Genomic DNA, 57,671 nt, shown 5'->3' with positions numbered 1-57,671 from the left:
CCAGCGCCGTTTCGCCCAGCCGGGCAAAAGCCATGGCCGTCCAGATGGCGGCATGGGTATACTGGCCGCCATTTTCACGCACGCCCGGCACATAGCCGCGGATATAGCCGGGATTGGGACCGGCCTTGTCGAATGGCGGCTGCAGCAGCTGGATGATGCCATCTTCGCGCCGCACCAGCCGCTGGTTCACCTGCGTCATGGCGGTGCGCACCCGCGCGCCATCGGCCGCACCGGACAGCACGCCCCAGCTCTGCGAAATCGAATCGATCTGGCATTCCTCGTTGAGGTGAGAGCCCAGCGGCGTGCCATCGTCGAAATAGGCGCGCCGGTACCACTCGCCATCCCAGCCATGCTGCTCGACGGCGGCAGCCAGCGCACGCGCATGGGTGCGGCACTCGGCGGCAAAGATGGCATCCTGCCGCTGCTCGGCCACTTCGGCAAAACGCTGCAGCACTTCGCACTGGAAGAAGGCCAGCCAGATACTCTCGCCGCGGCCCTGCTCGCCCACCTTGTCCATGCCGTCGTTCCAGTCGCAGGAGCCGATCAGGGGCAGGTCGTGCGCGCCCAGCCGCCAGCCATTGCGGATGGCGCGCTGACAGTGCTCGTACAGCGTGCCCTGCTGCGCCGAGCGCAGTGGCAAATCGTAATAGGAGTCTTCTTCCGGCTTGACAGCGCGCCCTTCCAGATAGGGCTGCAGCTCATCCAGCACGGCCAGATCACCCGTGGCCTGCACATAGCGCGCTGCCGCCAGCGGTAGCCACAGGTAGTCGTCCGAACAGTGGGTGCGCACACCGCGGTCGGACGGCGGATGCCACCAGTGCTGCACATCGCCTTCGAGGAACTGGTGGGCAGCGCACAGCAGCAGCTGTTCGCGCAGCAGTGCAGGACGGGTGTGGATGGTGGCCATGGCATCCTGCAGCTGGTCGCGGAAGCCGAAGGCACCACCGGACTGGTAATAGCCGCTGCGCGCCCACATGCGGCAGGCGATGGTCTGGTACATCAGCCAGCCATTGACCAGCACATCGAGCTCCGGCTCCGGCGTGCGGATATGCACGGCGCCCAGCGTGGCCTGCCAGTAGGCCTGTACGGCGGCCAGCGCTTCGTATGCCGCTTCGGCACTGCGGTGCTTCTGCACCAGCGTGCTGGCATCGGCATTGCGCCGCCCCGCCACGCCGAGCACGAACACCACTTCGCGCTCCTGCCCCGGCAGCAGTTCGATCGGCACCATCAGGGCAGCGCAGGCATCGAGACCGGCGCCCGTCCGGCCGGACAGGCGCAAGCGGCGCAGCGCGGCCGGTGCCGCCAGCGTGCCGTTGCGGCCTATGAATTCGCTACGGTCGGCCGTGTGGCTGCGCAGCGCCGCATCGCAGTTGAAGAAGGCTACCCGCCCCGTGAACTCGGTGTTGTAGGGATTGCGCGCGAACAGCGCGCCACTGGGGCCATCCACTTCCGTCAGCAGATGCATGCCGGACTTGGCACGCATATCGCCGAGCACCCATTCCACATAGGCGGCCAGCGACAGCCGGCGGCTGCCGGCCGAGAGGTTTTTCACTTTCAGCAGCGTGTAGCGGATAGGCGCATCGATGGCCACGAAAGTGGTCAGCGTGCTGGCGATACCGGCCGTGCTGTGTTCAAAGCTGCTGTAGCCGAAGCCGTGGCGCGTCACGTAGCGCCCTGCTGCCGGTGCCGGCAGCGGCGTGGGCGACCAGAACTGGCCGGTCTGCTCGTCGCGGATGTAGAAGGCTTCGCCGCTACTGTCGCTGACAGGATCGTTATGCCACGGCGTGAGGCGGAACTCGTGGGCATTTTCGTGCCAGCTATAGGCCTGCCCGCTTTCCGAGATCACGCTGCCGAACTGCGGATTGGCCAGCACATTCGACCATGGCGCCGGGGTGCGCTCGCCAGCGCCGGAAACGATCACGTATTCGCGGCCGTCGGCGCTGAAGCCGCCCATGCCGTTGGCCAGCAGCAGGCCTTGCGGCAGCGCGGTTTCTTCAGAGGCCGGCAGCGCCTCGGCATAGGCCGTACTGCCTTCCGGCTGCAGCAGCGGCATGCGCAGCGGTGCTGGCATGGAGCGTTTGATCTGCTCGGCCAGCGTGCCGCGCTGATCGCTCAGGATGGCGCGCGCCACCGACTGCAGCAGGATGCGGTCTTCGTTGGCGATCTGGTCCACCAGCCGCACGAAGATGCCGCCGGGCCGGTCTATGGCCTGCGCATCGATGCCGGAAGCGATCAGGCCCATGATCTGGTCGTGCAGCAGCTGACGGTAGCCGCTCTGGTCCTCGTACCAGATCACCAGATCCACCACCAGCCCTTTCAGACGCCAGTATGCATGCGCCTGCACCATCTGGCGCGCCAGTTCGATATTTGCCGGGTCGCGGATCTGCAGCAGCACGATGGGCAGATCGCCCGAAATCGCATATGCCCACAGGCCGGACTGGCCGCGCTGGTTGCGCATCAGGATGGCCGCATCGGCGCGCAGCGAAGCATGGGGATAGATCACGGCATTGGCCAGCCGCGCATACAGCTGCGCATCGGCTTCGCTGGCATTGAGCTGGCGCAGCACCACCTGGCTATGGGTCCACGCCAGTTCGAACACGCGGTCGGCCAGATGGCGGTCCTGATACTTGTCGATCAGGTGCAGCGCCGCTTCGCGCTGTTCGCACATGCCGGTGACGATATCGACGATCACGGTCTGGTCGGGCTGCAGGGTAATGGTCTGGCGTATCGCCACCACGGGATCGAGCACCGAGCCTTCGGCGCCGCCCAGCGTACTGCCTTCCGCCATGGCGGCCGGATCGAGCGCGCTGCGGCCACGGCCGAGGAAGCGCGAACGGTCCGTCTCGAAGGAGACGGCGCTGACCACGCCATCATGCACCATCATGGCGTGCAGCAGCCACGGTGTCGCATCGTGCGGGCCGCGCGGGCGGCGCGTGCACAGGATGGCATTCTCGCCATGCAGGATTTCGCTCTGCACGAACAGCTTGCTGAAAGCCGGATGGGCAGCATCGGCGGCGGCCGGTGCCAGCGCCACTTCCGCATAGCTGGTGATTTCCAGCGTGCGCACCTGCTCCGACTGGTTGGTGATACGGCTGCGGCGCAGTTCGATATCGTCTTCCGGTGACACCACGATTTCCGTGTACAGATCGATACCGCGGTCGCTGCGGCGGAACTCGGCCCGCCCTTCCGAGAAGATCACTTCGTAGCGACGCGGTTCTACCAGCGTGGGCTGATAGGTGGTGGACCAGTAGCGCCCATCATCGAGGTCGCGCACATAGCAGAAATTGCCCCAGTGGTCGCGCGTGCTGTCTTCGCGCCAGCGCGTCACCGCCATATCCTTCCAGCGGCTATAGCTGCCGCCTGCATTGGTCACCATCACGTGATAGCGCCCGTTCGACAGCAGCTGGGTTTCCGGCACGGCCGTACTGGGCTGGCCCAGTATGCGCATCGGCATACTCTGCTCGACGACATTGCTGCGTAGCGCTGCCTGCTCGGTGGTGTTGGAATAGAACGCGCCCAGCTGCGGGCTGCGTTCCTGCAGTACCAGCAGGGTCGATTGCAGCAGCGGGTCGGATTCGAAACGGCGCTGCATGGGGCGCTGGTGCAGCAGGTAGGCCAGCGCAAGCAGGCCCATGCCCTGATGGTGCACCATGAAGGAACGGATCACGGCCGCCGTCTGCCCGCGCGGCAGGCGCGCTGCCGTGAAATCCACCGCTTCGTAGAAACCGTAGCGGCCCAGATAACCCAGCGCAGCCATTTTCTGCAGATTGCTGCACGCTGCCTCCGGCTGCACCATCAGCCCCAGCATGCTGGCATACGGCGCCACCACCAGATCATCGCCCAGCCCCCGCTTGAGGCCCAGCCCCGGCACGCCGAAGGCGCGGTACTGGTAATTCAGGCTGGCATCAACCATGTTGTAGCCCGATTCCGAAATCCCCCACGGGACGTTGCGGCGCCGGCCATACTCGATCTGGGCGGCGATCACGGCGCGGTAAGTCTGGTCCAGCAGCGTATCGGGATAGCTGGGCATGACCAGCAGCGGCATCAGGTATTCGAACATCGAGCCGCTCCACGACAGCAGCACGGGCTGGCCGGCCACGATGCATAGCTGGCGGCCCAGTGCAAACCAGTGCTCCTGCGGCAGCTGGCCCTGGGCAATGGCGACGAAGCTGGCCAGCCGCACTTCCGAAGCCAGCAGGTCGTAATAGCTGCTATCGAGCCGGCGTTCGCTGACGTTGTAGCCTATCGCCAGCAGATGGGTGGTGCTGTTGTACAGGAAGCCGTATTCCATCCGCGCGAAAGCGGCGCAGCGCTGCGACAGCCCTTCCAGCGCATGGATGCGCTGCTGCGCGGCCTGCGCGGCTTCTGCGCATAGCAGCGCCAGTTGCAGCTGGCGTTCGCGTTCGGCCGGGGCCAGCGCGCTTTGCTGCACACCGTTCACGCTGTCGTGCAGCGCGGCCAGTTCGCGCAAGCTGGGGATGCGCAGCAGCGCGCTATCGGGCAGAGCTTCGGGCGGCAGCACCAGCCACGGCATCAGCAGCGCCAGTTCCGCCAGCGCCGCGCGGCATTGCTGCAGCAGGGCCGTATGCCACAGCAGGGTTTCGCCATGCAGCGCCGCCTGCGGGTCCAGCCCGCCCAGCAACTGCTGCAGGCGTAATAGCCAGTGGCGCAGCTGCGCGCCATCCGTGCCGTCAGGTGCTTCCTGCAGCACGATACCCAGTTCGCCCGCCATAGACCCGTACTGCTCGCGCCATGCCTGCTGCAGCAGCGTAGCCGTGGTCACCAGCCCTTCCACCTGCCGCGCGCCCAGCACGGGCTGTGCCGCCAGTCCGCTAAGCCCCGCCTGCAGCGTCAGCAGATGGCCGGCCAGATTGCCGCTATCCACGGTCGACACATACATGGGCAGCAGCGGCTGCAGGCTGCGGGTGTCGTACCAGTTGTAGAAATGGCCCTGATAGCGCTCCATGCGCTCCAGCGTGTTGAGCGTGTTGGCGGTACGTTCGATCAGCTGCCCCACGGTCAGATAGCCGAAATCGCTGGCACTGAGGTTGGCCAGCAGGGCCATGCCGATATTGGTGGGCGAAGTGCGATGGGCCACCACCTGCACGGGATGCTCCTGCATATTATCGGGCGGCAGCCAGTTATCTTCCGGCCCCACGAAGCGCTCGAAATAGGCCCAGGTGCGGCGCGCCAGTGTGCCCAGGAATAGCAGCTGCTCGGCCGACAGCGTGACGCTCTTGCGGGCGATGGGCTGGCTGATGCGGTTGGCCAGCGCCGGTGCCAGCAGCCAGAGCGGCACGAACAGCAAGGCCGGCCACAGGCTGGCCGGCTGCCACAGCAGGATAGCCAGCAGCGCCAGTCCGCCCAGTGCGGACGCGGGCCACATGCTGCGCCAGCTATTGCCGCTGGCCTGCGCCGCCAGCGTGGAAGCACGCCATTCAAGCAGGCGCTGATGCGAAACCAGCAGGCGCCAGTAGCTGCGCGCGATCGCGTCCAGACTGAACCACGCTTCATAGGGCAGGAACACCAGCATCAGCAAGGCATGGGCAAACTGCAGGCTGCTGCGCCGCAGGCTGGCCCGCACATGCTGGCGCCACAGCGTATCGCGCGGGCGCCGTGCCAGATCGTACAGGCCACCGAGCAGGGGCGTCACAAACAGCACGGCCAGCACGGCCGCAGTCCACAGCCACGGCCGTGGCAGCACCAGCCATGCCAGCAGCAATAGGCCCAGCAGGGCCGGCGCCGTCACGCTGCGGCGCAGATTGTCGAACAGCTTCCAGCGCGATAGCAGCGACAGGGGATTACGCTCGCGCTGGCGTTCCGGCAGCGGCACGCGGTGGCCCAGCCATGCGGCGATCTGCCAGTCGCCCCGTATCCAGCGCTGGCGCCGCTGCACATCGTCGCTATAGCGGGAAGGATAGGCTTCGTACAGCTGCACATCGCTGAGCAGGCCGGCGCGCAGATAGCAGCCTTCCAGCAGGTCGTGACTGAGGATGCGGTTTTCCGGCAGGCGGCCGTCCAGCACCTGACGGAATACGCCCACATCGTAGATGCCTTTGCCGATGAACGAGCCTTCGTAGAACACATCCTGATACACGTCCGACACGGTGCGCGTGTAGGGGTCGATACCGGGCTCGCCGCCGCACAGCTTTTCGTACAGCGAGGCCTGCTCGCCCGGCACGCTGACGGCGATGCGCGGCTGCAGGATGCCGTAGCCTTCCACCACGCGCTGCAGGCGCTGATCCACCCGTGGCTGATTCAGCGGGTGCAGCATGGTGGCGATCATCTGCTGCGCTGCTTCGCGCGGCAAGCGGGTATCGCTATCGAGCGTGATCACATAACGCACTTCGGCCAGCCGGCTGATATCGCCCTCCACCACGCTGAATGCCGCCGCGCCAGCCCCGCACAGCAGGCGGTTCAGGTCCTGCAGCTTGCCGCGCTTGCGCTCATAGCCCATCCAGACGCCTTCCTGCGCATTCCACAGGCGCGGCCGGTGCAGCAGCAGGAACGGTAGCGGCAGCTCGTCTTCCATGCGCGCCCCGTATTGCCGGTTGAGCAGGGCGATGCTGTGCTGCGCCTGTTCGATCAGGGCGGCATCGGCAGACAGGATGGCGCTGTCGGCATCCGTCAGATCCGTCAGCAGACAGAATTGCAGATGACGGTCGCGGTTGGCGAGGAAGTGCACTTCCAGCTGCTCGCACAGCTGCGCCACATTCTCGCTGCTGTACAGCAGCGCCGGCACCACCACCAGCGTGCGCGCATCGGCCGGCACGCCCTGCGGCAGTGCCATGCGCGGCAAGGGGTGGGGCTGGGTCAGTAGCGTGGCCAGCCAGTTGACCAGCGCCAGCGCCAGCTGGCCGCTGGCCAGCAGGGCCAGCACGGCGGTCAGCAGCAGCCACGGTAGTAACACGCCATGCGAGGCCGCCTGCCGCACCAGCCATGCCGTGGCCACCAGCGCCAGCGCGGCGATGGCGCCCAGATAGGTGGTCAGCGGTGCGCTGCGCGCCGTCTGCTGCAGTACTTCCAGCCACGGACGGCGCATGCGGCACTGGCGTTCCAGCTGGGCCACGCCCGCGCCTATCAGGTAGTAGCCGACATGGCCATAGCGCTCTTCACTGCCACGGGCTTGCGCCAGCTGCAGCGCGTGCTGCGCCACTTCGCCTTCCGTGTAGGCGCTGCGGCGGGCGATCTTTTCGATCGCATGGCGGTACAGGTCGCGCGTGGCGAAGGCCATCTGCGCATACACGCCGGCCGGGTCCTGACGCAGGGTCTGCTCCACCACGCTCATGGTTTCGACAAACTCCTGCCAGTCCATGGTGCCGAGGAAGCGCAGGCTGCCGATACTGTTGGCGATCGATACCTGTTCCGCTGCCTGCTGCTGGATTTCCGCCTGAATCTGCTGCTCTATGGTCTGCCCGGCTTCGGCCAGCCGGTGGGTAATCCACGACAGCGCCAGCGTCAGGGCCGGACTCTGGCCCTGCAGGCGGCGCGCCAGTTCGGCCACGAAGGCGCTGGTAATGGGCGGATTGGAACGGGCCATGTCGGCCACCAGCAATATCAGGCTGCTGGGATTGCTCTCGGCCACCTGTGTCATCTGGTCGGCCCAGTGGTTGGCCAGATCGCGCTGGCGCCGGTTATCGGCCACCCGCACGGCCACGCGGCGCAGGTTTTCGATCAGTGCCAGCCGCAGCATGATGGGGATGGCCCACAGCTCGCCCAGCTGCAGGCTGGCCACTTCCTGATACGCCGCCACGAAGCGGCACAGCGATTCGGGATCAACCCGGCCATCGCCATGGGCGATGATTTCCAGCGCGATGCGGTAGACGCGCGGGCAGGCCGGCAGGGCATCGCCGTCGAGGCGGGGCAGCTGGCGGCTGTAGTTGCGCGGCAGGTGGCGGCGGGCGATACGGATCTGCTCTTCGATCAGGTAGAAATTATCGAGCAGCCATTCGGAAGCGGGCGTGATCTGGCGCCCCTGCTTGACGGCGGCCGTCAGTTCGCCGCAGGTGGCATCGATCACGCTGGCGTTCTGCGCCAGCCGCACCAGCAAACGGTCGGCGCCGCCCTGCGTGCTGAGGCGATGGTGGCTGGCCAGCGTCTTGCCATGCACAGCCATCTGCACGGCGCTGAACAATTCTGCGCGCAAGGGAAGATCGGCAGTCTCGTCTTCGCGGGACACCGTGCGGGCAGCAATCAGTGGCAAAAACAGAGGGACAAACATAGGCACTCCCGCCTTCGCAAGGCTTTTGCAGAAAAATATGCATAGGCAGCTTACTCGGCGGGCGCGGGCACGACCGTGCGCAAGCGTACATATACGCTGGCATGGGAGCAAAAAAAAGGGCCGCTTGCGCGGCCCTCAAACGAAGAGAAAACTGTAATCCTGCAAGCTTCAGGCTGCTTGTGCCAGCGCCGCCAGTGCCAGCCCGCCCGTCAGGCTGTAGCTGTGCTGGTGGCCCAGACGGCGCATACACTGGGCAGCTTTCAGGCTGCGATTGCCGCTGCGGCAGATGAATATCAGCGTGCTATCGGCCGCTGCCAGCCAGTCGGCCGCATGTTCCGTCAGGCGGCTCAAAGGAACGCTCTGTACCTTGCCTGCCACCGCCAGCACGGTGGCGCTGGCCGCGTATTCGTAATCTTCGCGCACGTCGATCAGCAAGGCATCGGGATGGGCGCCCAGCAGCTGGTTCAGGCCCGCATGGTCAAGCTGCAGGCTGTCGCAGCAGACGGCAGCAGCGGCGGTAGCCCCTGCGCAGAACTGGTTCTGTTCATCGCGGCTAGGACATAGCAGCGTGGCCGCTCCCGTCAGCCCTTGCAGCGCCGGTACGCATGGCGTGCGGCTGAACGCAAAGCGCACGGCCGCTGCGGCCAGCTGGCCTTGCACCGTCTGTCCCAGCAGATAGTGGCGCTGCGCGCCCTCCACCACGCAGGCCAGCGTGCGCTCACCCAGCTTCAAGGCCGGAACGGACTGGCCGCCAGCCAGCGTCACGCTATCCGGCAAGGCCGGCCAGCCATAGGCATCGGCCGGCACGCGGCTCACCGCATGGCGGCCCAGTGCTTCGATCAGGGCACCGTTCTCCTGCCCTGCTGCCGTGTTCAGTATCGCCTGCACGCGGTAGTTCTGGCAGCGTACAAAAGCTTCGATGCGGGCCGTATGTTCGGGCAGCGGGTCGATCAGCACGCAGCTGCGGCTGGCGGCATCGAGCACCAGCCAGCTGCAGGCACCTTCTACGCCCATCTGCAGCAGGCCGTCATGGGCCGTGCCGTGGCGCTCGGACGGAATCAAACAGCCGGCCCGCAGTGCCGCGCCACAGCGGGCAATGCGGCGGCAGGCGTCGTCTATCATGGCAGCATCCGTCAGCGGGCCGAACGACATGCGGATGGCACCGGCGCTGCGCCACAGCGGCAGCTGCATGGCATCCAGCACATAGCTCGGTGCCGCCTTGGCCGCGGAGCAGGCACTGCCCGAGCTGACGCGCACTTGGGCTGCGTCGAACACGTCCATCAGTTCGCGGCTGGCCAGCCCCGGCACGGAGAAGTTCAGCGTGGTGGGCAGCGAGTTTTCAAACGGGTTGTTGAAGACGATGCCGGGCAAGGCCTCGCGCAACGCATCGGCCAGACGGGCGCGGTAGCCTTCCAGTTCGGCATGGGTGCGGAAGGTGTCGCCCCGTTCCAGCGCGGCCAGCACGGTACCCAGCGCGGCGATACCGGCCATGTTCTCCGTACCGGAGCGCTGCGCGCTTTCCTGCCCGCCGCCCACGATCAGCGGCGTGAATGGTGCACCGGCGCGCACGTACAACATGCCTATGCCCTTGGGCGCATACAGCTTGTGGCCGGAGAAAGGTGCGTAGTCGATACGGGTCGCGGCCAGATTCAGTGCCAGCTTGCCCAGCGCCTGTACGCAATCGACCATCCAGTAAGCTTTGCAGCCGGTCTGTTCCAGCACGCGCTGGATACCGGCGATATCGCTGATCACACCTGTTTCATTATTCGCCGCCATGGTGCACACCAGTGCCGCTTCCCCGGCGCAGGCGCGCAGTGCGCCCAGATCGTGCATACCTTGCGGGTTCACAGGCAGCTTGTGCAGCGTCAGATTCAGGCCCAGCAGACGGTTCCAGTGCGCCAGACTTTCCGGCACGGCCTTGTGTTCGGTGGCGCCATATACGAGCAGGCTGCCGATGGCCTCGCCCTGCTCGCGCCGTTCGCGCAGGGCCACCAGTGCCGACAGGACGGCCGTCTGTATGCCTTCGGTGGCACCGCTATTGAACATCAGCCGGCCTTCGCCCACGCCCAGCAGGCGGCGCGCGCACTGGCGGGCCTGATCGAGCAGCGCTTTGGCACTCAGGCCGGCGGCATGGCTGCTGCTAGGGTTGCCATAGCGCTGGCCCATGGCACAGGTGGCGGCGGCGATGGCGGCCGGCAGCACGGGAGAGGTGGCATTGCCGTCGAGGTAGATTTCGGTCGTCATGGGGGCACAGGAAAGCAGGCTAATCAATGCATATAGTTTAGTCAGAAGCGCGAAAATAGATGTACTAAAATACTCCGGCTACAGCTAACATATAGGACATTCATCCTATTTTTCAGGAAAATTCAGCATGAATCCACTTGACCGCTATGATTACGCTATCCTCTCCGCCCTGCAGGTGGACGGCACGCTGTCGGTGGCCCAGCTCAGCGAACGCATAGGCCTGTCCGCCACGCCGTGCTGGAAACGCATACGCCGGCTGGAAGAAGAAGGCTATCTGGAGAACCGCGTGGCCATCGTCAACCGGCGCAAAGTGGGCCTGCCCGTCACCGTGTTCGTCAGCGTACGCACCAGCCAGCACGACGATAAATGGCTGGCGCGCTTCGCCGCCGCCGTGATCGCGCTGCCGGAAGTGCAGGAGTTCCACCGCATGAGCGGCGATATCGATTACCTGCTCAAGGTGGTGACCAGCGATATCGAAGGCTATGACCGTTTTTACAAGAAACTCATCAAGGTGGCCCAGCTGAGCGGGGTCTCCTCGGCTTTCTCGATGGAGCAGATTAAGTTCACCACCGCCCTGCCGCTGGAACTGGTGGCGCACGGCTAGGAGCGGCAACAACCGCCCCGCACACAGCAGCCTGAGCTTGGAGTAAGATTTGCTCCATTTCAAATACTGGATTCAACATGCGCGCACTGCTGCAACGCTGGCTACCGGGCCCTGCCACCACCAATCTGAGTGAACAGCTGCGCAGCGCGGCAGGCATACTGCTGGGGCTGTTCATCGGCGCCCTGCTCTGTCAGCAGCTGCTGGCTGCCAGCCAGCTGCACATCAGCCTGATCGCCCCCATGGGCGCCACCGCCGTGCTGCTGTTTGCCCTGCCGGCCAGCCCGCTGGCCCAGCCATGGGCGGTGATCGGCGGCAATGTGGTCAGCGCACTAGTGGGCGTGGCCTGCGTGCACTGGCTGGGCAACAGCCTCAACCCCGCCCTGCTGGGCGCACTGGCGGCCGCGCTGGCTCTGGGCGCCATGTTTGCCCTGCGCTGCCTGCACCCGCCCGGCGGCGCGGTGGCGCTGATCACGGTGATCGGCGGTCCTGCCGTGCAGACGGCCGGCTACCAGTTCGCCATGCTTACCGTGCTGGCCAATTCGGCCATGATGGTGCTGCTGGCCATCCTCTACAACAACCTGACGGGGCGGCGCTATCCGCACACCCAGCAGGCCCATATCGCCAATCTGCACGCCACCAGGGATGAGGTGCCGACCGTGCGGCTGGGCTTCAAGCCGGACGATCTGGACGCCGTGCTGAAGCAATACAATCAGGTGCTCGATATCAGCCGCGATGATCTGCACGCCCTGTTCATGCAAACCGAGCAGCGCGCCTACCAGCGCCGCTTCGGCATGCTGACTTGCGGCGATATCATGTCGCGCGATATCGTCAGTGCGGAATTCGGTTCCTGTCTGGAAGATGCCTGGCGCGTGATGCGCGAACACCGGCTGGCCGCCCTGCCCGTGCTGAACCGTGCCGACCGCGTGATCGGCATTATCACGCTGGCCGACTTCCTTGAATACGGCGGCCTTAACGACATCCACGGCCTGAACCACCAGCTCAAAAAGTTCCTGCGCAAGAGCGGCATCACCCATACGGAAAAAGCGGAAGTAGTGGGCCAGATCATGTGCAAGCAGGCGACTACCGTGCACATCGATACGCCCATCGCCGATCTGGTGCCACTGATGGCCGACTCCGGCCTGCACCACATCCCCGTGATCGATCACGAGCAGCGTTTCGCCGGCATGGTGGCGCAGTCCGACCTGATCGCCGCGCTATATGAGCGGCGGCTGGCGGAAGCCGTGGCCTAGGCGGCAGACGGGCTTAGCGTGGCCGACTGGGCAGGCTAGCAACAAACCCTCGCGCCACCGGCGCGGATGGCTTATCCTAACCGGCGTTCCGCTTAACGCCCCACAAACAGGAGACCTATGAGCCCATTCCGCCCTACCCGCGCTGTACTGGCTGCCGCTGTTGCACTGGCGCTATCCGCGCCCTTAGCCTTAACTGCCTCGCCGAGCTACGCTGCCACCCAGCCTGCCGCTGCTGCTGCAGCGGATGCTGCCGTACCGGCCGCCAGTGACGGCGCCACCCAGCGCGCCCTGCTCAAGCTGGCCGACCAGTATTACGATGCCAACGCCCGCTACGAGCCGCTCAACGCCACCGAGAATGGCGACAGCCGTTTCGACGACCAGCTGGGCCTGAGCATTGCGCCGGCCCAGCGTGCGCGCCAGTTCAAACTGTACCGCCAGTTCAGCCAGCGCCTGCAGCAGATTCCGCGCGAGCGCCTGAACCATACCGACCGCGTCAGCTACGACATCCTCGCCTATGAGCTGCAAGGCCTGCTGGCCATGGAACCCTACCCCGAGCATTTGCTGCCCATCACCCAGATGGATAGCGTGCCGGTTACGCTGGCCAACTACGCGGGCGGCGAAGGCTCGCAGCCACTCACCACCGTCAAGCAATACGAAGCCTATCTGCACCGTATCAGCCAGCTGCCCGCATGGATAGATCAGGCCATCGCCAATATGCGCGTGGGCATGCGCAGCGGCGTCACCCAGCCGCAGGCGCTGATGGTGTCGGCCCTGCCCCAGTTCCAGCAACTGCTGAGCGACTCGGCTGAAAGCAATATCTTCTACACCCCGATCAAAAAGATGCCTGCCAGCTTCAGCGCGGCCGACCAGCAGCGCCTGACGGCCGCCTACCGCAAAGCCGTGGGCGAGCGCATCCTGCCCGCCCTGAAACGTCTGGCCACGTTTGTCGAGCAAGACTATCTGCCAGCCTGCCGCACCAGCACGGGTCTGAGCGCCTTGCCGAATGGTGCAGCGTGGTATCAGGCGCGCATCGCCAACGCCACGACCACCACGCTGAAGCCGGAAGAAATCCATGCAATCGGCCTGAAGGAAGTGGCACGCATACAGGCGCAGTTCGCCATCCTCGGCCCGCAACTGGGCTATGACGGTCCTGCGGCGGGCTTGCCGGTGTGGGTCGCAGCCCAGCCGAAGTTCTATCCGTTCAAAACGGAAGATGAAGTACAGGCCGTGTACCACAAGCTCAAAGACGTGCTCGATGCCAAGCTGCCGCAGATGTTCACGCTGCTGCCGAAAGCCCCGCTCGATCTGCGTCTGGAGCCGGAACTGAGCCGCGCCACGGCATCCGACCACTACACCCCGCCGGCAGGCGACGGGTCACGTCCGGGCGTGTTCTGGTCGGTGGTGAACGACCCGACCAAATACGGCAGCACGGGCATGACCACGCTGTTCCTGCACGAAGGCAAACCGGGCCACCACTTCCACATCGCGCTGAATCAGGAGTTGAATCTGCCGAAGTTCCGCAAATTCGGCGGCAACAATGCCTTCACGGAAGGCTGGGCCCTGTATGCCGAAACGCTGGGCAAGGAAATGGGCCTGTTCGAAGATCCGGCCCAGTACTTCGGCCACCTCAACGACGAACTGCTGCGCGCCACCCGTCTGGTGGTCGATACGGGCATGCACGCCAAAGGTTGGACGCGCGAGCAGAGCATCGCCTATATGCACGACACGCTGGGCTATGACGTCACGGCCAAGACGGAGACGGAGCGCTATATGGCCTGGCCGGCACAGGCACTGGGCTACAAGATCGGCTCGCTGAAGATTGTCGCGCTGCGCGAGCGCGCCGCCAAAGCACTGGGTAGCAAGTTCAGCCTGCCGGCCTTCCACGCCGTAGTGCTGGGCGATGGCACGCTGCCACTGGCCCTGCTCGAAGCCAAGGTCGACCGCTGGATCGCCAGCCAGCAGTAAAGCAACTAAGCAACTAAGCAGCAAACATAACGGGCGCCACACAGCGCCCGTTTTTACATCCAGCGCTACGATGAATTGGTAGCGCGCATAAAAAAACGGCACCCGAGGGTGCCGTTTTCATGAGGTCGCGAGGATTACGCTTCGCCGTCTTGCGGGCTAACGACTTCGCTGACGTCAGCTTCGCTGCTCGCCATGGCTGCTTTCTCGGCTGCCAGCAGAGCTTGACGCTCTTCGACTTCCCACTGCTCTTTCTCTTTGCGAGCGCGGTGGAAGGCCAGACCGGTACCGCCAGGGATCAGACGACCCACGATGACGTTCTCTTTCAGACCACGCAGACCGTCGCGTTTGCCCATGATGGCAGCTTCGGTCAGCACGCGGGTGGTTTCCTGGAACGATGCGGCCGAGATGAAGGAGTCGGTCGACAGCGATGCTTTGGTAATACCCAGCAGTACGTTTTCGTAGGTTGCTGGCAGCTTGCCATCTTTGGTGACGCGATCATTCTCTTCCAGCAGTTCGGAACGCTCAACCTGCTCGCCGACGATGTAGTCGGTGTCGCCAGCATTAACGATCTGAACACGACGCAGCATCTGACGTACGATCACTTCGATGTGCTTGTCGTTAATCTTCACGCCCTGCAGACGGTACACGTCCTGCACTTCGTCCACGATGTAGCGGGCCAGCGCTTCGATACCCAGCAGACGCAGGATGTCTTGCGGATCAGCCGGGCCGTCCACGATCATCTCGCCCTTGTTCACCACCTGGCCGTCGTGCACCAGCACTTGCTTGTCCTTGGTAATCAGGAACTCGTGCTTGTTGCCGTCCATGTCGGTGATTTCCAGACGCTGCTTACCTTTGGTTTCTTTACCGAAGGCCACAGTACCGGTCACTTCCGCCAGCATGCCCGCATCTTTCGGCGAACGTGCTTCGAACAGTTCGGCTACGCGTGGCAGACCACCGGTAATGTCTCGGGTTTTCTGCGATTCGGTCGGGATACGTGCCAGCACTTCACCCACCGATACTTGCTGACCGTCTTTCACCATGATCAGCGCGCCCACCTGGAAGCCGATCGATACTGCGTGTTCGGTACCGGCGATCTTCACTTCGTGGCCATCGTCGTTCAGCAGTTTTACCTGCGGACGCATGGTCTTGGTCAGCGAACCGCGACGTTTGGCATCGATTACCACCAGCGTCGACAGACCGGTTACTTCGTCCACCTGACGGGCTACGGTGACGCCTTCTTCCACATTCTCGAAACGCACGGTACCGGCGTATTCGGTAATGATAGGACGGGTCAGCGGATCCCAGGTTGCCAGCGCGGTACCGGCTTTGATGACCATGCCGTCTTTGACGATCAGGGTCGCGCCGTATGGTACTTTGTGACGTTCACGTTCACGGCCATGGTCGTCCGTGATCAGCACTTCGCCCGAACGCGAAATGACGATCTGGGCGCCTTTGCCGTTGGTGACGTAACGCATGGTCGAAGTGAAGCGGATAGTACCGTTCGACTTGGCTTCCACCGACGAGGCCACTGCTGCACGCGATGCCGCACCACCGATGTGGAAGGTACGCATGGTCAGCTGGGTACCAGGTTCACCGATCGACTGCGCTGCCACCACACCGACGGCTTCGCCAGCGTTGACCAGCAGACCGCGGCCCAGATCGCGACCGTAGCACTTGGCGCACAGGCCGTAGCGGGTGTCGCAAGTCAGCGGGGTACGGACTTTGACTTCGTCGATGCCCAGACGTTCGATCTCTTCCACCATGTCTTCGTCCAGCAGCGTGCCGGCTTCGTACAGGGTAGCCTGGGTTTCAGGGTTGATCACGTCGGTACCAGCCACGCGGCCCAGAATACGGTCGCGCAGCGCTTCGATGACTTCACCGCCTTCAACCAGTGCCTTCATCACGGTACCGTTGGAGGTGCCGCAATCGTCCTCGATCACCACCAGATCCTGGGTCACGTCGACCAGACGACGGGTCAGGTAACCGGAGTTCGCGGTTTTCAGCGCCGTATCGGCCAGACCTTTACGTGCACCGTGGGTCGAAATGAAGTACTGCAGAACGTTCAGACCTTCGCGGAAGTTCGCGGTAATCGGGGTTTCGATAATCGAACCGTCCGGTTTCGCCATCAGACCACGCATACCGGCCAGCTGACGGATCTGGGCTGCCGAACCACGGGCGCCCGAGTCGGCCATCATGTAAATCGCGTTGAACGATTCCTGCGTCGACTTGGTGCCGTCGCGCTTGATGACGTCTTCTACCTTCAGCTGGTCCATCATGGCCTTGCCGACTTCGTCGGAGGTCTTGCCCCAGATGTCCACTACCTTGTTGTAACGTTCGCCAGCGGTCACCAGACCCGAAGCGTACTGCTGCTCGATCTGTTTGACTTCCGACTCGGCGGTCGAAATCAGGGTGACTTTTTGTGGCGGTACCAGCATGTCGTCCACGCAGATCGAAATACCGGCGCGGGTTGCCAGACGGAAGCCCGACTGCATCAGCTGATCAGCAAATACCACCGTCGCGCGCAGGCCGCACTTACGGAAGGACGTGTTGATCAGTTTCGAAATTTCTTTCTTCTTCAGAGCGCGGTTCAGTACGCTGAACGGCAGGCCCTTAGGCAGAATTTCCGACAGGATGGCGCGACCCACCGTGGTTTCGTAACGGGTCACGGTACGCACGAATTCGCCGGTAGCCGGATCTTTCGGGTTTTCCACGATACGTACGGTAATACGGGTGGTCAGTTCGACCTGCTTGTTGTCGTAGGCACGGATGACTTCCGACACGTCAGGGAACAGCATACCTTCGTTTTTCGCATTGATCGCTTCGCGGGTCGCGTAGTACAGACCCAGCACGATATCCTGCGAAGGAACGATCGATGGTTCGCCGTTCGACGGGAACAGAATGTTGTTCGAAGCCAGCATCAGGGTGCGGGCTTCCATCTGTGCTTCGATCGACAGCGGTACGTGAACTGCCATCTGGTCACCGTCGAAGTCCGCATTGAATGCGGCGCAGACCAGCGGGTGCAGCTGGATCGCTTTACCTTCGATCAGCACAGGCTCGAAGGCCTGAATACCGAGACGGTGCAGCGTAGGTGCACGGTTCAGCATGATCGGATGTTCGCGGATCACGTCTTCCAGAATATCCCACACCACTGGCTCTTGAATCTCTACCAGTTTCTTGGCAGCCTTGATGGTCGTAGCCAGACCCATCAGTTCCAGTTTGTTGAAGATAAATGGTTTGAACAGCTCGAGCGCCATCAGCTTAGGCAGACCGCACTGGTGCAGTTTCAGCTGTGGACCCACCACGATCACGGAACGGCCCGAGTAGTCGACGCGCTTACCCAGCAAGTTCTGACGGAAGCGGCCGCCCTTACCTTTGATCATTTCAGCCAGCGATTTCAGCGGACGCTTGTTGGCGCCGGTCATGGCTTTACCACGACGGCCGTTATCCAGCAGCGAGTCCACTGCTTCTTGCAGCATACGCTTTTCGTTACGCGTGATGATCTCTGGAGCGCGCAGCTCCATCAGACGTTTCAGACGGTTGTTACGGTTGATCACGCGGCGATACAGATCGTTCAGATCCGAGGTCGCGAAACGGCCGCCATCCAGTGGTACCAGTGGGCGCAGTTCCGGTGGCAGCACCGGCAGCACTTCCATGATCATCCACTCAGGCTTGATGCCCGAACGCTGGAATGCTTCCAGCACTTTCAGACGCTTGGCGTATTTCTTGATCTTGGCTTCGGACTTCGATTCCTTCAGTTCCACGCGCAGGGTTTCGGCATCGCGGTGGATGTCGATCGAGCGCAGCAGTTCACGGATACCTTCCGCGCCCATGAAGGCGGTGAAGTCGTCGCCGTACTCTTCGTACTTGGCGGCGTAATCGTCTTCCGACATGATCTGGCACTTCTTCAGCGGGGTCATGCCTGGATCGGTCACAACATATGCTTCGAAGTACAGTACGCGTTCGATATCGCGCAGGGTCATGTCCAGCACCATACCGAGGCGCGATGGCAGCGACTTCAGGAACCAGATGTGGGCGGTAGGCGAAGCCAGTTCGATGTGGCCCATGCGCTCACGACGCACTTTGGCCAGCGTGACTTCAACGCCGCATTTTTCGCAGATCACACCGCGGTGTTTCAGACGCTTGTATTTACCGCACAGGCACTCGTAATCCTTGATCGGGCCAAAGATTTTGGCGCAGAACAGGCCGTCGCGCTCAGGCTTGAAGGTACGGTAGTTGATGGTTTCCGGCTTTTTAACTTCGCCGTAGGACCACGAACGGATTTTTTCAGGCGAAGCGAGACCGATTTTGATCGCGTCAAAGGTCTCGTTCGTCTGTACTTGCTTGAATAGATCGAGCAGGGCTTTCATGTATCACTCCAGGTAGTGATGAATTCTTTAAACTGTCCCGCCGGCGACAGGCCGGCGGGACACGCACTTGTGAACAGGGCTTGCGCCTTAGTTGCGTTCCAGGTCGATATCGATACCCAGGGAACGGATCTCTTTCACCAGCACGTTGAACGATTCCGGCATACCAGCGTCGATCACGTGGTCACCTTTGACCAGGTTTTCGTACACTTTGGTACGGCCGTTCACGTCATCGGACTTCACGGTCAGCATTTCTTGCAGCACGTACGAGGCACCGTAAGCTTCCAGTGCCCACACCTCCATCTCACCGAAGCGCTGGCCACCGAACTGGGCTTTACCGCCCAGTGGCTGCTGCGTTACCAGCGAGTATGGACCGGTCGAACGGGCGTGCATCTTGTCATCGACCAGGTGGTGCAGTTTCAGCATGTGCATCACACCAACGGTAACTTTACGCTCGAACGCTTCACCGGTACGGCCGTCATACATGGTGACCTGATTCTTCGACGGGGTCATGCCCAGCTTGGTTGCGATCTCATCAGGGTAAGCCAGGTCCAGCATGCGGCGGATTTCCGACTCATGCGCACCGTCGAACACCGGCGTCGCGAACGGCACACCTTTTTTCAGGTTGTTGGCCAGCTTCATGATCTCTTCGTCGTCGAACTGGTCCAGATCTTCCGGACGGCCATTCTCGTTGTAGACGGTGGACAGGAACTTGCGCATCTCTTCGACTTTGATCTGCTGTTGCAGCATCTCGCCGATACGGATACCCAGACCTTTAGCAGCCCAGCCCAGGTGGGTCTCGAGAATCTGACCCACGTTCATACGCGAAGGCACACCCAGCGGGTTCAGTACCACGTCGGCTGGCGTACCGTCAGCCATGTATGGCATGTCTTCCACTGGCACGATACGGGAAACCACACCCTTGTTACCGTGACGACCTGCCATCTTGTCGCCCGACTGCAGACGACGTTTCACAGCCAGATACACTTTCACCATCTTCTGCACGCCAGGTTGCAGTTCATCGCCCTGGGTGAGTTTCTTGCGCTTCTCTTCGAAGGCCAGATCGAACTGGTGACGCTTCTCGTTGATCGATTCCTTGATCGCTTCGAGTGCGGTAGCAGCGGTATCATCGGCCGGACGGATGTCGAACCAGTGATATTTGTCCAGATCGTCCAGGTATTCCTTGGTGATCTTGGCGCCTTTGGCCAGCTTCTTCGGACCGCCGTTGACCACTTGACCGATCAGCATTTTTTCCAGACGCTGGAAGGCATCGCCTTCCACAATACGCATCTGGTCGTTCAGGTCCAGACGGAAGCGTTTCAGTTCATCGTCGATGATCTGCTGGGCGCGTTTGTCGCGCACGATGCCTTCGCGGGTGAACACTTGCACGTCGATCACGGTACCGACCATGCCCGAAGGCACGCGCAGCGAGGTGTCTTTCACGTCCGAAGCTTTTTCACCGAAGATGGCGCGCAGCAGTTTTTCTTCCGGCGTCAGCTGGGTTTCACCTTTCGGCGTGACTTTACCGACCAGCGTGTCGCCAGCCTGTACTTCTGCACCGATGTAGACGATACCCGACTCGTCCAGACGAGCCAGCTGGTTTTCCGCCAGATTCGAGATGTCGCGGGTGATTTCTTCCGCGCCCAGCTTGGTGTCACGGGCTACGACGGACAGCTCTTCGATGTGGATCGAAGTGTAGCGGTCGTCTTTGACCACGTTTTCCGAGATCAGGATCGAATCTTCGAAGTTCAGACCATTCCATGGCATGAAGGCCACGGTCATGTTCTGGCCCAGTGCCAGTTCGCCCAGGTCGGTCGATGCGCCGTCGGCGATCACGTCGCCACGGGCCACACGGTCACCACGCTTGACGATAGGACGCTGGTTGATGTTGGTGTTCTGGTTGGAACGGGTGTACTTGATCAGGTTGTAGATGTCCACACCGACTTCGCCAGCTTGCGCTTCGTCGTCGTTAACACGGATCACCACACGGCCTGCATCGATGTAGTCCACGATACCGCCACGGACGGCTTGTACGGTGGTACCCGAGTCGACTGCCACAGTACGTTCGATACCGGTACCGACCAGCGCCTTTTCAGGACGCAAGCAAGGTACAGCCTGACGTTGCATGTTGGCGCCCATCAGTGCACGGTTCGCGTCATCGTGTTCGAGGAACGGAATCAGCGAAGCTGCCACGGAAACGATCTGGCCAGGAGCCACGTCCATGTACTGGATGCGCTCTGGCGATACCAGAATGGTTTCGCCGGCTTCACGTGCCGAGACCAGCTCGTCGCACAGGATGCCGTCATCGTTGATCGAGGCATTCGCCTGCGCGATGATGTAGCGGCCCTCTTCGATCGCCGACAGATAATCGATCTGGTCGGTAATCTTGGAGTCGATCACTTTACGGTACGGGGTTTCCAGGAAGCCGTATTCGTTCAGGCGGGCATACAGTGCCAGCGAGTTGATCAGACCGATGTTCGGACCTTCAGGCGTTTCGATCGGGCACACACGGCCGTAGTGGGTCGGGTGCACGTCGCGTACCTCGAAGCCGGCGCGTTCGCGCGTCAGACCGCCAGGGCCCAGAGCGGAAACACGGCGCTTGTGGGTGATTTCCGACAGCGGGTTGGTCTGGTCCATGAACTGCGACAGCTGCGAGGAGCCGAAGAATTCGCGGATGGCAGCCGAGATCGGTTTCGAGTTGATCAGGTCGTGCGGCATCAGGTTGTCGGCTTCAGCCTGACCCAGACGCTCTTTCACGGCGCGCTCAACGCGTACCAGACCGGCGCGGAACTGGTTCTCGGCCAGTTCGCCCACGCAACGTACACGACGGTTACCCAGGTGATCGATATCGTCCACTTCGCCGCGGCCATTGCGCAGCTCGACGAGGATCTTGATCACGGCCAGCACGTCTTCGTTCGACAGCGTCATGGCGCCCGTCAGTTCATCACGGCCGATACGGCGGTTGAACTTCATGCGGCCCACGGCGGACAGGTCGTAACGGTCGGCGCTGTAGAACAGGCCGTTGAACAGGGCTTCGACGGAATCTTCCGTTGGCGGTTCGCCAGGACGCATCATGCGGTAGATCGCTACGCGCGCTGCCATCTGGTCAGCGGTGTCGTCGATACGCAGGGTTTGCGAGATGTAGGCGCCCTGATCCAGATCGTTGGTGTACAGCGTCTGGATTTCAGTGATGTTGGCTTCGCGCAGGCGGGCCAGTACGTCTTCGGTCAGCTCGTCATTGGCGCTGGCCACCACTTCACCGGTTTCCGGATCCACGATGTTTTTCGCCAGTACACGGCCCAGCAGGTAGTCTTCTGGTACCGAGATGAACTTGATGCCGTTCGATTCGATGTCGCGCACGTGCTTGGCGTTGATACGCTTGTCTTTGAGGACCAGCGTTTTGCCTTCTTTGTTGACGATGTCGAAACGGGCGACTTCGCCACGCAGGCGCTCGGCGACGAATTCCATCTCTGCGCCTTCGGAACGCAGGTTGAAATTATCGAACACGAAGAAGTTGGCCAGAATCTGCTCGTGCGACATGCCGATTGCTTTCAGCAGTATCGTTACAGGCATCTTGCGACGACGGTCGACGCGGAAGAACAGAATGTCTTTCGGATCGAACTCGAAGTCCAGCCACGAACCACGGTAAGGAATGATACGGGCCGAGAACAGCAGTTTGCCGGAGGAGTGGGTCTTGCCGCGGTCGTGTTCGAAGAACACACCAGGCGAGCGATGCAGCTGCGAAACGATGACGCGCTCAGTACCATTGATCACGAACGAACCGGTGCTAGTCATCAGGGGCAGTTCGCCCATGTAGACTTCCTGTTCCTTCATTTCTTTGACGACTGGCTTGGTCGGCGATTCCTTGTCCAGGATCACCAGACGTACCTTGGCGCGCAGCGGCGACGCGAACGTCAGACCACGCAGTTGGCATTCCTTGACGTCAAAGGCAGGATCGCCCAGAACGTACGACAGGAATTCGAGACGCGCAAAGCCATTGTGCGAAACGATAGGGAAAATCGAGGTAAAGGCCGACTGCAGGCCGTCGTTCTTGCGGGTCGACGGTGCTACGTCTTCTTGCAAGAAACTATGGTAGGACTCGAGCTGGGTAGCCAGCAGGAACGGAACGTGGTGAACGTTGGCGCGCTTCGCGAATGATTTGCGAATGCGTTTCTTCTCAGTAAATGAGTAGTGCATGGACACTCCGTGAGTGACAGAAAGGATAAAAAATTCAGGTTTTGCCTGTGTCACCAGTGCCGATAGCCCTAGTTCAACAAGGTGTTCGGCTGCATGTCACACAGACGAAACCTGAAACTTCTACCATTTCCAGCTGATTTCAATAAACTGCGTACCACTGTAGCGCGAAACCGACGCTACAAATACGACGAGGACGACAAAGGAGCCAAAGCCGGATATTCCCCCTTTCGGAAGGATATCCGCAACTTTGGCTCGGTGGGGCCAGTCAGTTTACCGGAGTATGATACTCCGGCGCCCTGCCGGCCGCCGTACAACTTGATTACTTCAGATCGGCCTTGGCGCCAGCTTCTTCCAGCTTTTTCTTAGCGGCTTCAGCGTCAGCTTTCGACAGAGCTTCTTTAACGGTCTTCGGTGCGCCGTCAACCAGATCTTTAGCTTCTTTCAGGCCCAGACCGGTGATTTCGCGAACTGCTTTAATTACGCCAACTTTGTTTGCGCCAACTTCGCTCAGAACCAGGTTGAACTCGGTTTGCTCTTCAGCAGCAGCAGCGCCGCCAGCTGCGCCACCAGCAGCAGGAGCTGCCATAGCTGCGGCCGAAACGCCGAATTTTTCTTCGAAAGCTTTAACCAGTTCGTTCAGGTCCATTACGGACATTTCGCTCACTGCGTTCAGGATGTCGTCTTTGCTAATTGCCATTTGAAACTCCAATAATTTTTTGATTCGTTAATACATCAGATAGCTACTTGAGAAAAAAACCCGGCAGCACTCACACTGAGGCTGCCAGCGCGTAATGAATTACGCTGCTGGGGCTTCTTCTGCTGCAACAGCAGGAGCGCCTTCGGATTTTTTCGCTGCCAGAGCAGCCAGACCACGTGCAAAGCCCGACACCGGAGCCAGCATAACGCCCAACAGCTGCGAAATGAGAACTTCACGGGAAGGAATGCTCGCCAGCGCGACAACAGCAGCTTTATCCAGCTGTTTGCCTGCGTAGTTACCAGCCGTGATAACCAGTTTGTCGTTGGTTTTAGCAAAGTCGGCGACGACTTTAGCTGCTGCAACGGCGTCATCCGAGATCGAGTAGATCAGCGGACCGGTCATGCTGTCGGCCAGAGGAGCGAATTGCGTGCCTTCGACGGAGCGACGAGCGAGGGTGTTTTTCAACACTCGCAGGTACACGCCTTGTGCGCGCGCTTTAGCACGAAGTTGCGTCAAGTGAGCAACCTGGATGCCACGATATTCGGCCACGACGATAGTTTGCGCAGTTGCTACTTTTGCGGAAACTTCGGCGACGACGGCCTTTTTGTCATTCAGATTGAGACCCACGGTCAACCTCCTTAAATGATGGCGGGAAATCCTGCCATCGGTTCGAACAACGGCGTCCGAGGTTTAGGAGTCCTATGGACTACGAAACTTGATCGGGTACACCATCTGCGCTGGGTGAAACTCAATTAACCGGATACCTACCTGATGCATCCAGCCCAGCGGTCTTTGATTGCCTGATGCTGCCCGGAAGCAGCACCAGCCCAAAGAACTGCCCCCTGCCGCACGACGGCGTCAAGAGGACTTAAACTTGTTACTTAGGCTACCAGGCTAGCCTGGTCCAGACGTACGCCTGCGCCCATGGTGGACGACAGCGATACCTTGCGCAGGTATACACCTTTGCTCGATGCTGGTTTAGCTTTGTTCAGTGCGTCGATCAGAGCCAGCAGATTGCTCTTCAGGTCTGCATCGCTGAACGATTTACGGCCGATGGTCGCGTGGATGATACCGGCTTTGTCGGTACGGTACTGTACCTGACCAGCTTTGGCGTTCTTCACAGCGGTTGCCACGTCAGGGGTCACGGTGCCAACTTTCGGGTTAGGCATCAGACCGCGTGGGCCCAGGATCTGACCCAGGGTACCAACGATACGCATGGTGTCTGGCGAAGCGATAACGATATCGAAAGGCATGTCGCCGGCTTTGACGCGCTCGGCCAGATCTTCCATACCAACAACGTCAGCGCCAGCAGCTTTAGCTTGCTCGGCTTTGTCGCCCGAAGCGAACACAGCAACGCGAACGGTTTTGCCGGTGCCAGCTGGCAGCACGACGGAACCACGCACTACCTGGTCCGATTTCTTAGGATCAACACCCAGTTGCACCGACACGTCGATCGATTCGTTGAACTTGGCGGTAGCCAGTTCTTTGATCAGAGCAACGCCGTTGTCGAACGAGTACGATTTGGTGCCATCAACTTTGGCTTTGATAGCTTGAGCGCGTTTGGACAGTTTTGCCATGATTACAGACCTTCCACCGTGATGCCCATCGAACGAGCCGAGCCAGCGATGGTGCGTACAGCAGCATCCATGTCAGCAGCGGTCAGATCTGGGGTTTTCAATTTAGCGATTTCTTCCGCTTGAGCGCGGGTCAGCTTACCGACTTTGTCGGTATGTGGCTTGGCCGAACCTTTGGTAACGCCCGAGTGCTTCTTGATCAGGAAGGTTGCTGGTGGGGTCTTCATCACGAAGGTGAAGGACTTGTCAGCGAACGCGGTGATCACGACAGGAATCGGCATGCCTGGTTCCATACCTTGGGTCTGCGCATTGAAAGCTTTGCAGAATTCCATGATGTTCAGACCGCGCTGACCCAGTGCTGGACCAATCGGTGGGGATGGGTTTGCTTTACCAGCTGGCACTTGCAGCTTGATAAAACCAATGATTTTCTTTGCCATGATGGCTCCTATGCTTTGGAATGAGTAGTAGCGCCCCACCATGCGCATTCAGCAGGGCGGGGCTCCTCTTTTGCCAGATTTGTCAGGTTTTTACACCGTCGCCCGTTCTGGCGAACGGTGCTGCTTATACTTTTTCTACCTGACCGAATTCCAGTTCGACTGGAGTGGCGCGACCGAAAATGGTAACCGAGACACGCACTTTCGATTTCTCGTAGTTGACTTCCTCGACGGCGCCGTTGAAGTCGGTGAACGGGCCGTCCTTGATGCGGACATCTTCGCCCACCTGGAACAGCACTTTCGGCCGTGGTTTCTCGACGCCATCCTGCACCTGCTGCATGATCTTGTCGATTTCGCGCGCCGGAATCGGCGTCGGCTTGTTCGATTTACCGCCGATGAAGCCGGTCACTTTGCTGGTATTTTTCACCAGGTGCCAGGTTTCGTCAGTCATTTCCATCTCTACCAGCACATAGCCAGGGTAGAAACGGCGTTCGGTGACATACTTTTGGCCGTTGCGGACTTCGACCACTTCTTCGGTCGGCACCAGAATCTGGCCAAACTGGTCCTGCATGCCGGCGCGTTCTACACGCTCAGCCAGCGCACGCTGGACGCTTTTTTCCATGCCGGAATACGCATGTACAACATACCAGCGCTTATTGCTTACTGGCGTGCTGATTCGCGCTGCGCCAGCTTCTTGCGCCGAAGCGTCGCCGTTGCCGGAGACGCCCATTGCTTCATCTTGCACATTTTCGCTCATTATTTTCGTATACCCAGAATGACGTCGTACAACAGGAATTCGAGAGTCTTATCCGTGCCCCACAGGAACAACGCCATGACCAGCACGAACACGAACACGATGCCGGTGATCTGGGTCGCTTCGCGACGGCTAGGCCACACAACTTTTTTCGTTTCGCGAACGGATTCTTTAGCGAAATTCAGGAATTCACGGCCAGTCGTCGAGGTCCACAAGATCACAGCCGCAATAGCCAAACCAGCTACAAGCACACCTGCGCGTGCCAGAGCTGGTTTGTCTGCCAGGTAGTAAAACCCGACTACACCTGCGATTGCAGCGACTATCGCCAGTGCAACCTTGATCTTGTCATTCGACGTGCTAACAGTCTGCACGGATTGATTTGACATGTAATTTTACTTTCGGTGCCCTGCACCAGAATTCGGTGGCAGGGACGGAGGGCATCGAACCCCCAACCTTCGGTTTTGGAGACCGACGCTCTGCCAATTGAGCTACGTCCCTACGTAAAACTTTAAAGGATATCGATTATACCACCGGATCGCGTCCGGTGGTAGTCGGCCTATCCTTAGCCGATGATCTTGGCAACCACGCCGGCGCCAACGGTACGGCCACCTTCGCGGATTGCGAAGCGCAGACCTTCTTCCATCGCGATCGGGTTGATCAGCTTAACGGTGATCGACACGTTGTCGCCTGGCATAACCATTTCTTTATCGGCTGGCAGCTCGATCGAACCGGTTACGTCGGTGGTACGGAAGTAGAACTGTGGACGATAGTTGTTGAAGAACGGGGTGTGACGGCCGCCTTCATCTTTCGACAGAACGTAGATCTCGCCGGTGAAGTGGTTGTGTGGCTTGATCGAGCCTGGTTTTGCCAGAACTTGACCACGTTCCACGTCTTCACGCTTGGTGCCGCGCAGCAGCAGACCAACGTTGTCGCCTGCCTGACCTTGATCCAGCAGTTTGCGGAACATTTCCACGCCGGTGCAGGTGGTTTTCACGGTGTCTTTGATACCGACGATTTCGATCTCTTCGCCGACTTTGATGATACCGCGCTCAACACGACCGGTCACTACGGTACCGCGACCCGAGATCGAGAACACGTCTTCTACTGGCATCAGGAAGGCGCCGTCCACTGCGCGCTCTGGCGTAGGGATGTAGCTGTCCAGTGCTTCGGCCAGTTGCATGATAGCCTGTTCGCCCAGCGGACCGGTGTCGCCGTCCAGAGCCATACGTGCCGAACCTTTAACGATAGGCAGGTCGTCGCCTGGGAAGTCGTACTTCGACAGCAGCTCGCGCACTTCCATTTCAACCAGTTCCAGCAGTTCTGCGTCGTCAACCAGATCGCACTTGTTCAGGAACACGATGATGTATGGAACGCCAACCTGACGGGCCAGCAGGATGTGCTCGCGGGTCTGTGGCATTGGGCCGTCAGCTGCGGAGCAAACCAGGATTGCGCCGTCCATCTGGGCAGCACCGGTAATCATGTTTTTGATGTAGTCGGCGTGGCCTGGGCAGTCAACGTGAGCGTAGTGACGGCCAGCGGTTTCGTACTCGACGTGAGCGGTGTTAATGGTAATACCACGTGCTTTCTCTTCTGGAGCAGCATCGATCTGGTCGTATGCTTTAGCTTCGCCGCCGAATTTTTTCGACAGAACAGTAGCGATTGCAGCGGTCAGGGTGGTCTTGCCGTGGTCAACGTGGCCGATGGTGCCGACGTTAACGTGCGGCTTGGTCCGCTCGAATTTCTCTTTTGCCATTTTAGACTCCTAACGATTTGGTGTGATTACCTGGGCTGACGCCCGACTGTCTTGATAATACTGGGTAGTTTCTGTGACGCCAGCCTTCGGCGCCTTGGCCGCTGCAAGTGCAACGACCGGACCTGCGGGATACTGCGAATTCTGGTGCCCTTGACGTGGATTGAACACGTGGCCTCTCCCTTACCAAGGGAGTGCTCTACCACTGAGCTACAAGGGCTTATGGGATACTGCTGCGATGCCGGAGCATCAGACTGCAAACCAACTGGAGCGGGTGAAGGGAATCGAACCCTCGTCGTAAGCTTGGAAGGCTTCTGCTCTACCATTGAGCTACACCCGCGAGGATTTCAATTCAGCTTCTTTTACTGCATCACTCAGTTTTTTTGCAAAAACTTGGTGGAGGGGGCTGGATTCGAACCAGCGTACTCGAAAGAACAGATTTACAGTCTGTCGCCTTTAACCACTCGGCCACCCCTCCGCAATGAGCCGCAGAGTATGAAGCAACTACTTTGACTTGTCAACCCTGTTTTGCGTTCGTTTTTTTATTTACGCCGCACTGTTGTGATCAACTGTCTGCTTCGGGGCGAAATTGTAAACGAGGCTTATGCAAATGTGCAAGTGTTGTTTTTGCGATGAACAATTTACTATACAATCTTTCATCTACCCGAGCCCCGGAGCCCTGCAGTTGAAGCCGCGTCCCCGTCATTGGTACAGCACGATTTTGGCCAATCTGGTCCTGTGGACCTGTTACTTCATTGTTGGCCGGCTGGGCTTGCTACTAGCCCTGCCCCCGGGCTATGCCGCCCCTATCTTCCTGCCGGCCGGTATCGCGCTGGCGGCCGTCGTGGTGGGCGGCATGCGGCTGCTGCCGGCCGTCTGGCTAGGTTCGCTCAGCATCAATCTGGTCTATCCCGCCCTCTCGCCCGAAGGCATCAGTGCCAGCGCCTTGCACGGCGCCAGCGCCGCCGCACTGGGCGCTCTGCTGCAGGCCTGGGCCGGTAGCCAGCTGTTCCGCCGCTACATCGATCCTGCCATCGCTTCCGGCCGCGACGTGGTGCGCTTCATCCTGCTGGCCGGCAGCGTTACCCTGATCAGCAGCACCGTGTCCGTCTGCGGCAAGGCACTGGTGGGCGTGGTCCAGCCCCAGACCGTGCTGGCCGACTGGCTGGCCTGGTGGATGGGCGACACCATCGGCGTCCTGCTGGCCGCACCACTGAGCTGGATCGTGATCGGCCGCCCGCGCGCGCTATGGTCGCGCCGGCGCCTGCTGGTGGGCCTGCCCCTGCTGCTGTCCACTGCGGCCTTCATCGCCATCTATCTGCAGGCTGACCGCTGGGAGAACATCCAGCAGCTGCAGACTTTCCGCCTGAAAGCACAGCAGACGGGCGACCTGCTGCAGGAACAGTTCAGCGAACACGAGCGCTTCATCTATGCCATAGGCAAGGCGCTCAACGATCCCCAGCGCAGCCTCAACAACGAACATTTCGCTTCGCTCGCGCATGGCTATCTGGACCAGCGCCCCGAGCTGCTGTCGATGGCCTGGCTGACACCGATCAAGGATGGCGAACGGGCCGCTTTCGAAGCGTGGGGCCGAAGCCACATTGCGCCGGATTTCGAAGTGCGCCAGCGCGGCGCGCAAGGCCAGCTGGTGCGCGCCGAACGGGCCGAGCACTATGTGGTCTCGACCTATATCGAACCGAAAGAACGGCGCGTCCTGCTGGGTTACGATCTGCTCACCGAGCCGCTGCGCCGGGCCGCCATGGAACGGGCACTGGCTTCGGGCCAGCCCACCGCCACGGCGCCGCTGGCCACCATACAGGGCAGCAATGTGCCGGGCATGCTGCTGCTGCAGACGGCCTACCCCAACACGCAGCATCATGAGCCTATCGGCGCCCTGCTGATCGCCATGCAGTATCAGACGCTGCTGGAGCAGACGCTGAAGCGCTCGGAATTCCCCCACTTCCTGCTGCGCTTCGAAGACGGCGATGACGACGGCCCCAGCCATGTCATCCACGACACCCTGCTGCGCTCCGCCCATGACGGCGACTTCCAGCGCCAGCTGCATTTCGGTGGCCGCATCTACCAGCTCACACTGGCGCCTACCCCGGCCTATCTGTTGCAGCAGCGCGGCTGGCAAAGCTGGACCGTGCTGACCTGCGGCCTGCTGCTGTCCGGCCTGCTGGGCACACTGATGCTGCTGATCAGCGGCGAACGGGCCCGCATCCAGGCCCAGGTGGCAGACAGCACGGCGCGCCTGCGCGAACGCGAAGCGCGCCTGCAGGCTATCCTCAACAAGGCGGCCGACGCCATCCTCACCATCGATAGCGAAGGCGTGCTGATGTCGGCCAATGCCGCAGCGGGCCGGCTGTTCGGCTACAACGCCAGCCATATGACGGCACTGCCCCTGTGCCAGCTGATCCCCATAGGCGTGGGCGAAGCAGCCGGGCTCGATGCGCCGGGCTTGCTGCGCATGATAGCCTGCGGCGTCACCCATGAATACGAACTGACCGGCTGGCGCAGCGACGGCAGCGAGTTCCCGCTGGCGATGTCGGTCAGCGAAGTGGAACTGCCGGACGAGCACCTGTTCGTCACCATCCTGCACGATCTGACGGAACAGCAGATGGCGCAGGAACGCATCCACCATCTGGCCCATCACGACACGCTGACCGGCCTGTCCAACCGGCTGTCGCTGAATCTGCGGCTGGACCAGCTGCTGGCGCAGACGCGCCGCAGCAACGGCCGCTGCGCCCTGCTGTTCATCGATCTCGACCACTTCAAGAAAATCAATGACACCCACGGCCACCAGGTCGGCGACCTGCTGCTGGTAGCCGTGGCCCAGCGCCTGAAGGAGCTGCTGCGCGATGTCGATACCATCGCCCGTCTGGGCGGCGACGAATTCATCGTCGTCACGGCCGGTGATGTGACCCCGGCCGCCACCTCCACCATCGCCGTGCGCATCGTCGAAGCGCTCAACGCGCCCTACCACCTGCATGGCGTCTCCGTACACAGCGGCGCCAGCGTAGGGGTGGCCATGTTCCCCGATGACGGTAACGATGCCAGCACCCTGCTGCGCCATGCCGACACCGCCATGTACGCGGCCAAGGGCCGCGGCCGCGGCAACTTCCAGTTCTTCTCGGCCGAGATGAACCGCGCCACGCACGAACGTCTGATGCTGGAAAACCGCCTGTGGCTGGCGCTCGAGCAGAATGAATTCGAACTGTATCTGCAACCGCAGGTGGATCTGGTCAGCCAGCGCATCATCGGCGCCGAAGCGCTGCTGCGCTGGCACCATCCGGAACTGGGGCTGGTACGGCCGGACCGCTTCATCCCGATCGCGGAAGAATCGACCCTGATCGTCAGTCTGGGCGAGTGGGTCCTGCAGCGCGCCTTTGCCCTGCTGGCCGGCTGGCGCGGTGGCGAACTGGCGCACTTGCGGCTGGCCGTCAACCTGTCGGCGCGCCAGTGCCACAGCCCGGCCCTGCTGCCCTATCTCGACAGCCTGCTGGCCAGCAGCGGCATCGACCCTACCCGGCTGGAACTGGAGATTACCGAATCGGCCGCCATGCAGGATCCGGAACGCAGCCGCGCCCTGCTGGTGGAACTGCGTTCGCGCGGCATCCGCGTGGCCATCGACGATTTCGGCACCGGCTATTCCTCGCTCAGCTATCTGAAGCTGTTCGAGATCGACCGCATCAAGATCGACCGCAGCTTCGTCAAGGATATCGAAACCGATCCGGACGATGCCGTGATCGTGGCGGCCACCATCGGTCTGGCCCATGCACTGGGTCTGGCCGTGGTGGGCGAAGGGGTGGAAACGGCAGCCCAGCGCGACTTCCTGCGCGCCAAACAGTGCGACGAAGGCCAGGGCTATCTGTGGTCGCAGGCCGTGCCGCTGGCCCAGTTCGAAGCCCTGCTGCAGCACAGCTACAGCGACGCCGCCTGAGCAGGCAAAGCCGATAAAAAAAGCCGCTGCACGGGCAGCGGCTCGCTGGCGATCAGGCCACGTCTAATCCGGCGTATGGCCGATATTCGGGTCGCGCTCGATCAGGTCCAGCAGCGCGGCCACCACTTCCGGATCGAACTGCTTGCCGGCGCGTTCGGTGATGTAGCTCATCACCTCGGTATGCGGCCAGGGCTCCTTGTACGGACGCTCGTGCAGCAGCGAATCGAACACATCGACCACGGCCACGATACGGGCCGATATCGGTATGTCCTGCCCCTTGAGCTGATTCGGATAGCCATTGCCGTCGAAGTGCTCGTGGTGGCCGCCTGCAATCTCGGCGCCATAGGTCAGATAGCTGACGCCATCGACCATATTCGCGGCCCGCTCCAGTATCGACTTGCCGACAGCCGCATGGGTCTGCATCTGGCTGCGTTCGTCCGGCGTATGCAGGCCCGGCTTGAGCAGGATGTGATCGGGCGTGGCTACCTTGCCCACATCATGCAGTATGCTGGCCAGGCCTATCATGTCCAGCAGCTGCGGGGTCAGCTGGTCGGCATACACGCCGCGCTCGGCCATGCGCTGGGCCAGCGCCGACGACAGATTCTGCACGCGCCGCACATGGCCGCCCGTGCCGCTATCGCGGAATTCGGCCAGATCGGCCAGTGCCACCACCGTGGCTTCCTGCGCCTTGCGCAGCTGGCCGAACATATAGAGATTGTCGAAGGCTGCCGCAATGCGCTGGCAGAACACTTCCAGCAGGTCGCGCTGGATCTGCGCCAGCGGCCAGGGCGGCGTGACGGAGATCGCCACTTCGCGGTTTTCCTGGGTATGGATGAACAGCACATTGGCCGGGTGATCGAACTGGCTCTTCTTCTCCGCAAAAGCCTTGGCGATGGTAGGCCACAGCGGGTGCTCGTGCGGCATCAGCTCGTGCTCGCTGAGCGGGGTGTAGTTGCCGGTAGCGGCCACCACGGTGGTCATGCCGGTATCGCCCTGCATCAGGCACAGCACACCATCCGCACCCACATCAAGAATCGCACTGACCTGATTCAGCACGCCGGAAGCAAATTCGCGCAGCGAATGGATCTGGTAGAGATTGGTCGCGCCAGCCAGTATCTTGCCCAGCCCGATGCGGCTGCGCTCGAGCATATTCAGGCTTTCGTAGGCGCGCAAGGCCGAGATCACGGTGGTGAACAGCTTCTGCGTGGTCAGCTCGGTCTTGGCCTTGTAGTCGTTGATATCGTATTCGATGATCACGCGCTGCTCGGGCGCCTGGCCGGGCTGGCCCGTGCGCAGCACCACCCGCACGATGCCGTTATGCAGTTCTTCGCGGATGCGGCGCGCCAGCAGCAGGCCGGCGTCATCGGTTTCCATCACCACGTCCAGCAACACCAGCGCGATATCGGGCGTGGTGCGCAGGAATTCGTAGGCTTCCTTGCCGCTATAGGCCGAGAACAGCTCCAGCTCGCGTCCTTTGAAAGAGACATTGCGCAGCGCCAGCCGGGTGACGGCATGGACATCGACATCGTCGTCGACGATCAGCACTCGCCACAGCCGCTGTTCTGGCGATTCCTGTCCGGCGGCGGGCGCTTCGTCCTCATCCTCCTGAATCAGCCAGTTGTCGTCTGCGTTGGAATCGGTCATACACATCTCCAGAGGTGCGTTGTCGTTCTAGCATAAACAGATTCCCCCCCTATGACAACCTTTTTGCAAGGGCGGGCCGACTCTGTTACGCTGCCGTTATGGATAGCCGTGACAGCAGCGTGCGCGCATTGCCGCCGGCCCACAACCGTTCAAGGAACCCCATCATGCAAGAGACAGCAAGCGATATCACGGGCCGCGAATTCCTCGCCTTCACGCTGGGCGCGGAAGAATATGGCATCGATATCCTCAAAGTGCAGGAAATCCGTGGCTATGAAACAGTGACGCGTATCGCCAACGCACCAGCCTTCATCAAAGGCGTGATCAATCTGCGCGGCATCATCATCCCGGTGGTGGACATGCGCATCAAGTTCAATCTGGGCGAACCCGTGTATGACCAGTTCACCGTGGTCATCATCCTCAACATCGGCGGCCGCGTGGTCGGCATGGTGGTCGACTCCGTATCCGACGTGACCACGCTGATGCCGGAGCAGCTGAAACCGGCGCCCGACATGGGCAATGCCTTCAGCCATGAGTACATGATAGGTCTGGGCACCATCGACGAGCGTATGCTGATACTGGTCGATATCGACCGTCTGATGGCGAGCGAGGAAATGGGCTTGTCCGACGTCGAAGCGTAATGCCCCAACAGTCCGGCGCCAGTGCGCCCTGCCTGCGGCAGCCGGACTAGTTGCTGACCGGTGGCGTCAGTGCCGCCGGTGTGGCCGCCGCCGTACGGCTATTTGCGGCACAGCCGCTGCGGTTAACGCCCTGATCGAGATTCTGGTAGCGCACTTCGTATTTGCCGTTGGCCAGCTTATCCACCACCAGCTTGTCATGCGCCTGCACATAGGCATAGCGCACATTCGAGTGCCGCTCGGTATCGTAAATCTTGATGAACACGGCCGACGCATTGGCGCCGTTATCCAGCAGCAGCTGCATATCGTCGCCCTTGTTGGCGACCGGGAAGCCCGTCATATAGCCCGACTGTTCCGGCCACGGTTCGCCATTCGGCGCCACCAGTGACTGCGGCTCGACTTCGCATTCGGGTGCGGCATTCGGCAGCTGCACCTGCGACAGCGCCTGCACCTTGATGGGCGCCGCCTTGCTGCTATTCGCTTCCGGATAATACGGCTGGGCTACAGCCCAGGCATCGCGCATGTCCGCCTTGGGATCGCGCGGTGCAGCACGGGCAGCCGCCCGCGCCGTCCGTTCCGGATTATCGGCCTTGTTCCCCCAGGCCGCCGCCAGTGCGCTCGACAGCAGATGCGGCTCGTTGACCATGGTCACACCGGCCACCCAGCCCAGTACCAGACAGGCGGCCATGCCGCCCCACCAGCGCCAGACGCTGCGGCGGAACGGGCGCGGCGAGTCATCCACCGGCTCCGGGCTCCAGGCCCGCTCGGGCGCATCGTGGCGCGGCTTGTCACCGCCGCGCTGGTCTTCGTTGCGGGTGCTTTCCAGCCACTCGATTTCCCACTCTTCGGCGGCAATCCACTCGTCATGCTCCTTGCGCCGCTGCGGATCGGACAGGGTGTTATACGCCCCGTTCAATATGGCCATGATGCGCGCAGCCTTCTCATCACCCGGATTCTTATCAGGGTGGTATTTCTGACTGAGTGCCTTGTAGGCAGCACGTATGACCTCCTGCGGTGCCATACGGGACACCTTCAGATTGTCATAGTGAGTGTGTATCTTTGCCATCGTTCCAATTATTGTCCGGCTAGCGCGCGTCCTTCATGATAGCCGATCTAGCGTGGTGCAACGCAATGATCTGGCATGGAAAGGCCTTGCAATTCTGGCCACTGTGCTTTTCTGTCTACAGGCGGTGACTGCGGTCCTGCGCCAGCAGCGTTTCCGGCAGGCTCACGGCATGACCAATCAGCAGTACTTTGAACAATTCTCCCATTTCGGCCGGCGACAGCAGCTTCTGCAGCGCCCTTGCCTGCGGCAGATAGCGCAGGCTGTCGGCCGGGTCTGTACGCAACAGCAATTCGCTGGCGCCGGCCGCAAGCAGGAAGCCCGCTTGATTCAGATAGCCTAGTACTTCTGCGCCGGCATCCTGCGCGGCCAGTGCCATGGCAGTGAAATCCACGTGGGCCGTAATATCCTGCAGGCCCGGATAATAGAACGGGTCCGGATGGGCATGGTGGCGGTAGTGGCACATCAGCGTGCCCGTGGCGCGCTGGAAGAAATAGTATTCGTGGCCGGGGAAGCCGTAATCGAACAGCAGGGCCGCGCCGCCCCGTCCGGCCGTCAGCATCTGGCTCAGGGTGGTCATGAAGGCGCAGGCCACGCTGTGCACTTCCGTCACATAACCCACCGGCAGGCTGTCATGTTCGGGGATCTGGCGGGCGATCTGGGCCAGCACGGCCGCACTGGCCGGCACCGGCAGATAGTCGAAGCGGCCATCCTTGACCGTGACCTTGAGCTCCTGCCAGCCTTCCGGATGGCGGATCACCAGTTCTACCGGCATGGCATCGAGTACTTCGTTACCCAGCACCACCCCTTCGAAAGACTCGGGCAGGGCATCGAGCCACTCCACCTGCGGGAAAGCGCGCAGCTTGTCCTGCTGGCGGCCGCGCAGCTCGCCGGACAGTTCGACGATCACATAGCGCTCGATGCTAATACCCAGCACGGCCATCTCGCTCAGCACATCGTAGGCCAGCTGGCCCGTGCCGGCGCCAAATTCGAGGATCTGCGGCGCAGTTTGGGCGATAATAGCGGCTGCCGCATGGGCTAGCGCCGCACCGAACAGGGGCGTGAGCTCGGGCGCAGTTGTAAAATCGCCATCTTTGCCCAGCTTGGCCGAGCCGCCGCTGTAATACCCCAGACCGGGGGCGTACAGCGCCAGCTCCATATAGCGGGCGAAGGAAATAGCACCATCGTGGGCCGCAATCTCGGCGGCGATCTGCTGCTGCAGGGCGTGGGACGCGGCCAGCGCGTCACTGGTAGGGACAGGTAAGGACATAGGCGGCATTGTAACGAATCGGCAGGCCGCGCCGCCATTTTAAGCATCACGACAGCTATGAATCAGCCACAACACAGCGCGCCAGCGGCTACGACCGGCGCATTCGGCGCAGTAGCGCCAGCGCCCGCCCCCGTCGCCCTCGTGACGGGCGCGGGCCGCCGCATCGGCCGCGTGATCGCTCTGGCGCTGGCCCGCGCCGGCTGGGATATTGCCGTGCACTACCGCAGCTCGGCCGGCGAAGCGCACCAGCTGGTCGATGAAATCACTGCGCTGGGCCGGCGTGCCGTGGCGCTGCAGGCCGATCTGGCCGACGAAGCGGCTGTGCGCACGCTGGTGCCGGCCTGCGTGACGGCACTGGGCAGCCTGCGCTGCGTGGTCAACAACGCTTCCCTGTTTGAATATGACAGCGCAGCCGATTTCTCGATCCGCATGCTGGACGCCCATATGCACGCCAATCTGGCCGCCCCCATCCTGCTGGCGCAGGCCCTGCACGGTGTCACTGACGCCGGCCAGCAGGCGGTGGTGATCAACCTGCTGGATCAGAAACTGTACAATCTCAATCCGGATTTCCTGTCCTACACCCTGTCCAAGGCAGCGCTGCACACGGCCACCACCATGCTGGCCCAGCAACTGGCGCCCAAAGTGCGGGTGGTAGGCGTGGCACCCGGCATCACCATGCTATCGGGCGACCAGACCGAAGCCGGTTTTGCCAGCGCCCACCAGCAGACCCCGCTGGGCCGTTCCAGCACGCCGGAAGATATTGCCGACAGCGTGGTCTACGCTGCTTCGGCCCGTGCCCTGACCGGCACAACCCTGCTGGTCGACGGTGGCCAGCACCTGATGCCACTGCCGCGCGATGTGATGTTTCTGGCGCAGTAAGCGCCCGCGCTGACCCGATAATTTAAACGAAAGAAGGTATACCCCATGCTGTCCGCCCTGTACCACCCGCAACTGAGCGACTGCCGTCGCCTGTTCCTGCGCAACTATGAAGTGCTGATCAATATCGGCGTGTACGAATTCGAGAAAAAGGGCGAGCAGCGGCTGCTGATCAATGTGGACCTGTACATCCCGCTGGCCGTCTCCACCCCGACCCACGACCAGCTGGAAGAAGTGGTGGACTACGACTTCATGCGCGACACCATCGCCAAGCTGATGGCACGCGGCCATATCCAGCTGCAGGAAAGCCTGTGCGACGACATCGTCCAGGCCATGCTGGCGCACCCGCATGTGCGCGCCGCCCGCGTTTCCACCATGAAGCCGGATGTATATCCCGACTGCGAAGGCGTGGGTGTGGAAGTCTTCAACATCAAGGAGGGCGTATGAGCGTCGCCAGCATCACGCCGGACAGCAACGTCAGCACCAAGGCCGCGGAAAAGATCGCGCTGGAGAATAACAAGCTGCACAAACGCCTGTGCCGTCTGGTCGGTCAGGCCATCGGCGACTTCAACATGATAGAAGACGGCGATAAAGTGATGGTCTGCCTGTCGGGCGGCAAGGACAGCTACGCCCTGCTCGACATACTGCTCACGCTGCGCGAGCGTGCACCCATCCACTTCGACGTAGTGGCCGTGAATCTGGACCAGAAGCAGCCGGGCTTCCCGGAAGACGTGCTGCCGACCTATCTGACCAGTCTGGGCATCCCCTTCCACATCGAAAATCAGGATACCTACAGCATCGTCAAGCGCCTGATCCCGGAAGGCAAAACCACCTGCTCGCTGTGCTCGCGTCTGCGCCGCGGCATCCTGTACCGCGTGGCCGATGAACTGGGCTGCAACAAGATCGCGCTGGGCCACCACCGCGACGACATCCTCGAAACCTTCTTCCTGAATATGTTCTTCGGCGGGAAGCTGAAAGGCATGCCGGCCAAGCTGGTGTCCGACGATGGCAAGCATATGGTGATCCGCCCCATGGCCTACGTGAAGGAAGAGGACACCGAACGCTACGCGGAAGTGAAGAACTTCCCCATCATCCCGTGCAATCTGTGCGGCTCGCAGGAAAACCTGCAGCGCAAGCATATCAAGGGTATGCTGCGCGAATGGGAGAAGAAGCATCCGGGCCGGGTAGAGAACATCTACTCCTCGCTGTCGACCGTGGTGCCTTCGCACCTGATGGACCGCGATCTGTTCAGCTTCACCGATCTGCAGATCGATGGCGTGGCCAATCCGCTGGGCGATATCGCGTTCGACGAAGATCCGTGCTCGACGCCGAGCACCGTACCGGGCATCATTCCCCTGCAGCGCAACCTGTAAGCGCTTCCTGCTCCCCCGGCATCAGCGTGGTGGCGCAGCAGCCTGCGCCACCACCACTACTCAGGGAGAAGGAATACACATGAACGTCAAAATACAGAGCGATGCCTTGAAGGCATCAATGCAGGCGAATTTTTCCGCCAGCCGCAAAAGCAGCGACGGCGGTTTTCAGGCCGCGCTGGAAAAGGCCACCAAGCCTAGCGCAGCACAGGAGCTGGACGAGTACATGAGCAAATCGTCGACCGAACGCATGGTCGACATGATCCTGAAAAGCATGGGGCTGACGCGCGAGGATCTGGCCACCAAATCGCCGCAGGAACAGGCGGCCATCATGCAGAAGGTCACCCAGATACTCAAACAGAAGATGGAAGAAGCCACTGCCAAACTAAGCGGCGGTACCCCGGCGCTGTAGCAGGCAGCGGCTAGCCGCGCTTAGTAGGACTGCGCGGTACGCAGCACCGGATACAGATTGAAGCGCTCGTCCCATGAAGCGTGGCGGCGGGCGAAGAACTCCAGCCGCTTGGCCGGACTTTTATTGAACTCCGCATCGCTATCACGCTTCTTCTGGAACTCTTCGCGCAGGGCAGGATCGGCTTCCAGCTGTTCGCGCGCCACCTGCTCGGCCACATACTCCTCCATATATTCTTTGCGCTCGAAGGCGTTATTGAACTCGCCCCATGCCAGCAGCGAATCGGCGCCGCGCGGCTCCAGCATGGTCATCACCAGACGGGCCTTGGGCTGGGCGATCGGCACGAACAGCGAGCCTTTCATCAGGCTGCGGCGCTCGCGCGCCCAGTCGCCTTCCACCGTCAGTCCCTGGTGGCCTTCGAACGACTGCTTGGCAAACGTGGCTTTACTGGCGCGGAAGCTTTCCACCTCGGCCGCCATCTGGTCGGCCCCCAGCACCTTGTACTGTATGCCATGCAGCTTCAGGCGTGCAGCCACGCGGGCCGCTTCGGCCAGCGGCACCAGATAACCACCCCTGGGCGCTGCCACGCGCAGATCCGGCACCACTTCATCGCGCAGCGGCACGCGCCAGACTTGCGGCTTGCTTTCGTCGTACACCGTCATGGTGCCGCCCGAAACATCGGAATAGCCGCGGGTATATTCGTATCCGGGGAACTCGATGGTCCTGCTGTTAAAGGTAGTGCGGTAGCTGAGCGGGAACTCGGCGCCGCCCAGCGTCGTTGCGCGCTGGTCGGCCTGCTGCACCAGCTTCTGCCACTCCTTGCCATGCAGGGCCACTTGCGACAGCAGCGACACAATGGTGTTGCGGGTGATGCGCACGCGGGTCGGATAGTCCTTCCACGAATGGGTTTCCACCAGCATGGCGAAGCGGTTACGCATAGGGAAATAGCCGGTCGAAAACCGCGGCGTCGCCATCGAATCGACGAAGCCGGACATGGGGTCGTCTTCCTTATCGAAAGCGATGTAATACGGCTTGGGATCGGAACCCTGCTGCTTCAGATCGGCCATCACGGCAGCCTGCAAGGCCAGACCGGCGCGCTTGAGTTCTTCGTCACCGCCATGCACAGGCTCCACCTGTATCGATACATCAGGCTGGAACTTGGCGCCATCGGTGACGTGCAGATCGACATAGGCCAGCGGGTCCCACGCGTTCACCAGCGCCAGCATGGCCTGCATTTCCGCTGCATCGGCTTTGACGTAATCGCGGTTCAGGTTGTAGTTCTGCGCCGTGGTGCGCCAGCCCATTTCCACCGGACCGCGCTGGTTGGGACGGTTCCACTTGCCGAAGCGCTCGTGGCCATCGACATTAAACACCGGTACGAACAGCAGCACCTGCTTATCCAGCGCGCCGGCCGCCGCCTTGTTCTCCAGCGCTTCGCGCAGGGCGAGGAAGCCGGCATCCTTGCCATCGATTTCACCAGCGTGGATACCGCCCTGCACCAGCATCACAGGCAGGCCGCGTTGCCTGGCCTGTTGCGGCGTCAGCGCGCCTGTACGCGAAACGGCCATGGCCAGCATAGGGCGGCCTTCCGGCGTGCGGCCGAATTCGAAACAGCGCACCGCTTGCGGATAGGCTTTCTGGAAGCGCGCGCACAGCGCGATCACCTCATCATAACGGCCCGTATTCTGGAAACCGGAACGCTCGGAGATGGTGCTGAGAGCGCTGGCCCCGGCCGCGGAATTGGCCGTGGTACTGGCAGCAACGGCAGGTGCTACAGCAAGAACAAAGGAGAGAGGCAGTAACAGGTCAGAACGTCGCATCGGCATGGCTCCGGTTAGGTGCCGGCGCACTCGATGGCACCGGTCAGATCAAAAATTATAGTCGGCTTTGCTACGCTGCGCCGTGACCTCAGCGCCGCTCGGGCAATATGCTGATTTCCTTCAGCGGCGAGCGCACCTGCACGGTCGCTGCATCGCTGTCGCCTGAAGTACGGTCTGGCGTGCTGCCAGCCGCCAGCGGTGCTGCCGCACTGCGACCACCCTGACGTGCTGCGACGGCCGCGCAGGAAGCGCCTGCATTCAGGCGCAAGGCCGTTGCCAGCAGGCTTTCGGCCGGATCTCCCAGCGCGTGGCCCATGTCATCATCCACCCGGCAATCAGGCGCAAAGCCCTCGTCGAAATCGCCCCAGCCTTTGTTATTGGTGCCCTGGTACTGCACCATGAAATAGGTGGTGCCGCAATTGGTCATGGGTACGAATGCATAAGGCTTGCCGCAGGTTTGACCGCCCACCAGCCGTACTTCGATATCGATCCCGCGCAGGCCGTTAATCAGCGCCTCGCTGGCAGAGCAGGTGCCTGGCCCCGTCAGCAAAGTGACGCGCTTCAAATCCAGATGCGGCAACTTGGTGCCGAATGGCAGCGGCTGGGTGCTGGCGAAACCGATTCCAAAGTCGAGGAAACTGGTAGGACGGCCCGGATTCAGGCGGCCATTGGTTGCATAGCGCATGAACACCTTGCCGCTGCTCGCCGCAGGTCCGGCGATCATATAGGCCAGCTGGCTGGCAATGCTGATTTGCCCGCCGCCGTTATAGCGCATATCGAGCACCAGCTCTTTCACACCGGCGTTACTGAAACCCATCATCGCTTCGTATAGCTGGCGTTCGGCAGGCGCATTGTGGCTGGTGAAGTTCAGATAGCCCGTCTTGCCGGACGGAGTATCGAGCAGCTGTACTGCCTGCACCGACAAGGCATTTACCGAACCCACCGTCAGCGCGGTGTCGAAAGCGCGGCCATCGCGCCACCAGGTAAACCTGTGTGGCTGGTCGGCCTTGGTCGGCGCGAGTGCCGCATTAAACCGTGCGACAGCGTCGCTATCGCCGCGATAAATGAAATCTTCGTTGTCGATCATAATTAGCTGATCGCCACGCCGCAGGCCGGCACGCTCGGCTGGCGACCCAGCATCCACCATGGCAATGCGCCACTGGCGCGGTACCTGATTGGCACCGGCATTCCAGCTGATGCCATAGGAAAGCTCCACACCGCTCGACAAGGCTTCCCACACTTCGCGCGGATAGCTGTAATGGAAGCGGTCTTTGGGACGGCCGTTCGCAAGCAGCTTGGGAGTTTTCAGTGCGTTGAAATAGGCCACCACCGTAGGATAATCAGTGGCCTTGATGGCCGGTACTTCGCTATTCCACAGATAAGTCTCCTGGGTGATGGCGCGGATAAAGCCTTTTTCATCAGCCTGTGTGCCAGGCTGATTCTGTACACCGCCGGGATGCATGACTTCACAGCGGTTCCATAGATCGAGCGAGCTGCCAGGAGCCGCATCGGCATATACCACGGGTACAGGATCAGGCGGTGGCACAGGGTCAGGAACCACGACGGCGGGCGTGGAGGAGCCGCCGCAGGCCGTCAGCATAACGGCCATGGCAGCGCAGGATAGCAGGGAAGTGGTCGATTTCATCGACAGGAATTATAGACAAACTCTGCGTCATTCCTGCCGATGTTTATGATTACTTACAAATTTCTCAAGAGCCGAAATGGTAATTCAGCTCGACCCAGCCCTGCCGCCCCACCGGACTGTAATTCCCCACCGGGTAGTAAGGCCAGCCGCCACTGCTATCACGTTTCACCTGATTCAGCACATTATTCAGGGCAAGCGACAGCGTGGTGCGGGCATTCAGTCTCAGCACCGCGCTGGCATTAACCAGCGTGGTGGGCGTCAGATACGCCTCGCCCGCGCTATTCGGCACCTTGCCGTAGCGCTGCAGGAACAGCGTATTCGACCAGTCGCCGCGATTCCACGTCAGGCTGGCATTGAGCTTGTCGCGCCAGTCGGCATTGCTCAGGTCTTCCAGATCATCGTTCAGCGCATCGCCGGCGAACTGGCGCGATTTCTTGCTGAGCGTCCTGGAATAATTAGCCTTGGCAGTCCACACGCCGTAAGCGGAGGTACGCAATACGTATTTGCCACTCAGGTCGATGCCGCTGACGCTGTTCGATGCCGCGTTGATCGGGTTGACCAGTATCTGCCTGATTTCACCGGGACGGTTCAGCGCCGTCAGCGGATTGCGCACGATGCGCCCGATTGCGTCGGCGCAGGTCGGCGAACTAAGGTCACCGGCTACGCGGCATCTGGCCTCATCGCGCAGCAGCTGGTCGGCACTCAGATTGGTGACCAGATCATCGATCCGGATCTTCCAGTAATCGAACGAGGCATCGAAGTTCACACTCGGCGACCACACCAGCCCCAGCCCGGACGAGCGGCCCTGCTCGGAGCGCAGGTCCTTGCTACCTGTTTGCACATAGTCTGCGCCGGGCGACTGGTTGGCAAACTCGCAGCTGGCCAGCGGCTGGCCAGCCTTGGCGCAGCGGTAGTAATCGGTGGTCGAGGAGTAGTAGCCGGTGCCGCGCGCCTTGTAGATATAGTTCATATCCGGTGCGCGGAAGCTGGTGGCGTGATTGGCGCGCACCAGCAACTGGCTGGCTGGACGCCATTCCAGACCGGTGTTATAGGTCAGCTTGCCGTCCTGACGTCCGGCGAAACTGTAACGGTCATAGCGGCCGGCCAGCGTGGCATCGAGCTTGTTCAGCAGGGGCACACCGGCTTCAACACCCAGTGCATAGCGCTGACGCGTACCGGCCGTTACGTCGGCCGTCGAGACGGTGTTGAAATAGCCCTGATTGATGCGTGCATCCGGCGTATTCGAAAAGCCCTGCTTGCCCACTTCGGCCACCGTGGCCAGCTTCAGCGGACCGGCCGGCAACTGAGCCAGCACCCCGCTGGCACTCAGGCTGGCGGTATTGGTCCACGACTGGTCATCGCTGACCGCTGTGCCGGTGATGCTGTCGAATTCTCCGGGCGTCAGGCGGCGCGCCAGCCGGGCCGGATCGGGCGCATAGATCGCCACGCCGCTGTCATCCACGCCCAGTTTGGGGCCGAGGAAGAAGCTGTCGATATTCGCCAGCGCACGCGGGGTGTAACTGCTGCTCTTGTACAGCGAAGCGCTGTAGGCCGCTTCGTACTGCCAGCCGGTACCGGGTATCTGCCCTCTGGCGCCGAACGACAGCGAGCTGGCCTGATCATCCCAGCGCCGGTTATAGCGCTCGGCACCGCCGATTTCCTCAGGCGAGATATAGCGGCTCCACGCTTCGTAGCGGGCGGTATTGCGATTCCAGAAATAGCTATCGGCAGTAGATGCGGAAGTCCACGAAGGACCGCGGGTGTTATTGCGGCTGCGGTTAAAGCCCAGCAGCGCTTCGGCAAACAGGGTGGTATCCGCAGACAGGTCATAATTGGCGCTGCCGAACAGATTCTGGCTGCTGTTACCGGTCTGGGTAGTCCAGTAGGTCGGGCCCACTTTCGGGCTGGCGCAATAGCTGCCGGCTTTGGCCGTGTAGCGCAGCGTACTGCCGCCAAACAGATCGGACAGGCTGCTGCAGGTGTCGGCCGGATCGATGTATTTGCCGCTGCTGACATTTTTGCGGCCCAGCACCGAGGTCGGCGCAACGCCCGTCTTGGCGCTCATGAAGTCACGATCGCGGCTCCACAAGGGATCGCGTTCGAGGAATTCGGCACTGAACAGGGTATTCAGCTGGCCGAAGCTCTCGCCACCGGTCAGCTGCAAGCGGCGGTCGCCACCACCGCCACGCGAACTAGTACCTGCCTTCAGATTCACATCCAGACCGCTGGCCTGTTTTTTCAGGATGATGTTGACCACCCCCGCGATCGCATCCGACCCATATACGGCCGAGGCGCCGCCACTGAGAATTTCTACCCGGTCCACCACGCTGGACGGAATATTCGCCAGATTGGTGAAATTGACCGTGCCCTCGTAGGCGATCGGGAAGTCCGCCATGCGCCGCCCGTTGAGCAGCACCAGTGTGTGGTTGGGACCCAGCCCACGCAAGCTGATGGCATTGGCCGAAGGCGTAAAGGTATTGCCGTAATCGGCGCCCTGGGTGAAGCCGCTGTTCTGGGTCTGGTTGCTGAGCGCATCGAACACATTGCGGTAGCCCTGTTTGCTGATCTCGTCGCCAGTCAGCACCGTCACCGGCGAAGGGCCTTCCAGACTGGCGCGCGGGATACGCGAGCCAGTGACCAGCACGGACGGCGGGTTGGCCGCCTCCTGCGCCTCTACCTGGCCGGCGACGCTGCACAGCAGGGCGATAGCGCCAGCCGCGAGCGGTTTCAATTCGAATTGTGTTTTCATTGAAAAGTTCCGGGGTTGAAAGGCCGCCACCTTAACAAGAGGGCTCCCGAAACAGAACGAATGATTCCGCGCTTAGTTATGCAAAAAAAAGACGGGGCCAGTTGCGGCAGCTTGCCGGAACTGGCCCCGTTGATCGATGACCGATTAGGCGGCGTGCGGTGCCGCTTGCTTATCCGCTTTGGCGAAATCAGCCAGCAGTGCGGCCTCCTTGCGCTTGGCGGCAGCGAAGTGACGCTCCTTGACGTGGCCATAGCCGCGTATATCTTCCGGAATGCTGGCGATCGCCACGGCTTGCGCCAGATTCCCGGCCGTCAGCTTGGGCAGCAGGCCTGCCACCGTCTGGCGGTAATCCACGATCAGCTGGCGCTCCATGCGGCGTTCCGCCGTGTAGCCGAAGATATCCAGCGCCGTACCACGCAGGCCTTTGAAGCGCGCCATCACGGCAAACGCCTTCATCAGCCACGGACCGTATTCCTTCTTCACCAGATGGCCTTGCGCATCATGCTTGGCAAACATCGGCGGCGCCAGATGGAACTTCAGCTTGATATCGCCATCGAACATGCCGGCGATCTTCTGCTGGAACGCGCCATCGCTGTACAGACGCGCCACTTCATACTCGTCCTTGTAGGCCAGCAGCTTGTAGTAGTAGCGTGCTACCGCTTCAGTCAGGCGGGTAGTCTTGCCCAGCCTGGCTTCTTCGGCACGTACCTGATCGACAAACGATTTATACTGTTTAGCATAATCCGCGTCCTGATAGGCTGTCAGCAACTCCACCCGCTTGCTGATGATGTCGTCCAGCGTCTGGATACGTTTGAACTCGATCACCTTGGCCGGCGTGGTCATGCGGGTGACGGCCGCCAGATCCTGCGCCGCCGTACGCCCCCAGTTGAAGGCCGCCTTGTTGAAGCCGACCGACACGCCGTTCAGTTCGATGGCTTTCAGCAGCGACGCTTCGCTCAGTGGCACATGGCCTTTCTGGAAGGCGTAGCCCAGCATGAACATATTGGTAGCGATCGAGTCGCCCATCAGCGCGGTGGCGATCTGACCAGCATCGACGAAGTCCACCTGATTGCTGCCACAGGCACGGGTGATCTCGTTGCGCGAAGGTTCGTCAGGGAACTGCCAGTTGGGGTTCTTGACGAACGCCGCGGTAGAAGAGCCGGTCGAGTTGATCATGGCGTGGGTACGGCCTTCGCCCATACGCGATAGCGCATCGCGCGAAGCCGTCACGATCAGATCGCAACCAATCACCAGATCGGCACTGCCGGTACCGACGCGGGTCGAATGCAGATCGCTCTGGTTATCGGCCAGACGTACGTGCGACATCACCGGGCCGCCCTTCTGGGCCAGACCGCTCATATCGAGCACAATCGCGCCCTTGCCTTCTACGTGGGCGGCCACGGCCAGTATCTGCCCCACCGTCACCACACCCGTGCCACCGATACCGGTGATCAGGATGCCGTAAGGCTGGGCCGTCGATGGCAGCACCGGTGCCGGCAGCGCCACTTGCGGCGCTTCGCCCGTTGCAGCCTTCTTCGGTTTCTTCAGCGCGCCACCTTCCACCGTCACAAAGCTGGGGCAGAAGCCGGTCACGCAGGAGAAGTCCTTGTTGCAGGAGGACTGGTTGATCTGGCGCTTGCGCCCCAGTTCCGTTTCCAGCGGCTCCACCGACAGGCAGTTCGACTGCACCGAGCAGTCACCGCAGCCTTCGCACACGGCTTCGTTGATCACGGCGCGTTTGGCCGGATCAGGGTATTCGTTGCGTTTGCGGCGGCGGCGTTTCTCCGAGGCGCAGGTCTGGTCGTAGATCATGGCCGACACACCGGGCTGGTCGCGCAGTTCGCGCTGCACGTCCATCAGTTCCGAACGGTGGCGCACGGTGACACCGGGTGCCCAGTTGTAATCGGACGGATATTTTTCCGGCTCGTCGGTGACAACGATGATCGGGCTCACGCCTTCGGCGGCAATCTGGCGCGAAATCATGCCGGGATCGAGCGGGCCGTCGAAGTTCTGCCCGCCCGTCATGGCGACGGCGTCGTTGAACAGGATCTTGTAGGTGATGTTGACCTTGGCCGCTACCGCAGCGCGGATGGCCAGTATGCCGGAGTGGAAATAGGTACCGTCACCGAGGTTGGTGAACACATGCTTCTCGTTGGTGAACGGCGCCTGCCCCACCCACGTCACACCTTCTGCGCCCATGTGGGTAAAGGTGGAAGTTTCGCGATCCATCCACAGCACCATGTAGTGGCAGCCGATACCGGCCAGCGCACGCGAGCCTTCCGGTACTTTGGTGGAGGAGTTGTGCGGGCAACCGGAGCAGAAGTAAGGCGTGCGGTCGGTTTCCGGATTCGATTTCAGTGGCAGCGACTTCAGTGCCAGCTCTTTCGCTTCGAGGAAGGCCACCCGTTCGCGCACCCGCTCGGCCACCGGATGGCCGTCGCAGTAGTGGGCGATACGCGAAGCGATGGCGCGCGCGATCTGGGCCGGATTGAGTTCGTAGGTGGCCGGCAGCAGCCAGTCGCCGTGACCGGTCTTGCTGTTCTTGCTCCACTCGCCCGTATCATCGAACTTGCCCACCACGCGAGGACGCTTACCGTCCGGCAGGTTGTAGAGTTCTTCCTTCAGCGCGTATTCCAGAATCTGGCGCTTCTCCTCCACCACCAGAATCTCGTCCAGACCTTCGGCGAATTCCTGCACGCCTTCCGCTTCCAGCGGCCAGGTCATGCCGATCTTGTACAGGCGGATACCGATATCGGCAGCGGCCTGCTCGTCTATACCCAGATCGGCCAGCGCCTGACGGGTATCGAGATAGGATTTACCGGCCGTGATAATGCCGATCTTCGGCTTCGGGCTATCCCAGATGATCTTGTTGAGTTTATTCGCGCGGCAGTAGGCCAGCGCGGCGTACCACTTGTAGCTGTTCATCCGTACTTCCATATCGAGTACGGTGTCGGGCCAGCGGATATTCAGGCCGCCTTCGGGCAGTTCGAAATCTTCCGGAATCTTGATCTGCACCCGATCCGGATCGAAGTCGATCACGGCGCCCGATTCAATGATGTCGGTGACGCACTTCATCGATACCCACAGCCCCGTGTAGCGGCTCATGGCCCAGGCGTGCAGGCCGTAGTCGATGTATTCCTGTACCGAGGACGGATACAGCACAGGGATGCCGCAGGCATTCAGGATGTGGTCGGACTGGTGCGCCGTCGAAGACGACTTGGCCGCGTGGTCATCACCGGCCAGCACCAGCACGCCGCCATGTTTGGCCGAACCGGCGTTGTTGGCATGTTTGAATACGTCGCCGCAGCGGTCCACGCCGGGGCCTTTGCCGTACCACATGGAGAACACGCCATCGTACTTGGCGTCTTCAAACAGATTGGTCTGCTGCGTGCCCCACACGGCGGTAGCAGCCAGATCTTCGTTCATCCCGGGGTGGAATTTAACGTGGTGCGCGTCCAGATATTTTTTGGCTTTCACGGCCGTCATATCCACACTGGTAACAGGGGAACCACGGTAGCCGGTGATGTAGCCGGCCGTATTCAGGCCGGCTTTGAGGTCGCGTTCGCGCTGCATCATGGGCAGGCGGATCAGCGCCTGCGTGCCCGTCATAAAGGCACGGCCGCGCTCCAGCGTCCACTTGTCGTCGAGGGAAATTTCGTGGTCCGAGTGCGAGCCCGGCTCCAGTTGCGAGCCCTTGTGAGGTGCGTTCATATTGTCTCCATTATTGTTTTGACCATGCACTGCAGGGCCGTGTTCGGCCCGTTCGTGCGCGCCGTGCGAACTCTTGTGAAGCTCTCCCGGCGGTTATGTATGTGGTTTAGTTTAGGGTACCACAGGCCGCTGCCCCGTTCTGTGCGGGACTAGCGGCTTTTCACCCGTGTTGTTTATGCGGCTGCTGGATCTTTCAGCACGCCACGACGGATCTGATCAAGCTCGATCGATTCGAACAGCGCGCGGAAATTACCTTCGCCGAAACCTTCATCGCCTTTACGCTGAATGATCTCGAAGAAGATCGGGCCGATTACGTTCTGGCTGAAGATCTGCAGCAGCAGTTCACGCGAGTTCTCGCTGCTACGGCCGTCGATCAGGATGCGCAGGCGGCGCAGCTCATCCAGATTCTCGCCATGCTCGGGCAGGCGGCGGTTGACCAGATCGTAGTAGGTCTCGATGGTGTCCTGGAAGATGATGCCCGCGTTTTTCAGCGACTGCACGGTCTTGTAGATGTCATCGGTACCGAGCGCGATGTGCTGGATGCCTTCGCCGTGGTATTCGTCGAGGTACTCGGCGATCTGGGATTTGTCATCCGACGATTCGTTGATCGGAATGCGGATTTTGCCGCATGGCGAAGTCATGGCTTTCGACTTCAGGCCGGTCAGCTTGCCTTCGATATCGAAGTAGCGCACTTCGCGGAAGTTGAACATCTTCTCGTAGAAGTCGGCCCATTCTTTCATGCGGCCACGGTAGACATTGTTGGTCAGGTGGTCGATATAGGTCAGGCCATGGCCGACCGGATTGGCCACGGTGCCCGGGATGGCCACGAAGTCCACATCGTAGATGCTGATATCGCCGATCGCGCCTTCGGCGCCACCGTTCTTGCCGCGCCAGCGGTCCACCAGATACACCAGCGAATCGCCCACGCCTTTGATGGCAGGGATATTCAGTTCCATCGGGCCGGTCTTGTTATCGAAGCCCCAGGCGCCCTGCTCCAGCGCGCGCTGGTAGGCCACGGCCGCATCCTTGACGCGCAGCGCGATGGCGCACACGGACGGGCCGTGGGTGCGGGCGAAACGCTGAGCGAAGGAATCCTGCTCGGCGTTGATGAGGAAATTGATATCGCCCTGACGGTACAAGGTGACGTTTTTATGGCGGTGGCGGGCGATGGCGGTGAAGCCCATGCTCTCGAACAGCTTGCCCAGCGCGACAGGATCAGGGGCAGCGTACTCGACGAACTCGAAGCCATCCGTGCCCATCGGGTTATCCCAGGGGGTAAATTGCATGCTAGTCTCCTTGTTTGAATGACGCACAGTATAGTGGCCTTCCGACGGCATTAAATTGCAAACAATTCCCCAAGTTCGCACTAATGCGCAATAATATTGCATGTTTTTTCGAATTCAGAGAGTTTTATGACCAAAATTACGCTAGACAAAACTGACCGCAAAATTTTGGCGATCTTGCAGGCCGATGGGCGCCTGTCGAATCAGGATGTGGCCGAGCTGGTGGCGCTGTCGCCCTCGCCTTGCCTGCGCCGCATCAAGCGGCTGGAAGAAGCGGGCGTGATCCGCCAGTATGTGGCCCTGCTCGACCCCGACAAGATAGGCCTGGGCCTGCTGGCCTACGTCAACGTGCGGCTGGAGAAGCACAGCGAAGCAGGTGCGCACAGCAATGCCCGTGCGCTGGGTGCGCAGAATGCACCCGCCTCGCCCCGCGCCGACTTCGCAGTTTCTGTTGAACAATGGCCAGAAGTGGTGGCCTGCTACGCCATGACGGGCGAAATGGATTATTTATTGCGCGTCCATGTGGAAGATATGGACCACTTCTCGCGCTTTATGATGGCCACGCTGCTGCGCCATCCGGCCGTGCTCGACGTCAAATCCAGCTTTGCCCTGCAGCGCATCAAGGACACCACGGCACTGCCGCTGGTATAAAGCACGGGCGGCGCTGATACGGCCACGCCGTCGTCAGTGTTTGCGCCCCAGCAGCCGGTCCAGCCACTTGAGGGCAAAGCGCTTGTTGGCTTTGAGGGTGTAATCGAGGGTGGCGAACTGCTCGTCCAGCGCTTCCTGCAGCACGCTGGCCGGATTGGCCGGCGGCAGTTTCAGATAGGCATCCGCTTCGCCGTAATCGCGGTGGATTTCCATGCCGGCCTTGCGGGCGATATGCATCATGGTCTTATTCGACGACAGGCAGTGCATGTACAAGGTGTCCACATCGTCGTTGCGGCAGTGGATGGCGGCCCGCTCGAACAGCTTGGAACCCACGCCCTTGCCGCGCGCCGAACGGCTGACGGACACGCCGAATTCGGCCACCCGCTCTTTTTCCGTCACGCCGCCGCGGCTTTCGTCGCGCGGGGCAAACGCCAGATGCCCTACTGCCACCAGTTTGAACATGCGGTTATACACGCCGAATACCATGTCGCGCCCGAAATCGATGCCGTTGGCATAGTTTTCCACCTGCTCGTCCGGCAGCATGCTGCCAAAGCGCAGCAGGCGGTCGCTGGCTTCCAGTCCGAGGAAATGCCTGACCACACGGCGGCGGTCACGCTCGTGCAACTGCTTGACCAGCACCGTAGGCCGGCGCTTGCCAGCGCGCCAGCGGCGCAGCGGGTTCTGAAACAGATCAGGCGATTCCATAGGCGTTCAAATGGTTTGTGCGATGCAGCATAGGTGGCATTGTACCCTGCTTTCAGAACGTGGCCGCGTCGTCCACGCCGGCCGATGGCAGCGCTGCCGCCACCGCATGTACGCGCGCCTGATGCACGCGCTGCGGAATCTGCGCCGGCTGTTCGCTGCAGCTGCGCGCAATCGCCCCCGCATCCACGGCACGGGCAGCCGCCAAAGCCTGCTCCAGATGAGCACGCTGCGGGAAGGGAGTGTCGCGGTAGCTGGCCTGGGCACCGATGCGGCCGCGCGAATCGCATTCGGTCGCCGCCAGCATCTGGATAAAGCGGGCCGGTTTGCGGAACGCGTCGCAGCGCTCCAGCAGTTTCACCATGGTGTTGGCACGCAGTTGCAGGGCCCGCCCCACATTGCCATGTTCGCGCGTGGTCATCACGGCCAGATCGCGGCATTCGGTCGGCACACGCAAACGCTGGCACACAGCTTCCACCAGCGGCACGCCCAGATCTTCATGGCCATGGTGGGCCGGCCAGTTGGCTGCCGGCGTGACGCCCTTGCCCAGATCGTGCAGCAGGCAGGCGACCCGCACGGGCAGTTCCATGCCCAGTTCGGCCGCACAGTCCAGCACCTGCAGTACATGGCGACCCGTGTCGATTTCAGGATGCCATTTTTCCGGCTGCGGCACGCCCCACAGCGCATCGAGTTCAGGCACGATGCGCGCCAGTGCACCACAGGCGCGCAGCACTTCCAGCATGCGCGACGGCCGGGCTTCCATCAGCCCGCGCGACAGTTCCTGCCACACCCGCTCCGGCACCAGTGCATCGACTTCGCCTTTGGCCACCATCTGCTGCATCAGCGCCAGAGTCTCCGGTGCGATGCTGAAGTCGGCGAACCGGGCCGCAAAGCGCGCCACCCGCAGTATGCGCACCGGGTCTTCTTCGAATGCGGGCGAGACATGACGGAACAGGCGCAGTTCCAGATCGCGCACGCCGCCGTAAGGGTCGGTCAGCGTACCGTCTTCGGCACGGGCGATGGCATTGATGGTGAGGTCGCGCCGGATCAGGTCTTGTTCCAGCGTCACCTCGGGCGAAGTGTGAAATACAAAGCCTTTGTAGCCGGGCGCGGTTTTGCGCTCGGTACGGGCCAGCGCATATTCTTCCTGCGTTTTCGGATGCAGGAACACGGGAAAGTCTTTGCCGACAGGGCGGAAGCCTTGCGCCAGCATGTCTTCCGGTGTGGCGCCTACCACCACGTGATCATGATCCTGCACGTCCAGCCCCAGCAGGCGATCGCGCACGGCGCCACCGACAACATAAATCTGCATGGGCTTAGTCCGGCATGTCGGCGTCGTGCTTGGACGCGCGCTCGGTTTCGGCCAGCGCTTCGCTGACCCAGCGGGCCACGGCCGGATGGGCGATCACGCGCTGGCAATAGGCTTCCAGCGCCGGTGCCAGTGCCACGCCATAGGTGCGGAAGCGCATCACCACGGGCGCGTAGAAAGCGTCGGCCAGCGAGAAATCGCCGAACAGGAACTGGCGGTGGCCGAAGCGCGACAGGCACTCTTCCCAGATTTCGCAGATGCGGCCGATATCGGCCTGCGAACCATTGGTGCGGCCCTTGCCCGGATAGCTGGCGCGGATGTTCATGGACATGGCGTTGCGCAGATCGCTGAAACCGGCGTGCATTTCGGCGCAGATGGAGCGCGCCATGGCGCGCGCTGCCACATCCTGCGGCCACAGATGCAGCTCGGGGAACTGCTCGGCCAGATATTCGCAGATGGCCAGACTATCCCAGATGGTCATCTCGCCGGCCAGCAGCACGGGCACACGGCCACTGGCCGTGTATTCGCAGATGCGGTTGGCCGTGTCGGGCTGGTCCAGCAGCACGCGTACTTCCTGGAACGGAATGCCGAAGGCCGTCATGGCCACCCATGGCCGCATCGACCACGACGAGTAGTTCTTGTTACCGATAACCAGCGTCAGGCCGGGAGCACGTGCAGCGGCCAGTGTCTGGGTCAGGCTAGGATCGAGTTTGGTAGTCTGCATGGCGGTTCCGTATGAGTGGTGCTTCAGCGGGCGCCGAAGCTGCTTTCCTGCTGTTCCTGTTCGCTATAGCCTTTGGGTGCGACATTCCCCAGCCGCAGCTTGAGCGACTGTGGCCGGCCCTCGAACAGGGCGGCGTAATAGGCGGTATTCGACATCACGTTTTTCACATATACGCGGGTTTCGAAGAAGGGAATCGATTCGATGAATACGGCGCCCTCCATCGGTTTGCTCAACGTGCTGCGCCAGCTGCGCAGACGGCCTGGCCCTGCATTGTAGGCAGCCGTGGCCAGCACCTGCGAGCCGTCCATATTCCCCAGCACCATATTCATGTAGTTGGCACCGAGCAGAATATTGGTGCGCACATCGCTGAGCATTTCCTGCGCAAAATCGGTCAGGCCGATTTTCTTGGCCACCCAGCGTCCCGTCGAGGGCATCACCTGCATCAGACCGGAAGCGCCCACGTGCGACTGCGCATCCATGATGAAGCGCGATTCCTGCCGGATCAGGCCATACACCCAGGCCTTGTCCAGTCCCAGCGTCTGGGTGGTCGGGTGCATGATGTCGTTATGCGGCGCGGGAAAGCGCTGGGTGTAATCCACCTGCAGACGGGTGCGGTCCGAAGTGTTGACCATGCGGTCGAGGATGTTGTTCTGGCGGGCGAATTCGGCAGCTGCCAGATGTTCGCGTTCGCTCAGGCCGCGCAGGCCCCAGTTCCATTCGCGCGTGCCTTCGAAGCGCAGCCGCATGGAGAAGAATTTGAGCGCACGCTGGAAGTTGGGATTGCTGGCAAACGGCGCCACCTCGGCCTGACTGATGGGCAGGCCCGGCAGCGGAATAGTCACTAGCTTGCCCAGTTCTTCACCGGCCAGCTGGCCATAGAAGCTAGGCAGCTCGGCGATACTGCGCAACAGCTGGGCCGCTTCGCCGCCAGGCTGGCTGCTGCCATTCTCGGCCATCTGGGCGCGTGCCAGCCAGTACACCCATGCCGGCTCGCTGCGCAGCGAGGCCGGCATGGCGCGGATAGTCTGGCGTACGGTTTTCCAGTCGCCGTTACGCAGGGCGATACGGGTTTTCCATTGCAGCTGGTCGATGGACAGGGCCGCGCCCTGCGATTTATGCCAGTAGTCGCCAGTCTCCGGCGCCAGCGTATAGGACGATTGCAGCGCTATGGCGGCCCAGGCTTCCTGCTGTTCCAGCGCGCTCAGTTTGGGCGCTGCACGATGCAGTGCGATGGTCGCCAGTTTGACGCTGGTCTTGGCCATGCGGCCCAGCGCGACGATGAAAATTTCATGTTCGGTACGGCCGCTGCCCACGCCCTTGGTCAGGGCAATGGCTGGCAGATCCACGGCCTGCACGGCGCGCTTCTCGTTGCCGTTCAGGAGAGCCACGATGCGGCGCGCCTGCCCGGTGGCATTGTATTCGCCGGACAGGCGTAACTGTGCGTACAGGTCGTCGGTATTGAACTGGCCTGCCGCATACAGCGTGGCGATCAGGCCCGCGCACGGCTCGCCATAGCCATTCGGCGCCGTCAGCACTTCGCGCGCATCGCTGGCGACTTTGTGACCTTTGAGCGCGCGCGATTGCAGCGCATAGCATTTCACCTGCACGTCGTCGTTGAGCACGAACAGCGGCAGCTGTTCGTCGAAAGTAGCCCACTCGCGTTTGCGCCCCAGTTCCAGCAGCCAGTCGTTACGCAGACGGTCGACGATGGCCTGGCCTTCGTAGCGCTTGAGAAAATCGCGGATTTCCGCATTGCTGGCATCTTTCAGGCGCGGTTTCAGCCGATAATAATCAACGTAGGACGGAATGGAATAACTGGCCAGACGGTTGGCATAAAAATCAGCCTTGGCCGCATCATCCTGCCGCACCGCGTCGCGCAGCAGCAGGAAGGCATCATCGGCGCGACGGCCGTCATCACCGATGTCGTCGGCGTGGGCCGTCAGGGTCAGCGCCAGCAGGGCTGCGCTGGCGATCCATTTCAATGCATAACTCAATGTACAACTCTCTAAAGTCTGAAAAACCACAGCGATGACCAGCGACCCTAGAATACCATGCGCCACGACGGAACTACCAGCCCTGCCGGCGGAGCAGAAGGCGCAATTACGCAAGCAACTACGCCTGCGCCGCCGTGCCATCGATGCGGCCAGCAAGGCGCAGTGGGATCAGGCCATAGGCCAGCGTCTGCTGGCATGGTGGCAGCAGGTGCAGCCAGCCTCGCTGGGGGTGTACTGGCCACTCAAGGATGAGCCTGATCTGCATGCGGCGTATGCGGAACTGGCCGCGCGCGGCGCGCGCCTGCTACTTCCCGTGGTGCTGGAAAAAGATGCGCCGCTGGCCTTTACGGAATGGCGTATCGGCGAAGCGATGGTGCAGGATGCGATGGGCGTGGCGGTGCCGCAGGAGTTGCGCCTGCAGGCCGCCTATCCGGCCGCCTTGCTGCTGCCCTGTCTGGGCTTTAATGAGGGGAGATACCGTATGGGCTACGGTGGCGGCTATTACGACCGCACGCTGGCCGCTACGCCGCGGCCACAGACACTGGGCATAGCCTACCAGTGCCTGCGCGCCGAATTTGCTGCGGACAGCCATGATGTGGCACTCGACCACATCATCACTGAATAGCGGCGCCAGTCGCCGGCCGCTGGCCAGCGGCTAGCTAGCGCAGTTACTTCACCAGACGCTGCCACAGCGCCGTGGTGGCCGCTGCCTGATTCATGCTGTAGAAGTGCAGCCCCGGCGCGCCGCCTGCCAGCAGGCGTTCGCACAGCGCGCTTACCACGTCCAGACCGAAAGCCTTGATGGACGCGCTATCGTCGCCGAAGCTGGCCAGCTTCAGACGTACCCAGCGCGGAATCTCGGCACCGCACATATCCGAGAAGCGCATCAGCTGGGTGTAGTTGGTGATCGGCATGATGCCGGCCACGACAGGTACATCGATCCCCAGCTTCTGGGTCTGCTCGACGAACTGGAAGTAGGCGTCGGCATTATAGAAGTACTGGGTGATGGCGGAATTGGCGCCGGCTTTCACCTTGCGCTCGAAGGCCAGCAGATCATCCTGCGGCGAACGGGCTTGCGGGTGGACTTCCGGATAGGCCGCCACTTCGATGTGGAACCAGTCGCCCGTTTCGGCACGGATGAATTCCACCAGTTCATTGGCGTAACGGAATTCACCGGCCGCACCGTAACCGCTGGGCAGGTCGCCGCGCAGGGCCACCAGACGGCGGATATTGTGCGACTTGTACTCGTTAAGAATCTGACGGATCGATGCACGCGTGCCACCGACGCAGGACAGGTGGGGCGCAGCCTCTTCACCGGCCGCCAGAATCTCCACTACGGTATCGAGCGTACCGCGCTGGGTGGTGCCGCCGGCACCAAACGTCACCGAAAAATACTTGGGATGCAGCTCGGACAGCTTGGCGCGCGTGACGCGCAGCTTTTCCGCACCTTCCGCCGTCTTGGGCGGAAAGAATTCAATACTGAAATTATGATTAGCCATCGGAGTTCTTCAAAATAAGAGTCGTGAGAGCCCAGGAAATCACGCTATACAGCAATGCACCGCCTATGGCCGACAGGAAGCTGTCGACATGGAAGCCGTCCACCCACTGGGCGACCAGCCAGAACATGAAGCCATTGATGATGAAGATGAACAGGCCCAGCGACACCACAGTCACGGGCAAGGTCAGCAGCAGCAATACGGGGCGGATCAGCGTATTCACCAGACCCAGAACCAAAGCCGCGACGAGGGCTGCACCGAGGCTTGTGACCTCGACGGAATGCATCAGGTAGGGAATCGCCAGCAAGGCAATTGCATTGATT

The 57,671-nt window shown here is 61.4% G+C and carries 36 protein-coding genes and 4 tRNA genes (2 of these 40 only partly in view); 11 read left to right on the top strand and 29 right to left on the bottom strand.

Annotation, left to right across the window (positions count from 1 at the left end):
- Both GTP23_RS15645 and GTP23_RS15640 read right to left on the bottom strand, forming a co-directional pair.
- Positions 1-8,221: the 5' portion of a GH36-type glycosyl hydrolase domain-containing protein gene (locus GTP23_RS15645; protein WP_161035996.1), read on the bottom strand. The gene continues 461 nt to the left of window position 1, outside the view; the window shows 8,221 of its 8,682 coding nt (coding positions 1-8,221); the start codon lies at positions 8,219-8,221; its stop codon lies beyond the left edge, outside the window.
- A gap of 168 nt (positions 8,222-8,389) precedes the next feature.
- Complete coding sequence (locus GTP23_RS15640) at positions 8,390-10,465, bottom strand: aminotransferase class V-fold PLP-dependent enzyme (RefSeq protein ID WP_161035995.1); 2,076 nt, start codon at positions 10,463-10,465, stop codon at positions 8,390-8,392.
- 127 nt (positions 10,466-10,592) lie between these two features.
- Here GTP23_RS15640 and GTP23_RS15635 point away from each other — a divergent pair, with 127 nt between their 5' ends.
- The 3 genes from GTP23_RS15635 (at position 10,593) to GTP23_RS15625 (ending at position 14,284) form a co-directional block, all read left to right on the top strand.
- Positions 10,593-11,069: an Lrp/AsnC family transcriptional regulator gene (locus GTP23_RS15635; RefSeq protein WP_155436691.1), complete on the top strand. Its 477-nt coding sequence runs from the start codon at positions 10,593-10,595 to the stop codon at positions 11,067-11,069.
- Positions 11,070-11,146: 77 nt separating this feature from the next.
- Positions 11,147-12,319 carry an HPP family protein gene (locus GTP23_RS15630; RefSeq protein ID WP_161035994.1) on the top strand — a complete coding sequence of 391 codons (1,173 nt, stop codon included), beginning with the start codon at positions 11,147-11,149 and terminating at the stop codon, positions 12,317-12,319.
- Positions 12,320-12,436: 117 nt separating this feature from the next.
- The gene (locus tag GTP23_RS15625) at positions 12,437-14,284 is read left to right on the top strand and encodes a DUF885 domain-containing protein (protein WP_161035993.1); all 1,848 of its coding nucleotides are present in this window, start codon (positions 12,437-12,439) and stop codon (positions 14,282-14,284) included.
- Between the two features lie 134 nt (positions 14,285-14,418).
- Here GTP23_RS15625 and rpoC read toward each other — a convergent pair whose 3' ends face one another.
- The 13 genes from rpoC to GTP23_RS15560 form a co-directional block, all read right to left on the bottom strand.
- On the bottom strand, positions 14,419-18,651 hold the full coding sequence (rpoC, locus tag GTP23_RS15620; RefSeq protein WP_161035992.1) for a DNA-directed RNA polymerase subunit beta': 4,233 nt from the start codon (positions 18,649-18,651) through the stop codon (positions 14,419-14,421).
- An 87-nt stretch (positions 18,652-18,738) separates the two neighbouring features.
- Positions 18,739-22,845, bottom strand: a complete 4,107-nt coding sequence (gene rpoB / locus GTP23_RS15615; RefSeq protein WP_161035991.1) for a DNA-directed RNA polymerase subunit beta — start codon at positions 22,843-22,845, stop codon at positions 18,739-18,741.
- Between the two features lie 319 nt (positions 22,846-23,164).
- Entirely contained in the window at positions 23,165-23,542 is a 378-nt protein-coding gene (gene rplL / locus GTP23_RS15610) for a 50S ribosomal protein L7/L12 (protein ID WP_161035990.1), read from the bottom strand.
- A 99-nt stretch (positions 23,543-23,641) separates the two neighbouring features.
- Positions 23,642-24,169, bottom strand: coding sequence for a 50S ribosomal protein L10 (gene rplJ, locus GTP23_RS15605; protein WP_161035989.1), 528 nt, complete (start codon positions 24,167-24,169; stop codon positions 23,642-23,644).
- A gap of 254 nt (positions 24,170-24,423) precedes the next feature.
- Entirely contained in the window at positions 24,424-25,119 is a 696-nt protein-coding gene (gene rplA, locus GTP23_RS15600) for a 50S ribosomal protein L1 (protein WP_155436698.1), read from the bottom strand.
- A 2-nt stretch (positions 25,120-25,121) separates the two neighbouring features.
- Positions 25,122-25,553 carry a 50S ribosomal protein L11 gene (gene rplK, locus GTP23_RS15595; RefSeq protein WP_155436699.1) on the bottom strand — a complete coding sequence of 144 codons (432 nt, stop codon included), beginning with the start codon at positions 25,551-25,553 and terminating at the stop codon, positions 25,122-25,124.
- A 124-nt stretch (positions 25,554-25,677) separates the two neighbouring features.
- Positions 25,678-26,307 carry a transcription termination/antitermination protein NusG gene (nusG, locus tag GTP23_RS15590; protein ID WP_155436700.1) on the bottom strand — a complete coding sequence of 210 codons (630 nt, stop codon included), beginning with the start codon at positions 26,305-26,307 and terminating at the stop codon, positions 25,678-25,680.
- Entirely contained in the window at positions 26,307-26,690 is a 384-nt protein-coding gene (gene secE / locus GTP23_RS15585) for a preprotein translocase subunit SecE (protein ID WP_155436701.1), read from the bottom strand. The genes nusG and secE overlap by 1 nt, the downstream gene beginning before the upstream one ends.
- A gap of 36 nt (positions 26,691-26,726) precedes the next feature.
- Positions 26,727-26,802, bottom strand: a tRNA-Trp gene (locus GTP23_RS15580).
- Between the two features lie 64 nt (positions 26,803-26,866).
- A complete protein-coding gene (gene tuf, locus GTP23_RS15575) occupies positions 26,867-28,057 on the bottom strand; it encodes an elongation factor Tu (RefSeq protein WP_161035988.1) in 1,191 nt (396 codons plus the stop codon).
- A gap of 142 nt (positions 28,058-28,199) precedes the next feature.
- Positions 28,200-28,274: transfer RNA gene (locus tag GTP23_RS15570), tRNA-Thr, on the bottom strand.
- 46 nt (positions 28,275-28,320) lie between these two features.
- Positions 28,321-28,394: transfer RNA gene (locus tag GTP23_RS15565), tRNA-Gly, on the bottom strand.
- Positions 28,395-28,448: 54 nt separating this feature from the next.
- A tRNA-Tyr gene (locus GTP23_RS15560) sits at positions 28,449-28,532 on the bottom strand.
- A gap of 243 nt (positions 28,533-28,775) precedes the next feature.
- On the opposite strand from GTP23_RS15560, the gene GTP23_RS15555 reads away from it, so the two are divergent.
- The gene (locus GTP23_RS15555) at positions 28,776-31,997 is read left to right on the top strand and encodes an EAL domain-containing protein (RefSeq protein WP_229256116.1); all 3,222 of its coding nucleotides are present in this window, start codon (positions 28,776-28,778) and stop codon (positions 31,995-31,997) included.
- Between the two features lie 63 nt (positions 31,998-32,060).
- Here GTP23_RS15555 and GTP23_RS15550 read toward each other — a convergent pair whose 3' ends face one another.
- Positions 32,061-33,641: a DUF3369 domain-containing protein gene (locus GTP23_RS15550; protein WP_161035986.1), complete on the bottom strand. Its 1,581-nt coding sequence runs from the start codon at positions 33,639-33,641 to the stop codon at positions 32,061-32,063.
- A 164-nt stretch (positions 33,642-33,805) separates the two neighbouring features.
- Between GTP23_RS15550 and GTP23_RS15545 the strand changes: the two genes are divergently transcribed.
- Positions 33,806-34,279 (top strand): chemotaxis protein CheW, encoded by a 474-nt coding sequence (locus GTP23_RS15545; protein ID WP_155435393.1) that lies wholly within the window; start codon positions 33,806-33,808, stop codon positions 34,277-34,279.
- A gap of 46 nt (positions 34,280-34,325) precedes the next feature.
- On the opposite strand, the gene GTP23_RS15540 is transcribed toward GTP23_RS15545, so the two are convergent.
- Positions 34,326-35,342 carry a J domain-containing protein gene (locus GTP23_RS15540; RefSeq protein WP_161035985.1) on the bottom strand — a complete coding sequence of 339 codons (1,017 nt, stop codon included), beginning with the start codon at positions 35,340-35,342 and terminating at the stop codon, positions 34,326-34,328.
- 115 nt (positions 35,343-35,457) lie between these two features.
- Positions 35,458-36,609, bottom strand: coding sequence for a class I SAM-dependent methyltransferase (locus GTP23_RS15535; protein WP_161035984.1), 1,152 nt, complete (start codon positions 36,607-36,609; stop codon positions 35,458-35,460).
- 57 nt (positions 36,610-36,666) lie between these two features.
- Here GTP23_RS15535 and GTP23_RS15530 point away from each other — a divergent pair, with 57 nt between their 5' ends.
- The 4 genes from GTP23_RS15530 (at position 36,667) to GTP23_RS15515 (ending at position 39,267) form a co-directional block, all read left to right on the top strand.
- Positions 36,667-37,488: an SDR family oxidoreductase gene (locus GTP23_RS15530; protein WP_161035983.1), complete on the top strand. Its 822-nt coding sequence runs from the start codon at positions 36,667-36,669 to the stop codon at positions 37,486-37,488.
- A 45-nt stretch (positions 37,489-37,533) separates the two neighbouring features.
- Positions 37,534-37,932: a dihydroneopterin aldolase gene (locus GTP23_RS15525; RefSeq protein WP_161035982.1), complete on the top strand. Its 399-nt coding sequence runs from the start codon at positions 37,534-37,536 to the stop codon at positions 37,930-37,932.
- Positions 37,929-38,858 carry a tRNA 2-thiocytidine(32) synthetase TtcA gene (gene ttcA / locus GTP23_RS15520; RefSeq protein ID WP_161035981.1) on the top strand — a complete coding sequence of 310 codons (930 nt, stop codon included), beginning with the start codon at positions 37,929-37,931 and terminating at the stop codon, positions 38,856-38,858. Before GTP23_RS15525 ends, ttcA begins: the two co-directional genes overlap by 4 nt.
- A 79-nt stretch (positions 38,859-38,937) precedes the next feature.
- Entirely contained in the window at positions 38,938-39,267 is a 330-nt protein-coding gene (locus GTP23_RS15515) for a hypothetical protein (protein ID WP_229256114.1), read from the top strand.
- Positions 39,268-39,287: 20 nt separating this feature from the next.
- Here the strand turns inward: GTP23_RS15515 and GTP23_RS15510 are convergent, their stop codons facing one another.
- The 5 genes from GTP23_RS15510 to hppD form a co-directional block, all read right to left on the bottom strand.
- On the bottom strand, positions 39,288-41,084 hold the full coding sequence (locus GTP23_RS15510) for a M14 family metallopeptidase (protein WP_161035980.1): 1,797 nt from the start codon (positions 41,082-41,084) through the stop codon (positions 39,288-39,290).
- Between the two features lie 88 nt (positions 41,085-41,172).
- On the bottom strand, positions 41,173-42,729 hold the full coding sequence (locus tag GTP23_RS15505) for a S41 family peptidase (protein WP_161035979.1): 1,557 nt from the start codon (positions 42,727-42,729) through the stop codon (positions 41,173-41,175).
- 64 nt (positions 42,730-42,793) lie between these two features.
- Positions 42,794-45,478, bottom strand: coding sequence for a TonB-dependent receptor plug domain-containing protein (locus tag GTP23_RS15500; protein ID WP_161035978.1), 2,685 nt, complete (start codon positions 45,476-45,478; stop codon positions 42,794-42,796).
- A gap of 144 nt (positions 45,479-45,622) precedes the next feature.
- Positions 45,623-49,189 carry an indolepyruvate ferredoxin oxidoreductase family protein gene (locus GTP23_RS15495; RefSeq protein ID WP_161035977.1) on the bottom strand — a complete coding sequence of 1,189 codons (3,567 nt, stop codon included), beginning with the start codon at positions 49,187-49,189 and terminating at the stop codon, positions 45,623-45,625.
- Between the two features lie 173 nt (positions 49,190-49,362).
- The gene (gene hppD, locus GTP23_RS15490) at positions 49,363-50,475 is read right to left on the bottom strand and encodes a 4-hydroxyphenylpyruvate dioxygenase (RefSeq protein ID WP_161035976.1); all 1,113 of its coding nucleotides are present in this window, start codon (positions 50,473-50,475) and stop codon (positions 49,363-49,365) included.
- Between the two features lie 126 nt (positions 50,476-50,601).
- On the opposite strand from hppD, the gene GTP23_RS15485 reads away from it, so the two are divergent.
- On the top strand, positions 50,602-51,123 hold the full coding sequence (locus GTP23_RS15485; protein WP_161035975.1) for an Lrp/AsnC family transcriptional regulator: 522 nt from the start codon (positions 50,602-50,604) through the stop codon (positions 51,121-51,123).
- A 33-nt stretch (positions 51,124-51,156) separates the two neighbouring features.
- Here GTP23_RS15485 and GTP23_RS15480 read toward each other — a convergent pair whose 3' ends face one another.
- From GTP23_RS15480 to GTP23_RS15465, 4 genes are read right to left on the bottom strand one after another with little or no spacing between them, the layout of a single operon-like run.
- Positions 51,157-51,828 carry a GNAT family N-acetyltransferase gene (locus GTP23_RS15480; RefSeq protein ID WP_161035974.1) on the bottom strand — a complete coding sequence of 224 codons (672 nt, stop codon included), beginning with the start codon at positions 51,826-51,828 and terminating at the stop codon, positions 51,157-51,159.
- 52 nt (positions 51,829-51,880) lie between these two features.
- Positions 51,881-53,137, bottom strand: coding sequence for a multifunctional CCA addition/repair protein (locus tag GTP23_RS15475; RefSeq protein WP_161035973.1), 1,257 nt, complete (start codon positions 53,135-53,137; stop codon positions 51,881-51,883).
- Between the two features lie 4 nt (positions 53,138-53,141).
- Complete coding sequence (locus GTP23_RS15470; protein WP_155435405.1) at positions 53,142-53,858, bottom strand: glutathione S-transferase family protein; 717 nt, start codon at positions 53,856-53,858, stop codon at positions 53,142-53,144.
- A gap of 23 nt (positions 53,859-53,881) precedes the next feature.
- The gene (locus GTP23_RS15465) at positions 53,882-55,852 is read right to left on the bottom strand and encodes a lytic transglycosylase domain-containing protein (RefSeq protein ID WP_161035972.1); all 1,971 of its coding nucleotides are present in this window, start codon (positions 55,850-55,852) and stop codon (positions 53,882-53,884) included.
- Positions 55,853-55,886: 34 nt separating this feature from the next.
- Here GTP23_RS15465 and GTP23_RS15460 point away from each other — a divergent pair, with 34 nt between their 5' ends.
- On the top strand, positions 55,887-56,477 hold the full coding sequence (locus tag GTP23_RS15460) for a 5-formyltetrahydrofolate cyclo-ligase (RefSeq protein ID WP_161035971.1): 591 nt from the start codon (positions 55,887-55,889) through the stop codon (positions 56,475-56,477).
- Positions 56,478-56,520: 43 nt separating this feature from the next.
- Here GTP23_RS15460 and metF read toward each other — a convergent pair whose 3' ends face one another.
- Both metF and GTP23_RS15450 read right to left on the bottom strand, forming a co-directional pair.
- On the bottom strand, positions 56,521-57,351 hold the full coding sequence (gene metF / locus GTP23_RS15455; RefSeq protein WP_161035970.1) for a methylenetetrahydrofolate reductase [NAD(P)H]: 831 nt from the start codon (positions 57,349-57,351) through the stop codon (positions 56,521-56,523).
- Positions 57,344-57,671 carry the 3' portion of a phage holin family protein gene (locus GTP23_RS15450; RefSeq protein WP_161035969.1) on the bottom strand. It continues 23 nt past the right edge of the window, so only the last 328 of its 351 coding nucleotides appear in the window; the start codon falls outside the window, past its right edge — the gene reads right to left on this strand; it ends in the stop codon at positions 57,344-57,346. Before GTP23_RS15450 ends, metF begins: the two co-directional genes overlap by 8 nt.

Origin of the sequence: Duganella fentianensis, assembly GCF_009857835.1 — a bacterium.
GTDB lineage: Bacteria > Pseudomonadota > Gammaproteobacteria > Burkholderiales > Burkholderiaceae_D > Rugamonas > Rugamonas fentianensis.
This window is presented reverse-complemented; position numbering and strand designations above follow the sequence as displayed.

Excerpts from the sequence above, each read along its gene's own strand:
- GTP23_RS15640 (WP_161035995.1), bottom strand. The coding sequence starts at position 10,465 with ATGACGACCGAAATCTACCTCGACGGCAATGCCACCTCTCCCGTGCTG.
- GTP23_RS15635 (WP_155436691.1), top strand. The coding sequence starts at position 10,593 with ATGAATCCACTTGACCGCTATGATTACGCTATCCTCTCCGCCCTGCAG.
- GTP23_RS15630 (WP_161035994.1), top strand. The coding sequence starts at position 11,147 with ATGCGCGCACTGCTGCAACGCTGGCTACCGGGCCCTGCCACCACCAAT.
- GTP23_RS15625 (WP_161035993.1), top strand. The coding sequence starts at position 12,437 with ATGAGCCCATTCCGCCCTACCCGCGCTGTACTGGCTGCCGCTGTTGCA.
- rpoC (WP_161035992.1), bottom strand. The coding sequence starts at position 18,651 with ATGAAAGCCCTGCTCGATCTATTCAAGCAAGTACAGACGAACGAGACC.
- rpoB (WP_161035991.1), bottom strand. The coding sequence starts at position 22,845 with ATGCACTACTCATTTACTGAGAAGAAACGCATTCGCAAATCATTCGCG.
- rplL (WP_161035990.1), bottom strand. The coding sequence starts at position 23,542 with ATGGCAATTAGCAAAGACGACATCCTGAACGCAGTGAGCGAAATGTCC.
- rplA (WP_155436698.1), bottom strand. The coding sequence starts at position 25,119 with ATGGCAAAACTGTCCAAACGCGCTCAAGCTATCAAAGCCAAAGTTGAT.
- rplK (WP_155436699.1), bottom strand. The coding sequence starts at position 25,553 with ATGGCAAAGAAAATCATTGGTTTTATCAAGCTGCAAGTGCCAGCTGGT.
- nusG (WP_155436700.1), bottom strand. The coding sequence starts at position 26,307 with ATGAGCGAAAATGTGCAAGATGAAGCAATGGGCGTCTCCGGCAACGGC.
- secE (WP_155436701.1), bottom strand. The coding sequence starts at position 26,690 with ATGTCAAATCAATCCGTGCAGACTGTTAGCACGTCGAATGACAAGATC.
- tuf (WP_161035988.1), bottom strand. The coding sequence starts at position 28,057 with ATGGCAAAAGAGAAATTCGAGCGGACCAAGCCGCACGTTAACGTCGGC.
- GTP23_RS15550 (WP_161035986.1), bottom strand. The coding sequence starts at position 33,641 with ATGACCGATTCCAACGCAGACGACAACTGGCTGATTCAGGAGGATGAG.
- GTP23_RS15545 (WP_155435393.1), top strand. The coding sequence starts at position 33,806 with ATGCAAGAGACAGCAAGCGATATCACGGGCCGCGAATTCCTCGCCTTC.
- GTP23_RS15540 (WP_161035985.1), bottom strand. The coding sequence starts at position 35,342 with ATGGCAAAGATACACACTCACTATGACAATCTGAAGGTGTCCCGTATG.
- GTP23_RS15535 (WP_161035984.1), bottom strand. The coding sequence starts at position 36,609 with ATGTCCTTACCTGTCCCTACCAGTGACGCGCTGGCCGCGTCCCACGCC.
- GTP23_RS15530 (WP_161035983.1), top strand. The coding sequence starts at position 36,667 with ATGAATCAGCCACAACACAGCGCGCCAGCGGCTACGACCGGCGCATTC.
- GTP23_RS15525 (WP_161035982.1), top strand. The coding sequence starts at position 37,534 with ATGCTGTCCGCCCTGTACCACCCGCAACTGAGCGACTGCCGTCGCCTG.
- ttcA (WP_161035981.1), top strand. The coding sequence starts at position 37,929 with ATGAGCGTCGCCAGCATCACGCCGGACAGCAACGTCAGCACCAAGGCC.
- GTP23_RS15515 (WP_229256114.1), top strand. The coding sequence starts at position 38,938 with ATGAACGTCAAAATACAGAGCGATGCCTTGAAGGCATCAATGCAGGCG.
- GTP23_RS15510 (WP_161035980.1), bottom strand. The coding sequence starts at position 41,084 with ATGCGACGTTCTGACCTGTTACTGCCTCTCTCCTTTGTTCTTGCTGTA.
- GTP23_RS15505 (WP_161035979.1), bottom strand. The coding sequence starts at position 42,729 with ATGAAATCGACCACTTCCCTGCTATCCTGCGCTGCCATGGCCGTTATG.
- GTP23_RS15500 (WP_161035978.1), bottom strand. The coding sequence starts at position 45,478 with ATGAAAACACAATTCGAATTGAAACCGCTCGCGGCTGGCGCTATCGCC.
- GTP23_RS15495 (WP_161035977.1), bottom strand. The coding sequence starts at position 49,189 with ATGAACGCACCTCACAAGGGCTCGCAACTGGAGCCGGGCTCGCACTCG.
- hppD (WP_161035976.1), bottom strand. The coding sequence starts at position 50,475 with ATGCAATTTACCCCCTGGGATAACCCGATGGGCACGGATGGCTTCGAG.
- GTP23_RS15485 (WP_161035975.1), top strand. The coding sequence starts at position 50,602 with ATGACCAAAATTACGCTAGACAAAACTGACCGCAAAATTTTGGCGATC.
- GTP23_RS15480 (WP_161035974.1), bottom strand. The coding sequence starts at position 51,828 with ATGGAATCGCCTGATCTGTTTCAGAACCCGCTGCGCCGCTGGCGCGCT.
- GTP23_RS15475 (WP_161035973.1), bottom strand. The coding sequence starts at position 53,137 with ATGCAGATTTATGTTGTCGGTGGCGCCGTGCGCGATCGCCTGCTGGGG.
- GTP23_RS15470 (WP_155435405.1), bottom strand. The coding sequence starts at position 53,858 with ATGCAGACTACCAAACTCGATCCTAGCCTGACCCAGACACTGGCCGCT.
- GTP23_RS15460 (WP_161035971.1), top strand. The coding sequence starts at position 55,887 with ATGACCAGCGACCCTAGAATACCATGCGCCACGACGGAACTACCAGCC.
- metF (WP_161035970.1), bottom strand. The coding sequence starts at position 57,351 with ATGGCTAATCATAATTTCAGTATTGAATTCTTTCCGCCCAAGACGGCG.